General features: G+C 34.4%; 54 protein-coding genes, 2 tRNA genes and 1 other annotated feature (1 of these 57 running past the window's edge). Of the genes, 49 read left to right on the top strand and 7 right to left on the bottom strand.

The annotated features are described in order from the left end of the window. Window positions 1–170: 170 nt before the first annotated feature. From ACWG42_RS09940 to yiaK, 3 genes are all read left to right on the top strand, one after another. Window positions 171–632: a GNAT family N-acetyltransferase gene (locus ACWG42_RS09940; RefSeq protein WP_455791987.1), complete on the top strand. Its 462-nt coding sequence runs from the start codon at window positions 171–173 to the stop codon at window positions 630–632. Between the two features lie 126 nt (window positions 633–758). Continuing rightward, window positions 759–1,775: an aspartate--ammonia ligase gene (gene asnA / locus ACWG42_RS09945; RefSeq protein WP_455791988.1), complete on the top strand. Its 1,017-nt coding sequence runs from the start codon at window positions 759–761 to the stop codon at window positions 1,773–1,775. Between the two features lie 126 nt (window positions 1,776–1,901). Continuing rightward, complete coding sequence (gene yiaK / locus ACWG42_RS09950; RefSeq protein WP_455791990.1) at window positions 1,902–2,903, top strand: 3-dehydro-L-gulonate 2-dehydrogenase; 1,002 nt, start codon at window positions 1,902–1,904, stop codon at window positions 2,901–2,903. 18 nt (window positions 2,904–2,921) lie between these two features. On the opposite strand, the gene ACWG42_RS09955 is transcribed toward yiaK, so the two are convergent. Next, entirely contained in the window at window positions 2,922–4,574 is a 1,653-nt protein-coding gene (locus ACWG42_RS09955) for an Rqc2 family fibronectin-binding protein (protein WP_455791992.1), read from the bottom strand. Window positions 4,575–4,690: 116 nt separating this feature from the next. On the opposite strand from ACWG42_RS09955, the gene gmk reads away from it, so the two are divergent. Next, on the top strand, window positions 4,691–5,269 hold the full coding sequence (gene gmk, locus ACWG42_RS09960) for a guanylate kinase (RefSeq protein WP_455791994.1): 579 nt from the start codon (window positions 4,691–4,693) through the stop codon (window positions 5,267–5,269). A gap of 142 nt (window positions 5,270–5,411) precedes the next feature. Here the strand turns inward: gmk and gdhA are convergent, their stop codons facing one another. After that, window positions 5,412–6,743, bottom strand: a complete 1,332-nt coding sequence (gene gdhA / locus ACWG42_RS09965; RefSeq protein ID WP_455791995.1) for an NADP-specific glutamate dehydrogenase — start codon at window positions 6,741–6,743, stop codon at window positions 5,412–5,414. Window positions 6,744–6,974: 231 nt separating this feature from the next. Between gdhA and ACWG42_RS09970 the strand changes: the two genes are divergently transcribed. The 7 genes from ACWG42_RS09970 to ACWG42_RS10000 all read left to right on the top strand — a co-directional run bounded on the left by ACWG42_RS09970 (window position 6,975) and on the right by ACWG42_RS10000 (window position 13,283). Beyond that, window positions 6,975–7,199: a FeoA family protein gene (locus ACWG42_RS09970; protein WP_455791997.1), complete on the top strand. Its 225-nt coding sequence runs from the start codon at window positions 6,975–6,977 to the stop codon at window positions 7,197–7,199. After that, window positions 7,196–9,292 (top strand): ferrous iron transport protein B, encoded by a 2,097-nt coding sequence (feoB, locus tag ACWG42_RS09975; protein WP_455791999.1) that lies wholly within the window; start codon window positions 7,196–7,198, stop codon window positions 9,290–9,292. Before ACWG42_RS09970 ends, feoB begins: the two co-directional genes overlap by 4 nt. A 42-nt stretch (window positions 9,293–9,334) precedes the next feature. Further along, window positions 9,335–9,808, top strand: coding sequence for an LURP-one-related/scramblase family protein (locus tag ACWG42_RS09980; RefSeq protein WP_455792001.1), 474 nt, complete (start codon window positions 9,335–9,337; stop codon window positions 9,806–9,808). A 1-nt stretch (window position 9,809) separates the two neighbouring features. Then, window positions 9,810–10,427: a DUF3267 domain-containing protein gene (locus tag ACWG42_RS09985; RefSeq protein WP_455792002.1), complete on the top strand. Its 618-nt coding sequence runs from the start codon at window positions 9,810–9,812 to the stop codon at window positions 10,425–10,427. A 90-nt stretch (window positions 10,428–10,517) separates the two neighbouring features. Continuing rightward, entirely contained in the window at window positions 10,518–11,147 is a 630-nt protein-coding gene (locus ACWG42_RS09990) for a cysteine hydrolase family protein (protein ID WP_455792004.1), read from the top strand. Beyond that, window positions 11,147–12,625, top strand: a complete 1,479-nt coding sequence (locus tag ACWG42_RS09995; RefSeq protein WP_455792006.1) for a nicotinate phosphoribosyltransferase — start codon at window positions 11,147–11,149, stop codon at window positions 12,623–12,625. Before ACWG42_RS09990 ends, ACWG42_RS09995 begins: the two co-directional genes overlap by 1 nt. After that, window positions 12,618–13,283, top strand: a complete 666-nt coding sequence (locus tag ACWG42_RS10000; RefSeq protein ID WP_455792008.1) for a hypothetical protein — start codon at window positions 12,618–12,620, stop codon at window positions 13,281–13,283. Before ACWG42_RS09995 ends, ACWG42_RS10000 begins: the two co-directional genes overlap by 8 nt. Before the next feature lie 16 nt (window positions 13,284–13,299). On the opposite strand, the gene ACWG42_RS10005 is transcribed toward ACWG42_RS10000, so the two are convergent. Continuing rightward, the gene (locus ACWG42_RS10005; RefSeq protein WP_455792010.1) at window positions 13,300–14,127 is read right to left on the bottom strand and encodes an alpha/beta hydrolase; all 828 of its coding nucleotides are present in this window, start codon (window positions 14,125–14,127) and stop codon (window positions 13,300–13,302) included. Window positions 14,128–14,223: 96 nt separating this feature from the next. On the opposite strand from ACWG42_RS10005, the gene ACWG42_RS10010 reads away from it, so the two are divergent. From ACWG42_RS10010 to ACWG42_RS10040, 7 genes are all read left to right on the top strand, one after another. After that, the gene (locus tag ACWG42_RS10010; protein ID WP_455792012.1) at window positions 14,224–14,967 is read left to right on the top strand and encodes an amidohydrolase family protein; all 744 of its coding nucleotides are present in this window, start codon (window positions 14,224–14,226) and stop codon (window positions 14,965–14,967) included. A 61-nt stretch (window positions 14,968–15,028) separates the two neighbouring features. After that, a complete protein-coding gene (locus ACWG42_RS10015; RefSeq protein WP_455792014.1) occupies window positions 15,029–15,493 on the top strand; it encodes a DUF4352 domain-containing protein in 465 nt (154 codons plus the stop codon). 63 nt (window positions 15,494–15,556) lie between these two features. Continuing rightward, window positions 15,557–15,805: a binding site (T-box leader), on the top strand. A 35-nt stretch (window positions 15,806–15,840) separates the two neighbouring features. After that, window positions 15,841–16,872 (top strand): methionine ABC transporter ATP-binding protein, encoded by a 1,032-nt coding sequence (locus tag ACWG42_RS10020; RefSeq protein ID WP_455792016.1) that lies wholly within the window; start codon window positions 15,841–15,843, stop codon window positions 16,870–16,872. Further along, window positions 16,869–17,549, top strand: a complete 681-nt coding sequence (locus ACWG42_RS10025; protein ID WP_455792018.1) for a methionine ABC transporter permease — start codon at window positions 16,869–16,871, stop codon at window positions 17,547–17,549. Before ACWG42_RS10020 ends, ACWG42_RS10025 begins: the two co-directional genes overlap by 4 nt. Before the next feature lie 104 nt (window positions 17,550–17,653). Beyond that, window positions 17,654–18,463 (top strand): MetQ/NlpA family ABC transporter substrate-binding protein, encoded by an 810-nt coding sequence (locus ACWG42_RS10030; RefSeq protein WP_455792019.1) that lies wholly within the window; start codon window positions 17,654–17,656, stop codon window positions 18,461–18,463. Between the two features lie 114 nt (window positions 18,464–18,577). After that, on the top strand, window positions 18,578–19,348 hold the full coding sequence (locus ACWG42_RS10035) for a hypothetical protein (RefSeq protein ID WP_455792021.1): 771 nt from the start codon (window positions 18,578–18,580) through the stop codon (window positions 19,346–19,348). A 109-nt stretch (window positions 19,349–19,457) separates the two neighbouring features. Beyond that, window positions 19,458–20,180, top strand: a complete 723-nt coding sequence (locus ACWG42_RS10040; RefSeq protein WP_455792022.1) for an NAD-dependent protein deacylase — start codon at window positions 19,458–19,460, stop codon at window positions 20,178–20,180. A 22-nt stretch (window positions 20,181–20,202) separates the two neighbouring features. On the opposite strand, the gene ACWG42_RS10045 is transcribed toward ACWG42_RS10040, so the two are convergent. Next, window positions 20,203–21,798 (bottom strand): ABC1 kinase family protein, encoded by a 1,596-nt coding sequence (locus ACWG42_RS10045; protein WP_455792024.1) that lies wholly within the window; start codon window positions 21,796–21,798, stop codon window positions 20,203–20,205. Continuing rightward, a complete protein-coding gene (locus ACWG42_RS10050) occupies window positions 21,791–22,078 on the bottom strand; it encodes a phasin family protein (RefSeq protein WP_455792026.1) in 288 nt (95 codons plus the stop codon). Before ACWG42_RS10050 ends, ACWG42_RS10045 begins: the two co-directional genes overlap by 8 nt. A gap of 154 nt (window positions 22,079–22,232) precedes the next feature. Here ACWG42_RS10050 and ACWG42_RS10055 point away from each other — a divergent pair, with 154 nt between their 5' ends. From ACWG42_RS10055 to ACWG42_RS10080, 6 genes are all read left to right on the top strand, one after another. Next, window positions 22,233–22,838: a hypothetical protein gene (locus ACWG42_RS10055; protein WP_455792028.1), complete on the top strand. Its 606-nt coding sequence runs from the start codon at window positions 22,233–22,235 to the stop codon at window positions 22,836–22,838. Between the two features lie 140 nt (window positions 22,839–22,978). Continuing rightward, a tRNA-His gene (locus ACWG42_RS10060) sits at window positions 22,979–23,054 on the top strand. Between the two features lie 259 nt (window positions 23,055–23,313). After that, window positions 23,314–24,162: a BglG family transcription antiterminator LicT gene (gene licT, locus ACWG42_RS10065; RefSeq protein ID WP_455792030.1), complete on the top strand. Its 849-nt coding sequence runs from the start codon at window positions 23,314–23,316 to the stop codon at window positions 24,160–24,162. A gap of 136 nt (window positions 24,163–24,298) precedes the next feature. Then, window positions 24,299–26,149, top strand: coding sequence for a beta-glucoside-specific PTS transporter subunit IIABC (locus tag ACWG42_RS10070; RefSeq protein ID WP_455792031.1), 1,851 nt, complete (start codon window positions 24,299–24,301; stop codon window positions 26,147–26,149). Window positions 26,150–26,159: 10 nt separating this feature from the next. Further along, complete coding sequence (locus ACWG42_RS10075; RefSeq protein WP_455792032.1) at window positions 26,160–27,554, top strand: glycoside hydrolase family 1 protein; 1,395 nt, start codon at window positions 26,160–26,162, stop codon at window positions 27,552–27,554. A 119-nt stretch (window positions 27,555–27,673) separates the two neighbouring features. Beyond that, window positions 27,674–28,513, top strand: a complete 840-nt coding sequence (locus tag ACWG42_RS10080) for a DegV family protein (RefSeq protein ID WP_455792034.1) — start codon at window positions 27,674–27,676, stop codon at window positions 28,511–28,513. 15 nt (window positions 28,514–28,528) lie between these two features. Here ACWG42_RS10080 and ACWG42_RS10085 read toward each other — a convergent pair whose 3' ends face one another. Both ACWG42_RS10085 and ACWG42_RS10090 read right to left on the bottom strand, forming a co-directional pair. Continuing rightward, entirely contained in the window at window positions 28,529–29,902 is a 1,374-nt protein-coding gene (locus tag ACWG42_RS10085; protein ID WP_455792036.1) for a diguanylate cyclase domain-containing protein, read from the bottom strand. Between the two features lie 271 nt (window positions 29,903–30,173). After that, window positions 30,174–30,261 (bottom strand) — tRNA-Ser (locus ACWG42_RS10090). 256 nt (window positions 30,262–30,517) lie between these two features. Between ACWG42_RS10090 and ACWG42_RS10095 the strand changes: the two genes are divergently transcribed. The 25 genes from ACWG42_RS10095 to ACWG42_RS10215 form a co-directional block, all read left to right on the top strand. Next, window positions 30,518–30,922 (top strand): SPOR domain-containing protein, encoded by a 405-nt coding sequence (locus ACWG42_RS10095; RefSeq protein WP_455792038.1) that lies wholly within the window; start codon window positions 30,518–30,520, stop codon window positions 30,920–30,922. After that, entirely contained in the window at window positions 30,919–31,596 is a 678-nt protein-coding gene (gene radC, locus ACWG42_RS10100) for a RadC family protein (protein WP_455792039.1), read from the top strand. Before ACWG42_RS10095 ends, radC begins: the two co-directional genes overlap by 4 nt. A gap of 58 nt (window positions 31,597–31,654) precedes the next feature. After that, a complete protein-coding gene (gene mreC, locus ACWG42_RS10105; protein WP_455792041.1) occupies window positions 31,655–32,494 on the top strand; it encodes a rod shape-determining protein MreC in 840 nt (279 codons plus the stop codon). Beyond that, window positions 32,491–33,045, top strand: coding sequence for a rod shape-determining protein MreD (locus ACWG42_RS10110; RefSeq protein WP_455792042.1), 555 nt, complete (start codon window positions 32,491–32,493; stop codon window positions 33,043–33,045). Before mreC ends, ACWG42_RS10110 begins: the two co-directional genes overlap by 4 nt. Continuing rightward, window positions 33,018–33,581 (top strand): septum site-determining protein MinC, encoded by a 564-nt coding sequence (locus tag ACWG42_RS10115; protein WP_455792043.1) that lies wholly within the window; start codon window positions 33,018–33,020, stop codon window positions 33,579–33,581. The genes ACWG42_RS10110 and ACWG42_RS10115 overlap by 28 nt, the downstream gene beginning before the upstream one ends. Then, window positions 33,566–34,342 carry a septum site-determining protein MinD gene (gene minD, locus ACWG42_RS10120; protein WP_455792045.1) on the top strand — a complete coding sequence of 259 codons (777 nt, stop codon included), beginning with the start codon at window positions 33,566–33,568 and terminating at the stop codon, window positions 34,340–34,342. The genes ACWG42_RS10115 and minD overlap by 16 nt, the downstream gene beginning before the upstream one ends. A gap of 223 nt (window positions 34,343–34,565) precedes the next feature. Continuing rightward, window positions 34,566–35,117, top strand: coding sequence for a hypothetical protein (locus ACWG42_RS10125; RefSeq protein ID WP_455792047.1), 552 nt, complete (start codon window positions 34,566–34,568; stop codon window positions 35,115–35,117). 210 nt (window positions 35,118–35,327) lie between these two features. Beyond that, on the top strand, window positions 35,328–36,419 hold the full coding sequence (locus ACWG42_RS10130; protein WP_455792049.1) for an AI-2E family transporter: 1,092 nt from the start codon (window positions 35,328–35,330) through the stop codon (window positions 36,417–36,419). A 64-nt stretch (window positions 36,420–36,483) separates the two neighbouring features. Next, entirely contained in the window at window positions 36,484–37,062 is a 579-nt protein-coding gene (locus ACWG42_RS10135; RefSeq protein ID WP_455792050.1) for a M23 family peptidase, read from the top strand. Next, window positions 37,037–37,801 (top strand): site-2 protease family protein, encoded by a 765-nt coding sequence (locus tag ACWG42_RS10140; protein WP_455792052.1) that lies wholly within the window; start codon window positions 37,037–37,039, stop codon window positions 37,799–37,801. Before ACWG42_RS10135 ends, ACWG42_RS10140 begins: the two co-directional genes overlap by 26 nt. 49 nt (window positions 37,802–37,850) lie before the next feature. Continuing rightward, window positions 37,851–38,810, top strand: coding sequence for a metal ABC transporter substrate-binding protein (locus ACWG42_RS10145; RefSeq protein ID WP_455792054.1), 960 nt, complete (start codon window positions 37,851–37,853; stop codon window positions 38,808–38,810). 111 nt (window positions 38,811–38,921) lie between these two features. After that, complete coding sequence (gene polA, locus ACWG42_RS10150) at window positions 38,922–41,507, top strand: DNA polymerase I (RefSeq protein WP_455792056.1); 2,586 nt, start codon at window positions 38,922–38,924, stop codon at window positions 41,505–41,507. Between the two features lie 8 nt (window positions 41,508–41,515). Further along, window positions 41,516–42,346, top strand: a complete 831-nt coding sequence (gene mutM, locus ACWG42_RS10155) for a DNA-formamidopyrimidine glycosylase (RefSeq protein ID WP_455792057.1) — start codon at window positions 41,516–41,518, stop codon at window positions 42,344–42,346. After that, complete coding sequence (gene coaE / locus ACWG42_RS10160) at window positions 42,343–42,963, top strand: dephospho-CoA kinase (protein WP_455792059.1); 621 nt, start codon at window positions 42,343–42,345, stop codon at window positions 42,961–42,963. Before mutM ends, coaE begins: the two co-directional genes overlap by 4 nt. After that, window positions 42,938–44,131 (top strand): DnaD domain protein, encoded by a 1,194-nt coding sequence (locus tag ACWG42_RS10165; RefSeq protein ID WP_455792061.1) that lies wholly within the window; start codon window positions 42,938–42,940, stop codon window positions 44,129–44,131. Before coaE ends, ACWG42_RS10165 begins: the two co-directional genes overlap by 26 nt. Continuing rightward, window positions 44,132–45,043, top strand: coding sequence for an ATP-binding protein (locus ACWG42_RS10170; protein WP_455792063.1), 912 nt, complete (start codon window positions 44,132–44,134; stop codon window positions 45,041–45,043). Window positions 45,044–45,100: 57 nt separating this feature from the next. Then, window positions 45,101–46,063 carry a 6-phosphofructokinase gene (pfkA, locus tag ACWG42_RS10175; RefSeq protein ID WP_455792065.1) on the top strand — a complete coding sequence of 321 codons (963 nt, stop codon included), beginning with the start codon at window positions 45,101–45,103 and terminating at the stop codon, window positions 46,061–46,063. Between the two features lie 48 nt (window positions 46,064–46,111). After that, entirely contained in the window at window positions 46,112–47,533 is a 1,422-nt protein-coding gene (pyk, locus tag ACWG42_RS10180) for a pyruvate kinase (protein ID WP_455792067.1), read from the top strand. A gap of 153 nt (window positions 47,534–47,686) precedes the next feature. Beyond that, on the top strand, window positions 47,687–48,721 hold the full coding sequence (locus tag ACWG42_RS10185) for a hypothetical protein (protein WP_455792069.1): 1,035 nt from the start codon (window positions 47,687–47,689) through the stop codon (window positions 48,719–48,721). A 59-nt stretch (window positions 48,722–48,780) separates the two neighbouring features. After that, a complete protein-coding gene (locus ACWG42_RS10190; RefSeq protein WP_455792071.1) occupies window positions 48,781–49,737 on the top strand; it encodes a hypothetical protein in 957 nt (318 codons plus the stop codon). A 184-nt stretch (window positions 49,738–49,921) separates the two neighbouring features. Further along, window positions 49,922–53,608, top strand: a complete 3,687-nt coding sequence (locus tag ACWG42_RS10195) for an MSCRAMM family protein (protein WP_455792073.1) — start codon at window positions 49,922–49,924, stop codon at window positions 53,606–53,608. A 118-nt stretch (window positions 53,609–53,726) separates the two neighbouring features. Next, the gene (locus ACWG42_RS10200; RefSeq protein WP_455792074.1) at window positions 53,727–54,629 is read left to right on the top strand and encodes an ROK family protein; all 903 of its coding nucleotides are present in this window, start codon (window positions 53,727–53,729) and stop codon (window positions 54,627–54,629) included. Window positions 54,630–54,662: 33 nt separating this feature from the next. After that, window positions 54,663–55,904 carry an aminopeptidase gene (locus ACWG42_RS10205; protein WP_455792076.1) on the top strand — a complete coding sequence of 414 codons (1,242 nt, stop codon included), beginning with the start codon at window positions 54,663–54,665 and terminating at the stop codon, window positions 55,902–55,904. Between the two features lie 104 nt (window positions 55,905–56,008). After that, entirely contained in the window at window positions 56,009–56,581 is a 573-nt protein-coding gene (locus ACWG42_RS10210; protein WP_455792078.1) for a LemA family protein, read from the top strand. 47 nt (window positions 56,582–56,628) lie between these two features. Further along, window positions 56,629–57,671, top strand: the 5' portion of a protein-coding gene (locus ACWG42_RS10215; RefSeq protein ID WP_455792079.1) for a DUF2207 domain-containing protein. 856 nt of this gene lie beyond the right edge of the window; the window shows 1,043 of its 1,899 coding nt (coding positions 1–1,043); the start codon lies at window positions 56,629–56,631; its stop codon lies beyond the right edge, outside the window.

Genomic DNA, 57,671 nt, shown 5'->3' on the forward strand with positions numbered 1-57,671 from the left:
TTAAGCTTAATGAGCTTATTTTAACCTATATGACTCATATATATGAAAAAAAGAGGTCGTAACCTCCTAGGCATCATCTGAATTTCCAAATGTGTCTATTTCGTTACAGCCTCTTTTCTTTTGTATAACCGATGAAGGGATACATCATACTATGTAAAGTAGGTGATGATATGCAAATTAAAGTTAGAACTTGGCAAGAGGAAGATGCACTCGCATTGTATCAAATGTCGATGCATCCATATTATTTAAGAAAGAGAATTTGGCGTTATTTATATCCAGATACCTTTTTGCACGCAATGTCGACAATTCAGTTTTATCAATGTGCAGATCCTACACGTTTTCTATTTCGTGCGTTGGAGTGTGATGGTGTGGTATGTGGATTTTTGGAGTGTGAAAAAAAGAGTAGTGAATGTGGAGAATTATCGTACTGGTTGGATGTGAATTATTGGAATCAAGGCATTATGCAAGAAGGGGTAAGGCAACTTTGTATAGAGGCTTTTAAATGCCTGTCTATTCTATGTATATTTGCACGTGTTGATAAGAAGAATGAACCTTCTTCTCAGGTACTTATACACAATGGATTTCAAAGAGAAAGTTTAGAAGATCATTATATTTTTCGTAAATATAAATAATATTTGAGGGTGTTACATCATAAAATGATAGTATTTGAAAGAAAATTGAAAAATTTTGAAAAAAGGGATATATTTTATATGGTAAATCATGTATAATATAACCATTATGACAAAGGAGGGGTTCCTATGGCTGTAAAAGACTTGATGATTCCAAAGTATTATGAGAATAAACTGGATATTATATCAACAGAAGTTGCCATTAAATATGTGAAAGATTTATTTGAAAGAAGATTGGCGCATCATTTGAATCTAATGCGTATATCTGCACCTCTGTATGTAAGTAAGGAAAGTGGACTCAATGATGATTTAAATGGTATTGAACGTCCAGTTTCATTCGATATTAAAGAAATCGGTAATGGTGATTATCAAATCGTCCATTCACTCGCAAAATGGAAACGAATGGCTTTAAAACGTTACAACTTAAATGTTGGAAAAGGTATATATACAGATATGAATGCGATTCGTCGCGATGAAGATTTAGACAATTTACATTCTTGTTATGTTGACCAGTGGGACTGGGAAAAGATTATTGATGAGAAGAATCGAACTGTTGATTTCTTAAAAATGACGGTTCGTAATATTATGAAAGCTTTAAAAGAAACAGAAAAAGAACTCGATATTATTTATGAGAACTTAGAACCATTTATTCATGAAGATGTATTCTTTATCACGGCACAAGAATTGGAAGATAAATATCCAGATCTTACACCAAAACAAAGAGAATACGAAATTGTAAAAGAACATAAAACAGTGTTCTTAATGCAGATCGGGGATACCTTAAAAAGTGGTATCAAGCACGATGGTCGTGCACCTGATTATGATGATTGGTCTTTAAATGGAGATATTTTATTGTATTATCCTGTATTGGATACAGTCGTTGAAATCAGTTCTATGGGGATTCGTGTAGATGCGAAAGCCTTAGAGGAACAATTGAAAAAAGCAGGGTGTGAAGAACGTAGACATTATGCGTTCCATAAGATGTTGTTAAATAACGAATTGCCTCTTACTATGGGAGGTGGAATTGGGCAATCTCGTATTTGTTTGATTCTATTGAACAAAGCACATATTGGAGAAGTACAAGTTTCCCAATGGGGAGACGATATGGTTGAAGAATGTGAGAAACATCATATCATCTTATTATAGAAGCGTCTATGCGCTTCTTTTTTTATGTCCTTTGGAACAAGCGAGAAGAAGAACTTTTGTGTTGGAAGCCATTGTGTTAAAAAAGGGGAGGACTATAATGAAAGTATAGAAAAGAGGAGGATGTATATGAGAATACAACGAGAGGAGTTAAAGGAGATTTTCAAGAAGAATTTAATGAAACGAGGATTTAATGAGTTCTATGCAGGAGAGGCTGCGGAAGTATTTACACAAAATAGTCTAGATGGAATTTATAGCCATGGGTGTAATCGTTTCCCAAAGGTCATGGGACTTCTTGATTCTAAAGAGATTGATCCAACGGCACTTGCGACGTGTGAAATGCAATTAGGGGCATGGGAGCGTTGGGATGGACATCGAGGACTTGGTTTATTAAATGCTCGTCTAGCAATGAGTAGAGCATGTGAACTTGCAAAGGAACATGGTATAGGGTTAGTTGCTTTAGGAAATAATAATCACTGGATGCGTGGAGGAACGTATGGTTGGCAAGCAGCGGATGCTGGATGTATTGGTATTTGTTGGTCTAATACCAAACCAAATATGCCTATTTGGGGAGGAAAAGATGCTTGCATAGGAAATAATCCCTTTGTCTTTGCGGCTCCTAGAAGCAATGGAGCACATGTGGTTGTAGATTGTGCGGTTTCCCAATTTTCCTATGGAAAATTAGAAGAATATCGAATGAAAAATACGCCATTACCAGTACCTGGTGGATATGATAAACAAGGAAATATAACACAAGATGCAGGTGCGGTATATGAAAGTAAACGTGTACTTCCAATGGGTTATTGGAAGGGGAGTGGAATTTCCGTGTTGTTGGATGTCATTGGGACGATGCTAACTGCCGCCAATAGCGTATCGGATATCGGTGGTTTTGGAAAAGAAGTTGGTCTATCACAAATTATGATTGCGATAGATCCAATGAAAGCAAGTAGTGCACAGGAAATAGATGCAATTGCGGATAAAATACTTGTAGATATCGCAAACAAAGATGTTGCGGAAGGTTTTAATCGCATTTACTATCCAGGGGAATTGGAATTATGTACACGAAGAGATAATGAAGAAAATGGAATACCAATCCTGGATGAAGTTTGGGAGAAGCTACAAAAGCTATAAAAAAAGACTCAAAGAGTCTTACTGTACGAGATGTTCATCAATGAGCTTTTGAATCGTTGATGCATCTGGGTCAATATAAATCGTTTTATAATTTGAAAGAGATACTAAGCTACCTTTGTTGCCAGGTATCTTTTTTAATTGCTTTACAAGGCAATAATTAACAGGCACGCTTGAAGATTGTCTTCCTTGGGAATACCACACGGCTAACATTGCCGCATTACGCAACAATGCTTCATCAGGGTTTTCACAAGTGATAATCACATGACTGCCATGTAAGTCCTTCACATGTAACCAGGTATCATTTTTGCGACCGATTTTCCAAGTAACATAATCATTTTGTAAATTATTTTTACCAACATATACTTTTATATCCTCAAATTGAAATGTCTCATAATGAGGGAGTTCTTGTTTCTTCTTTTTACGTATCTTACTAGTAACTGCTTTAATATAACGTTGCTTTGCAAGTTCTTCACGTATTTCCATAGCATCTTGTACACTGGCTTGTTCTAACTGAAGCTCCATAGATTCAAAGTATTCAATTTCCTGTAAACATAATTCGATTTGTTCCTCTAGGATGCTTTGTGCACGTTTGGATTTATGATACTTTTGATAATAACGATTTGCATTGTATTTGATATCATAACGAACATCAATTGGAATTTTAATATCTTCTCCTGTTTCAAAAGAAGGAAGTACAATACTAGAAGCTTTTTCAATCGTATGCATATAGGCAAATAATAAATCCCCATATTCTCGATATTTATCACAATCCATTGCTTCTTCTAAGGATTGATTTAACTTTGGTAATTTCGACTTATTTTTATGAAGTTCTTTACGAACTGCTTTAAATAAATCACCACTTTGTTGTTTGATTCGTACTTTTTCTTCTTTGTGATAAAACAAGATATCCATTCCTTTCATAAGAGGGTAGGCTCTTGTTTCTTTTTCTAAATGTGTTAATGGAATGCTGTGAAAATACATAGTATCCTCAACATCACTTATGTAAAGTTGTGTTGATTCATCGATTTGTTTCATCACATCATCAAAGGATTCTCCATGTTGTATACGATATTGCATCTCTTTTGATAATAAAGGAGAGAAACCATGGAATTGTTTTGTGAAAGATTCATCTATATCAATGCTTGTATAATGAAAAGGGTCTTGTTTTCCACTATGTGGCTGTGGCAATTGAAATACAGCTCCAGGGTGAATCGTACGTTTGTTGTTTTCAAATGGAGGAATTCGTTTTAGTGCATCTACAATTCTTCCATCTTCATCCACAAGTATCACGTTGGCATATTTTCCCATAAGTTCAATATACAAATGCTTCTCATGAATATCCCCCATTTCATTACGTGCTTCTATAATCATATGCAAAATACGATCATACCCGATTTGTTGCATAGAACGAATAATACCACCATCTATTTGCTTTCTAAGTAACATTACAAAATTCCCCGGAGTTTCCAGAGTGGTATAAGATTCATTTGTTAAGTTGATACGATTATATACACTATGTAAAGAAATCATCAGTTTCTTGTTTCCATTTGCAGTACGTAGTTGAAACAACAATTCAGTATCTGAAATCTGTTGAATCTTTAATAATTTTGCTGGAATAGAAGTGTTAATTTCTTTGTTTAATTGGTATAAGAGTAAACCATCTAATGCCATTTTCTCACCTCAATGTTCCTATTATAACACACTTGTTTTTAGAAACATGAAAAAGTTGTTTGACAACCCATATTTTCACTAGTAAAATAAATATAATAGAAAAGAGAGGTGTTCTTATGAAAAAAGGTTTATTGATCATTATCAGTGGTCCTAGTGGAGTTGGCAAGGGAACTGTAAGAGAGTATTTTATCAAAGATGAATCATTAAAATTGGCATATTCTATTTCCATGACCACAAGATCACCTCGCGCAGGAGAAAGAGATGGGGTAGATTACATCTTTACTACAAAAGAGAAGTTTGAAGATGCAATCACGAAAGGTGAATTATTGGAATGGGCTGAGTTTGTTGGGAACTATTATGGTACGCCAATGTCCCAGGTAGAAAAACTACGCAATGAAGGAAAGAATGTGTTGTTAGAGATTGAAGTACAAGGAGCTACTCAGGTACGTGAAAAATGTCCTGAAGCAGTGAGTATCTTTATCATTCCACCAAGCATGGAAGAACTTGAAAGTAGAATTCGTGGAAGAAGAAGTGAACCTGAAGAAGTTGTTCAACAACGTTTAGCAAAAGCGGACAAAGAAATGAAAATGATGAACAATTATAAATATATCGTTTGTAACGATGATCCACAACTTGCGGCAGATTTGATCAGTTCTATTATCAAGCGTCATATGGAAACGGATGAAGCTGTATAAAAAAAGAATAGGAAGTATATAATCACTTTGAGTACATAACGAATTCGTTGTTTATGAAGAAGTGATTTTTTCTTTTAGTAAGAAAAAAGGATGCTTATCATAAGATAAGTCATCCTCATTTTCATTAAGTTTGATAAAGGGTTTATACAATCCCTTGATCGATCATAGAATCCGCAACTTTAATGAATCCTGCAATATTAGCACCAGCCATATAGTTATCTGGCATACCATATTCCTTCGCAGTTTCATCTACGGTCTTAAAGATATTTTCCATGATATCTTTTAATTTCGCATCTACTTCTTCAAATGTCCAAGCTAAACGTAAAGAGTTTTGAGACATTTCAAGTCCAGAAGTCGCAACACCACCTGCATTGCTAGCTTTACCTGGAGCATATAAGATGTTATTTGCTTGTAACACTTCGATTGCTTCTGGAGTTGTTGGCATGTTTGCGCCTTCACAAACAGCGATTACACCATTCTTCACAAGTGTTTTTGCATCTTCTCCACTCAATTCATTTTGTGTAGCACAAGGAAGGGCAATGTCACAAGGAGTATTCCAAATGCTTTCTGCTGGATGGAATTGGGAACCTGGAACTTGTTCACAGTATTCATTGATACGTCCTCGTTTTACTTCCTTGATTTCTTTCATTACATCAAGGTTAATTCCGTTTTCATCTACGATATATCCACTAGAATCACTCATTGCAATTACTTTACCACCCAATTGCATAGTTTTTTCTGCAGCGTAGATCGCAACGTTTCCACTACCACTAATAACAACTTTCTTTCCTTCGAAAGAAGTTTGTTTGCTCTTCAACATAGCATTTGTGAAATAACATAGACCATAACCAGTAGCTTGTGTTCTAGCTAAAGAACCACCCCAGTTTAATCCTTTACCAGTTAATACACCAGTAAATTCATTACGGATACGTTTGTATTGACCAAACATATATCCAATTTCACGTCCACCTACACCAATATCACCTGCTGGTACATCGGTATTAGGTCCAATATATTTGCATAACTCTGTCATGAAACTTTGACAAAATCTCATTACTTCAGCATCACTCTTACCTTTAGGGTCGAAATCACTACCACCTTTTCCGCCTCCCATGGCAAGACCAGTTAATGAATTTTTAAATATTTGTTCAAAACCTAAGAATTTAATAATACTGATAGTGACACTTGGATGAAAACGAAGACCACCTTTATATGGTCCAATCGCTGAGTTGAATTCCACACGATATCCGCGATTCACCTGCAATTTTCCATTGTCATCTACCCAGGGTACACGGAAGATAATTTGGCGTTCTGGTTCAACAATTCTTTCAAACACACCTTTTTCGATATATTCTGGATGCTTTTCTGCCACTTTCTCTAGGGAAAGCATAACTTCATCAACGGCCTGGATGAACTCTTTGTCATTCGGGTTGCGTTTTACGACAGCTTCTTTAACATAATCTAATTTAGCCATATAATTTTCCTCCTATTAGCCATATATATTATAAACGCAATTATTCAAAATGAAAACAAAAAAATCAATTTTTTTCATATTTTATGAAAATGTTATGAAAACAAATGTAAGAACAATCATTTTCATATTCATATATATGCCTCTTCTAGAGAAAAAGAACGATTTCTTATCGTACTTTTGCGACGATGTTTTTCTTCGCGTATCTATAAAATATGGATAGGTGATCGTATGATGTTAAATGAAATAAAGCCACAACAGAAAGTTCGTGTTTGTTATGTACATTTGGAAGAAGACAAAAGAAAGCGAATGTACTATTTAGGAATATATCCAGGTTGTGTGATAGAAAAGATACAAAGTGCTCCTTTTCATGATCCAGTTCTCTATCGTGTGAACCATATCTACATTGTCTTGCGTAATGAGGACACTCATAAGATACAAGTGGAGGAAATCGTATGAAGTATACAGTTGCATTTGTTGGTAATCCAAATGTAGGGAAGAGCGCTTGGATCAATGCATTATCCAATGCAGATTTTAAAGTAGGGAATTGGCCAGGCGTAACCGTGGAAAAAAAAGAAGCACTAGTTACTTGGGAAGGGAATGAATATCACCTCATAGATTTACCTGGTACGCATAGTCTAGAAGAAAGTGCGAATGAGGAAGATATTACATCATCTTTCTTACGTAATGAAAAAGTAGATTTGATTGTGAATATTTTAGATGCGACAAGTCTTTCTAGCAATCTTTTGCTATCGCTGTTTTTAAGGGAATTGCAAATCCCTATGCTTATGATTTTTAATTTTATGGATGAAGTAGAAAAGTTTCATATTGCATTAGATATTCAAAAACTATCACGTCGTTTACAAATTGAAATACTTCCCTATAGTGCTTTTGATAAAGCTGCGTATACCATTGTGAAAAATGCCATTATTCGCAATGTGCAAAAGGAAGTATTTTATCACCCTTTACTAGCAGAAGAAGATGAAACAATCTATGTACAAGTATACAATTATATAGAACAACACATCCCCTTATATAGCCAAGTAGATAAATCCCAACTCCATCATTTGACGTGGAACTATTTACAAGATAATAAAACTTATACAAGACAACTTAGCAACTGGCATATGAATATGGAACACTTGTCGAAACTTAAATCTGATCTTACATCTGAGCGTATTGCACTACATCGGTATCATACCATTGATTCCCTAATGGCTTATGTGGATATGAATCCTGATGCTCGCTATGAAATGACCCGTAGACTAGACCAGTTATTATTGCATCGTTTCTTTGGTCTTCCTTTTTTCTTTCTTATCTTTTCTGTTGTCTTATACGTTGTGTTTAAAATGAGTGCACCGTTTAATGATATGATTGACTACGTGATAAATGATGTAGGAGTTCGTTATGTAAGTTTTGCTTTGAAGTGGGCTCCTGAAGTGTTTCAGCATCTTATGGTGGATGGGGTATTGGCGGGAGTTGGGGGTGTTCTTGTATTTGTGCCTGTGATGGCTCTTTTATATTTTATGATGTCAGTGTTAGAAGAAAGTGGATATATGGCACGTATTTCTTTTTTGTTAGATCGATTGATGCGAACCTTTCATTTGAGTGGTAAAAGTTTTGTGGCATTATTGTTGGGCTTTGGATGTAATGTACCTGCTATTTATGCGACAAGAACCTTAGATAATCAAAAACAAAAAAGATTAACCGCCATCTTAATCCCTTTTATGTCTTGTGGAGCACGTTTGCCTGTCTATGTATTATTTGCCTCTGCATTCTTCGCAAATCAAGCAGGGCTTATGATATTGAGCGTATATGGGATTGGTATCTTTATGGCATTGTTGTTTGCGTTGTTATTTTCAAAAACGACCTTTATGAAAGATGATGCAATGTATGTACAAGAATTACCTCCGTATCGTATGCCTTCCTTGAAAGTAGTATTTCATAAAGTAAGAGAAGAAGTAAAAGCCTATATACATAAGGCAACAGGCATTGTATTATGGGCAATGATTGTACTATGGGGACTTACGTATTTTCCAACAGGGAATATCAATGAAAGTTATATTGCGCAAGCGAGTAAATTTGTACAACCGATTTTTGAACCACTCGGATTTGGAACTCGATGGGAAAGTGTTGCTTCTTTACCAGGGGGAATTATCGCAAAAGAAACGATTGTAGGCTATTTTGAACAAGTGCTAAATCATACAGATGAAAAATCCACAAAGATTGAGCCTATACAAGATCTACAAGATATCGTTCATCATAGTGTAGATGCACTTAAAGAAAGCACCTTACCTTTCCTTGTGGAAAAAGAGAAAAAAGAAACACAACCAAAGATATATCAATCACTGTGGAGTGATCCCTTAGCAAAGCTTAGAGCCTTTAGTTTTATGGTGTATGTCTTATTAAGTATTCCTTGTGTAATGACGTTGCAAGCGCTTTATCATGAGTATGGATGGAAGCTGATGTGTCTATCGATCATCACAATGATTCTTCTACCATACATTACCTCATTTGTTATCTTCCAACTATTTTCTTTAGTACTAGTATGATATAATGCTAGCATATTAGAAATGGGAGGATACAATCGGGATATGAAATTATTATTTAAACAAAGAGTGTTTAGTTGGCTGGACAGTTATGATATTTATAATGAACATGATGAGGTTATGTTCATAGTAAAAGGAAAATTAGCATGGGGACATAAACTGCTTATTTATACACCAGATGGTGAAGAGGTGGGAGAAGTTAGTGAACATGTGATGACATGGCTTCCGAAGTTTCATTTAATTGAACATGGGGTAGAAGTTGGTATGATTCAAAAAGAACTGACGTTTCTACGTCCTAAGTTTCATCTCACATGCAACGATTGGGAAGTGAATGGGAATATGTGGGAGTGCAATTATGAAGTAAGTAGTCCAACACGTGGACACATTATGTTTGTAACGCAAGAAATCTTTCACTTTGCAGATACGTATGTGTTAGATATCAAAGAGGAGGAAGACATTTTGCGTTGTTTAATGATTGTATTGGCAATTGATGCAGCAAAATGCTCACAAAATACGTAATATGAAAATGGGGAAAAAGGCACTTATTGAGCGCAAAGCAAATTTTGAACGTATGCAACAAAAAATGGAAGAAGAAGGATATCAGAGTAGAAAAGTATGCATCGGAATCATAAAAGCAAATGTCGTAGCAATCTTTATAGGAATCGTAGCTACAATCTTGATGGTTGGGATCTATATGAAAGTGCAGGATGGTATAGAATTTCATTTTGATATCGATGATCCATTTACTCCGTTTTTGTATTTCATTTGTGCAGATTTAATATTGTTGGTTGTACATGAAGCACTTCATGGATTGACATGGGGCTCCTTTTGTAAGAGGAAATGGAAATCTATTCAATTTGGAGTCATGTGGAAATATCTAACACCGTATTGTTCTTGTCTAGAACCACTGCATTGGAAGGTTTATTTGTTAGGTGGACTTATGCCATTTCTAGTTTTGGGTATTGGCTTTTTCGTGGTTGCTATGATGGAAGCAAGTGTAGTGTTGTTGCTCTTTAGTATCTTGAATGTCATTGGTGCTGGAGGGGACTTGATGGTTGTTTGGAAAATCATACGTAACCATGAAGGTATTTTGATGGATTTACCTGAAGAATGTGGGTATATGCAATTTTATAAGTAAAGAGTAACGAGAAAATCGTTACTTTTTGTTTAAAAAGGATGAAAAAAAAGCTATAATAGATAAGTATAAATAAACAAAAGGAGAATTCAAATGGCTAGAGTACATAAGAATTTTATAGAATCTTATCCGGAAATGATGATGGAAGATCTTCATAAACCCATTATTTTTGTTGTGGATATGGTCAATGGGTTTGTAAAAGAGGGAGCACTTCATGATGAAAAAATAGGTGATATATGTGAACCTATCATTGATATCATTCGTGAAAATGAACATCGTGTGATCTTTATCAAAGATTCACATCCTGAAAAGACAAGAGAGTTTATTTCTTATCCAGCACATTGTATCAGTGGTACTTCAGAAAGTGAAGTAATTGAAGAACTACAACCTTATGTTTATGAAGAGATGAGTAAAAATAGTACGAATACCTTTACATGTCCAGATTTTCAAGAATTCCTAGAGACAAGAATTTTTGATTATCGAGATATTGTAATTACAGGGTGTTGTAGTGATATTTGTATTTTACAATTTGCACTATGTTTGAATTCTTGGTTGAATGAGCATAACGAAGAAGAAAAACGTATCATCATTCCTATTGATTGTGTGGATACCTTCCATATCGATGGGGTTCATGATGCGATTATGAATAATGAATTTAGTATTGCGAATATGGCTAGTAATGGAATTAAGGTTGTTTCCCATATAGAAAGAAGGGATGCATAATGAAGAATTATGATGAAAAGTTCGACTTTCGTGATGAGCGTAATTTAAGTTTAGTTATGGATTTCTATGAACTCACTATGAGTCAATGTTATTTCAATTCTGGAAATATTGATAAAATAGTGACGTTTGATCTGTTTTATCGTAAAAATCCAGATGAAGGTGGATTTGCGGTATTTGCTGGTTTAGAAGAAGTGATTGGATATATTCAAAAATTGCATTTTAATGATGAAGATATTGCGTATCTTCGTTCGCTAAATAAGTTTTCTGAGGAATTTTTAGAGTACTTGCGTCATTTTATTTTTACGGGAGATGTATATGCAGTGAAAGAGGGAACACCTGTGTTTCCGTATGAACCATTAATCCGTGTAAAAGCGAAAATTATTGATGCGCAGTTATTAGAAACCGCGATGTTGTTGTGTATCAATCATCAAACATTGATTGCGACAAAAGCACGTAGAATCGTGAAGGCTGCAGATGGTAGAGCCATTATGGAGTTTGGAGCACGTCGTGCACATAATTTTGATGCGGCTAATTATGGTGCTAGAGCAGCCTATATTGGTGGTGTAGCAGGAACCGCAACAACTTATGCAGGCGAAAAATTTGATATGCCAGTACTAGGTACCATGGCACATTCTTTTGTACAATCATTCGATAATGAATATGATGCTTTCTTAGCTTATGCAAAAACATATCCAGATAGCTGTACGGTATTGTTGGATACGTATAATACGTTAAAGAGCGGACTTGTAAATGCAATACGTGTTGCGAAAGAATATCTAGAACCAAATGGACATCGTTTACAAGGCGTTCGTATTGATAGTGGAGATATGGCATACTTGTCAAAGAAAATTCGTAAAGCATTAGATCAAGCAGGAATGCAAGACTGTAATATCGTTGTATCAAATAGTTTAGATGAATATTTAATTCAATCTTTGATTTCACAAGGAGCTCAAATCAATAGTATGGGGGTAGGCGAAAATCTAGTATGTAGTAAATCTACACCAGTGTTTGGTGGAGTTTATAAGATGAGTTCTATCTTCGAAGGTGACACTATGATTCCTAAAATCAAAGTGAGTGAGAATGTTGAAAAAGTAACCAATCCTGGATATAAGGACCTTTATCGTATATATGATGAAGAAAGCGGGAAAGCTATTGGTGATATCATGACCATTCATGGTGAAGAAATGGATGTACAAAAAGATTTAACAATTTATCATCAAACCAATAGTTGGAAAAATAAAACGATACCAGCTGGAAGTTATCGTATTGAAAATCTTTTAGTTCCTATTTTTGTGGATGGAAAACTTGTCTATGATGTACCAAATTTACATCAAATTCGAGAACATAGCAAAGAAGCTTTTTCTCATATTTGGGATGAAGTATTGCGTTTTGAATATCCACAAACGTATTATGTGGATTTAAGTAAGAAACTTTTAGACTTAAAATTGAAAATGCTGGAGGATGTAAAGCATGTCTAATACCGATACAAAACATGAAAAACGATTAAAGAATATCTTTTATGTATGCGTATTTGTATATCTTGTAACGCTTGTGTATGCCTTACTACATAATTTCATCATCAAAGATTATGTAGCTTTGGGTATGGCGTTTGTGGCAATCTTAACGCCACTTATTGTACCCGTTGGGTTTAAACTGTTGAAGTTTAAACCAGTGTATGAGATTTATATTATCTCAACCATCTTTGTATATTTTGCCTCATTGATAGGAAGTAGTTTCCATTGGTATTCGTATACGGGATTTGATAAAGTATTACATTTTTGTAGTGGTATATTCTTATTAACGCTTGTGGTAATCGTGTTTTTCTATATTCGTAAGAGCAATGAATTACCTACGAAATCAGATCGTTGGATATTCTTAATTTTTATCAACGCAGGGAATATGGCAATTGCGCTTATTTGGGAGTTTTATGAATATGCAATGTTAATCTTCTTTAATAACGATTGTATCAATCATAGAACGCAAGGGGTACATGATTCTATTACAGATATGCTATGTGCTACGGTGGCAGGATTGTTGTTAACGCTCTTCATTGTACGCTATATGAAAAGTGGGAAAAGCAATTTCTTTGTAGATGTATACGAAAAGTTCTACCAAAGAAATATCGCGAAAAAATAGCTGAAAGAAAAAGAAATCAGACGATTTCTTTTTTTGTCTCTTCGTGATTTGTATCGCTTTGGTGTAGGCTTTTATACTTTAATAATAGTTCTTCCATAATGTCTGGAGCAAGTGGTATTTCATCTTCACTTAAAATCTTATCTTCCATAAACAGCTTCATGATTTGATAACATTCCCAGTTTACTGTTTCATCCATAAACAAACGATGGTGTCCTCCATGTAAATAAACAAGTTTTTTACGTGTGTGTGGAATTTTATCATAAGCATAAAGTGAACTTTTTGGGGATATGACTTCATCTTGATCTCCATGAAGTAATAATACTGGACACTCCACACTACTTATATATTTTTTGAGATTCTTTATCAAATCAGTAAAGGCACCATAAAATGCACGAGGAATGGGAACCTCATCCTTTTTCTCATTCGTCATAAAAGAAGTTGCGGATTTCACAATTACATCTGTAATCATATCCATATTCATATATTGAAAAGCTGGAGCTAATAAAATAAGCTTTTTAACAGGTGTTACATTTGCCAAATAAGAGGCAATGACGCCACCCATGGAAAAACCAACGAGATAGATATCTCGACCACTTTGTTTATAGCTATCCAGTACTTCCTTTGCTTTAGCGACCCAATGCATCCAATCACAATCTGTTTCATCGAACAAATCGTACATATCAAATTGAATGATCTCAAAGCCATCTTTTTGACCCCAAAGGACAAAGTTATCATATTCATGTTTTCTTCTTCTTCCATATCCGTGGATTGTCACAACGACAGGGGGAAGTATTTCCGGGGTTAAAGTTTCCTTTAATAACCATTTCTTTAATTTCTCAAACATTTGATCACCCTTTCTATGCCTCATTATAACATATTTCACTTTCCTTTCCAGTGGTTTTTGCTTTATAATAGAGGGTAGATACCAAAGGAGATGCCGGTGGAAAAAAAAGCAACGTTACTAATCAAACATATCCATACCATATATACCATGCAGGAAGAAGGAGAGAAAAACATCCAATTTCAACATGGTTTTATTGCGATACATCACGATGAAATTATAGATCTAGGTACGCATGATTTTATACATCTCGTGGATAAAGATACGCGCATCTTAGATGGTACAAATCATATTGCTGTACCTGCATTTATCGAAGTGAATGGTAGTATGTCAAAAAATGAAAAAAAGGGTCTTCTTGAACAAAATGAGTATTTTATGCGCTATATGAAAAATGGTACATTGTGTATCCATATGAAACACGCTATTCGAAAAGATTTATTACATAACTATCATTATGAAGTGCTAAAAGATGTGGAAGTGGACACCTCATATCCGGTTGTACAACCACTTTCTCATATGAATACGACCTCACATTTACAAGTATGTAATTTTTGTATCAGTAGTTCTCATGAACAAGTATCTTTACAAAGTCAAATGATGGCAGCGCAACTGTTAGCTATGAAAGATCATATCGATGCCTATGAATTATTAAAGGCGATTACCATCAATCCAGCAAGATTTTTAAAACGAGAAGACTTAGGTGTACTGGATATAGGGAAATGTGCAAATATAATATTACTATCTGTAAAAGATATTCATTCTTTTTTCTACTCGTTAGATCAAAACTGTATCTCACAAATCATCCATAAAGGCGTGCGTATTTATCCAAATTTGCTTGTTTAAAGACAAAAACCGACAGTTTTCACTCTCTTCATCATATAGTATGTTGAAAGAGGTGAAGATTATGGAAATCATGCAAATGAACAGGGATAAGTTAAATGTATTACTTACGCAAGATTATTGTCCAAATCAGGCAATGACAAATGAGTTTCAAACGATATTCTTTACTTGTAAGTTATTAAAGATAGAACTTGCAGGAAAAGAAATGAAAGGATTTGTAGTAGATGAAAGTGCTCAATTTTTAATTTTGCATGTGAGTATTAAAAATATTACAAATGAAATATTGGCCATGTACAAAGATGATTTTATGATTACGTTTGATGATGAAGGACCTTTTGAAGCGGAAGAATACTTTGGTGCGGAGCATCAATTACCAGATGAATATGCTTTAAAACCGCAAGAAGAAGTAAAAGGGAAATTGATTTTTATTATTTCTTCATCCGCAAAAAAAATCATGCTTAGCTACACGGAATACTTCGATGATGAAAGCGAAGGAAAAACATACAAATTGAAATATAAGATTCAGTAATAAAAAAAATAGAGTAAATGTGTTGACGAATTTTAAAAAATGAAGTAATATACACACATAAACAAAATGACATTGAAAAGAAGAGTACACAGAACAGACTTTCAAAGAGAGTTCTCATTTGGTGAAAGAGAATAAAGATTCTATCTGTGGAAAATGGTCTTGGAGTTGCATAATCGAAGATTTTAGATTATGACGTGTTCGCTCGTTACAGCGATAGAGTATAACTTAGCAATAAGCGTACTTGAAGAGGTTCATCTTGTGAGAGGTGGATAAACTTAGGTGGTAACACGAACGTTAGCTTTCGTCCTATGGATGGAAGCTTTTTTGTATAGTATAGGAGGAATTGTATGATACGATTAGAAAATATCACAAAGACATTTCAAGGTAAAGACAACGAAATTCATGCGGTAAAAGATGTTTCATTAGAAATTCAAGATGGTGAAATTTTTGGAATCATTGGATTTAGTGGAGCGGGTAAGTCTACTTTGGTACGTTGTATAAATTTATTAGAGCGACCTACTTCTGGAAATGTGATTGTGAATGGTTTAGACTTGACAAAGATGAAAGAGAAAGCATTAAGAGAAGAGCGAAAGAAAATAGGAATGATTTTTCAACATTTCAATCTTATGCGCTCTCGTACAGTAGAAGAGAATATTGCATATCCATTCAAAGGAAGTAAACTTAGTAAACAAGAACAAGAAAAGAAGATTGCTTCTTTATTGGAACTTGTAGATTTACAGGATAAAAAAGATGCATATCCTTCTCAATTATCAGGTGGTCAAAAACAGCGTGTCGCGATTGCGCGAGCGTTGGCCAATGATCCTAAAGTGTTGTTGTGTGATGAGGCTACCAGTGCCCTTGATCCACAAACAACAAAAAGCATCTTAAAACTTTTGAAAACAGTCAATGAAAAATTGAACATTACCATTGTATTAATTACTCATGAAATGGCAGTAGTAAAAGAAGTATGTGATCGTGTAGCGGTTATGGAAAATGGATATGTTGTAGAAGAAGGGAATATCCTCAACGTATTTAGTAAACCTCAAAAGGAAGTAACTAAAAACTTCATCGAATCCACTAGTAATATTTCTCGTGTCTATGAAATGATAGAAGATAATTCTGCATTAACTTCTATCCAAGAAGGTCAACGCTTAGTGAAGTTGAATTATGATGCAGTGAATACTTCAAAAGCATTGATTTCAGAAATATCACGTGATTATCATGTAGATACGAATATCATCTTTGGAAATGTGGAAATTATTTCTGGTACACCTTTAGGTGATTTGGTAGTTATCTTAAGTGGTGAAAAGAAAGCGATTGATGATGCAATCGTGTATTTAGAAAAACATGATGTGAAAGTAGAGGTGTTAAAAGCATGAATGAATTTTTGAACAATTTCATACCAAACATTATGGATAAACTTCCAGATTTCTATCAAGCTATTATAGATACCTTTATTATGCTAGGTATTGTAGGTGTTATATCGTTGTTGTTTGGTGTTGTATTTGGTGTGATCCTAGTGGTAACACGCAAAGGAGATATCCTTGAAAATCAAGTGGTTTACTTTGTTTTAGGAAAGATTGTAGACTTGTTTCGCGCAATTCCATTTATTATCTTAGTTGGTTTTATTTCTCCAGTAACACGTATGATTATGGGGACAGGAATTGGTGTAGAAGGATCGCTAGTACCTTTGATTGTTGGTACAATTCCATTCTTCGCTCGACAAGTAGAAAGTGCATTAGCACAAATTGATCGTGGATTGATTGAAGCGAGTCAAGCTATGGGAAGTTCTCCTATTGAAATTATCTTTCGAGTATATTTAAGAGAAAGCATCCCAGGTATTATTCGTGCAACTACCATTACCTTAATTTCCTTACTTGGATTTATTACCATGGTAGGGGCGATTGGTGGAGGAGGAATTGGAGATTTTGCGATTCGTTATGGCTTTAACTCTTACCAATACGATGTAACGATTGTTTGTGTAATCGTGTTGTTGTTAATTACATCGTTGATTCAATTTATCGGTAATATCTTTGTGCGTAAGACAACGCACTAGAGGTGAACAAATGAAACATATATTAAAACAGGCAGTTCGAATCTGTCGAATGTGTAGCCTATAAGAAACAGAGTCGAATGAAAAAGAAAGATGAGGGAAAGAAAATGAAAAAAATATTAGTTAGTTTATTTGCAGTTGCATTATTAGCAGGATGTGGTTCCACTAAAAATGATGATAAAGTGATCCGTATAGGAGCGAGTACAACACCACATGCTGAAATTATCAAACACGTTCAACCTGTATTAGAAAAAGCAGGATATGAAGTGGTCATCAAAGAATTCACAGATTATGTAAAACCAAACCAAGCATTAGTAGAAGGTGATCTTGACGCAAACTTCTTCCAACATAAACCATATATGGAAGATTGGGCAAAAAAAGCCAAAGAAACAGATAACATTGAAAGCATCTTTGCAGTACACTTTGAACCAATTGGCATCTATTCTGTAAAACATACTTCTTTGAATGATATTACAGATGGTACTAAAATCTCTATTCCAAACGACCCTACAAATGGAGGACGTGCATTAAAATTATTAGCAGATAATGGTATCATTACCTTGAAAAAAGGTAAAGGAGTGGATGCGACAAAGGCAGATATTGAAACTTATCACAAAAAAGTGGAAATCATCGAATTGCAAGCTGAAGTATGTGCCTCTAATATCCAAGATGTTGATTATGCAGTTGTAAATGGAAATAATGCATTAAATGCAAAGATTTCTGATAAAGTAATTACTACAGAAGCAAAAGATAGCGATGCCGCAAAAACATACGCAAACATCATTGCTGTACAACCATCTCATAAAGATGACGCAAAAATCAAAGCATTAATTGATGCGTTGAACACGAAAGATGTAAAAGATTTTATGGATGAAAAATACAATGGAATTGTTGTTCCTTTAGTTCCAGCAGAATAAAATATATGAGTGCGTAAATGCACTCTTTTCTTATAAAATAATGTTAAATTGCGTGAAAATGTGGCTTTCTAGTTAATAAAACAGTATAATATATAGAAAATGAGGAGGGACAACATGAAACGCTTTATCATTAAAAACAAATTTTTTGTTAGTTTATTATCCATAGCGATGATTGTGACTCTATCATTGGGAGTATATATCGTTCAAGATAAGAACACATCCAATATACCAGTCGATCCACCTTCTGTTATACAAGGAGAAGATGACGGTGATAAGGAAGCAGTTATCAAGTCACTATCTGCGAACTACAATTCTTCGGCCATTGGTAACTCTATTTCCATTAATTGGAGTATTAGTAAAAACGCTTCTATCATTGAAAAAATTAAGTTGTATTTGAATGATAATGAACCTTTAGATGTAACCTCATTTAGTTCTTATTCTTTCACTCAAAGTGTATATAACTTTCCAACTGGTGATAATAAGATAAAATTAGAAATTATACTAGAGGATGGTAAAAGTATCACCAAAGAAACAACTGTATATGTCGACTATATTATATCGCTTAGACAGGAAGTCGTTTTAAAGGGAGCATCTTTAGATATCACCTTAGAATATGTATATATGGATACAAATCCTGTTCATACACCGACCATTATTACAAATGATGATTTCGTTGTAACTCCATTAGTAAATTTCGTAGATACACAAGTGAAAACAAACGGAAATCGTGTGACCGCACGTACAACATATAACTTTGCATGGGGAAGTGTAGAAAACATACCTGAGAAAATGGCAGTACGTTGGAAGTTCAATGATTTACCCGTTCCATTTAGTCGAGACTATACTGTTTTAAAACCTGAAAAAGAAACAGAAGCTACACAGTGATATGTGTGGCTTTTTCTACGCGATAGAAAAAAAGGGATAAAGGAAATGAATGATGAATAGAGATACTCGTTACGTGGTTTTGTGGTAAAATAAATATGAGGTGAATGCAATGTATGAAGATTTAAAAGTGATTATTGAACAGAGTGATAATATCGTTTTCTTTGGAGGTGCTGGAGTTAGTACAGAAAGTAGCATTCCTGATTTTCGTTCTCAAAGTGGGATTTATAGTAAAAAGACATATCCATATCGTGCAGAGACAATGATTAGTTCGGATTTTTTCTATGATCATCCCGATCAATTCTATGATTTCTATTTCCATGAGATGATTTATGAGAATGCTTTGCCAAATCCTGCTCATAAGGCATTGGCGCGCTTAGAGGAAATGGGGAAGTTAAAGGCAGTTATAACTCAGAATATTGATGGTTTGCATCAAATGGCTGGCTCAAAAGAAGTCCTAGAGTTACATGGAAGTATTCATCGTAATCGTTGTAGAGGGTGTCGAACATTTTATGATTTAGATGCGATGCTAAAACAAAAGGATGGAGTTCCTAAATGTCCACAGTGTGGACGTACAATAAAACCTGAGGTTGTATTATATGGCGAAAGTCTAGACCAAAATGTTTTACAAAAGGCAATACAATATATTTCACAAGCAGACGTTTTGATTGTAGGTGGTACCTCATTGGTTGTATACCCTGCAGCAGGTCTATTACAGTATTTTAAGGGGCGAAAGCTAGTTTTGATTAACAAAGATGCGACAGACATGGATAACACCGCAGATTTGTTAATTCGTGAGCCTATCGGACAAGTCTTATCACAAGTGATCGAATAAAAAGAAGTCAGAAATTTGACTTCTATTTTTTATCTTTTTTTAGCACCGTATATAACAACCAGAATCCTAGTACTACAGCACTCATAAAACCAAAGAAACCAAGGGCAGGAATACCAAAGACTTTTGGTGTCATATTCGTCGTACATATCAATGCACTTGCCATGAGCAAGCCTGTTGCGACAATGCCAACAATCAATTTGTTCACCATGTGATTGATGCGGGTAAGAGGAACACTAGAATCCATAATCTCTAGATTTACTTTCATCCTCCCTTTCATCATTAAACGCATTAGTTCAGAAAATTGAATAGGGAGCTCTATGGTACGTTTTGCACTCTCATATACTTTCTTTGAAGTATTTAATGCGCTATCTTTTATATCAAGTTTTTTAAGCATATGATTGGATACATGTGCTGCGGCAATTTCTATGATATTGGTATCAGGGTCTAATAAGGTCATGGTGCTTTCAATTGTTACTAGACCTCTAGCAAGCATACTAATTCCTTTTGGCATACTGATGTTATATTTATGAGCAATCCCAAAAACTTCTTGCATGGCTTCTCCAAGATGTATGTCACGTAAGTTTAAAGTAACATACTTTGCCATAAAGGTTTCCATATCGTTATAAAGTTGTGTATAATCCATAGGTTTATCATGTATTCCTAAAGTCAAAACGACATCAACCATTTTCTCTGTATCATTACTGCTAATTGCCATAACCGCATTTTTCATAAGATCTTTATCGCTTTGATTTAAAAATCCCATCATTCCAAAGTCAATCCATACAATCTTACCACCACGAATACGTAAATTACCAGGGTGTGGATCTGCATGAAAGAAACCATCATCTACGATCTGTTTAATGTAGTTTTCTGCTAATTTGCTCGCAATTTCTTTATGATCATATCCATCATTTTTTAAAGTTGTGAAATCATCTATGATGTTGCCATCAATATATTCCATAACAAGAACTTTGCTTGTCGTATGGTCGCTATTTATGGTTGGGCATCCGATATATTTAATATCTTTGTTAAGTTTTGCGAATTTCTGAGCGAAGCTTGCTTCGTTTAAGAAATCCATTTCTTGTTTAGCGGTAAACCAGAATTCATCAAGTACGATATTGATATCAATCACACTTCCAAGTACTTCAGATAAGTGAAGTAATCTACTAGCTCTACGAATGAGGGAAATATCACGTTCCATAGTTTCGTAGATTCCGGGACGTTGTACTTTCACAACGATTTCACTATGATCTTTCAGTGTAGCATGATGTACTTGGGCGATAGAGGCAGAACCCAAAGGTTCTTGATCAAAATGTTCAAATACTTCTTCTAATGGACAACCATACTCATCTTCAATGACTTCACGTACGGTTTGAAAACTCATAGGGGATACATTATCACGTAATTTGATAAGTTCTTTACAATAGCGTTGTGAAAACATATCCTGACGAGAAGCCATGATTTGTCCAATTTTTACAAAGGTGGGACCAAGGTCTTCTAAGATTTCACGAAAGGTGATTGGATTTACACCTTTCGTGATGTGATGCTTTCTTAAGATTGAAAGAATCTGTGCAAGGCGTCGTTTACTCCTTAATGTTTTTGTTTCTGTATTATTCATTGCCTTTTTCTAATTCTTCAATCTTCGCTTTTATAGCATCTAGTTCTTCCTTACTTAGTTTCTCTAAATCTTTGCTAATTTCATCTGCATTTGCAGGTGTTCTAAACTTTTCTTTAATATCATGTTTGAGTTCTTCGTTTAATACTTTTCCTTGTTCGATGGTAAGTTCACCTTTTTTTACTAGTTGATCAATTACATCTTTGCTCTTTTCTGCAGTTGTCGCAACTGCACCAACACCTGCTAACATAATTTTTTTCAAATCTTCACTAAAACTATTCATAAGTAGATACCTCCTATATATCTTTATTTTAACACTTTTGTATAGAAAAACTATCATTTTAGTTTAATTTTGGATGGTTTATGACATTTCGCAATAGATTGTATTTTTAATTTAGGTTTGTTACAATAGGATGGATATAAATATGGAGGGCAATATGAAGAAAATCATATCACTACTAGTATGTACATGTATGTTCATCACATTAGCAGCATGTCAAAATAAAAGAGAAGAAGATACCCCATCAAAAGTAACAGCAGCATTCTTTGAGGCTTGTCGTACAAAAGATTTAGATAAGATAAAAGAATTCTCCAAATGGGAAAATTATGCACTAAAAGCACTTGAAATCCAAGAAAGCGATTATATTGATGGAGTGGATAAAAAGCTTCAAAAAGAAGTCTATGCCAAAATGTTATCTTTTAAAGATGAAGAAGGTAAAGAAAGTATCAACGATGATAGTGCGAGTGTACAAGTTACATTGACGATATATGATTTTACACCTACTGTTACACAAGGGATAAAAGAAGCAACTGCAAAAGCGGAAGAATTAAGTCGTCAAGAAAATATCACCGATGCTAGGGCACAATCAGAAATTAATACGGTTATTTTTAAGAATTTAAACAACGCTAAAATGTCTCTAAAAAAAGAAGTTACAATAAAACTTGTAAAGGAAGATGATGAGTGGTTTGTTACAAAAGATAACAAGGACTTTGAAAAGGTCTTTATCGACAATTTACAAACGTTGAACAATGTTGGAAAGTAGAAGAGCTAGATAAATATCTGGCTTTTTTTCTATGATTTACATAAGAATAAGTTTTATCAAAAATAATTTTAAAAAAATCACAAAAAAGTGTTTACAAACCATACATCTTACGCTATAATTAGACTCGCTTAACAAACATGGCGGTCGTGGTGAAGTGGTTAACACTACTGGTTGTGGTCCAGTCATGCGTGGGTTCGATTCCCATCGTCCGCCCCATTAAAGTTAAGATGAACTCAATCCAAGGATTGAGTTTTTTTAATCTGAATTTTCAATTTGCAAATTAAAAGAAACATGCAATGAAAAAGCATAAGCATTTGAAGAAGAGGGTGGAATGATAAAATTAAAACAATCCTATTGCAAGTATAAAAATAATGTGCTATACTCGATTTATAAGTAGGATGGTAATTGTTCGGCAAGCTAAACCTAATCGCAATTTTTGCGTTAGGTTTTTTTCTATATCGAGAGGAGAATGATTATGAAAATTCATAGAATACTCAACAACAATGTAGTTATCATTTTAGATGAACAGGGGAAAGAAAAAATAGTTTGTGGTAAGGGAATTGCATTTCAAAAGACTTCAGGTAGTGAGATAAATGAACAATCTGTGAATAAGGTGTTTGTCTTGGAAAGTGAAGTGGACACTCATTTTAAAGAGATTGTATCTGATATTCCAATTGAATATTTAGAAGTTACCAATCAAATCATAACTTATGCAGAAAAGACATTGCAAAAGAAACTTCCTGGTAATCTGTTTATTTCACTAAGCGATCATATTTATTCATCAATTAAAAATTTTCTAGAAGGTATTGAACTCTCTAATGTGCTACTATTAGATATTAAACAATTTTATGAAAAAGAATATGAAATAGGAGTACATGCGTTGGGAATGATTGAGGATGAACTAGGCGTAACACTACCTGAAGATGAAGCAGGCTGTATAGCTTTACATATCATAAATGTTATGGTCAATGAGGGAAGTATTGAACATATTCAAAAAATAATGGAGATTACGCAAGAAATATCAAATATTGTTAAGTATTATTTTCTCTTAGATCAAGATTTGAATTCAGTGTATTACCATAGATTTATTACTCATTTGAAGTTTTTTGCACAGAGACTTATGAAGAACAAGCATGCTAAGAGTGATTCTGATTCTGAACTATTTGAAATTATTAAGACGAAGTATAAAATGCCGTATAAATGTGTTGAAAAGATAAGTGATTATTTAAAAAAACAATATAACTATAAATTGGTAGATGACGAAAAAATGTATTTAACGATACATATTGAAAGAATCGTAAACAAGTCTAATAAACAACAATAGAAATTTTGTTGTTTAATATAGAGATAAGTAGGAGGTGAAGAGAGAAGTAAATGGATTGCAGTAAATAAATTGGATGGTAACATTAAGTTGGCTAAACCTTCATATCGCTTTTAAAATAAAAATGGAGGAAATTAAAATGAAAGATTATTCAAATTTATCAAAAGTAATTATCGAACAAGTTGGTGGCAAAGAGAATATTGTAAGTCTTAAACACTGTGTGACAAGACTTCGTTTTCAGTTGAAAGACGAAAATCTTGCGAATACAGAAGTATTAAAAGATACGAAGGGTGTTGTGACAGTTGTTCATGCTGGAGGACAATATCAAGTTGTAGTAGGAAATGCTGTTGCAGACATATATAAAGTAATATGTTCACAAGCAGGTATCAAAGATTCACAATCATCACAAGAAAAAGTAAAGAAATTGTCAGGTTTTAAATGGTTTGTAGACTTTATTTTTTCAATCACTGGACCAACCTTGATGCTGTTATCCGCAAGTGGTATTTTAAAAGGTTTGTTAACAATTTGTACCATGACAGGATGGATGGCGAATGATTCGGGAATATATACATTGTTCTCTGCAATCGGTGATGCTATTTACTTCTTCTTACCAATATTTCTTGGGTATTGTACAGCTCAAAAAGTTGGTGTTGCACCCTTTTTAGGTATGCTGATTGGAGCAATACTCTGTTATCCAACAATTAATAAGAATGATTTGATTGTGTTAGGGAATACAATCAATGTAACATATACATCTACGTTTTTACCAACAATCCTTATCGTATGCTTGGCAAAACCAGTGGAAAAATTTCTAAATTCAATAATGCCTACAGCCATTAAGACACTGTTTGTTCCATTGCTAGTGATGGTAACGGTGGTACCAATTGGATTCTTGTTTATTGGACCAGTTGCGAACATGTTATCATCTCAATTATCAGAACTTATCAATTATTTATATGGATTAAATAGCACGATTGCTGGGGCACTTATAGGAGTTATTTGGCAAGTGTTGGTTGTGGTAGGATTACATGGAACAATTGGTATGATTAGTATCATTAATTTGTTACAAGGAAATCCAGATCCGATTTTAGCAATTTCTTCAATTACGATGTTTGCACAAGTAGCAGCAGTAATGGCAATCTATTTCAAAACTAAAAACAAGAAAGTTAAGATTGAATGTTTTCCAGCAGCAATTTCTGGTGTGCTAGGAACAACAGAACCAGCTATTTATGGAATTACTTTACCTAGAATTAAGGTGTTTATTATTTCATGTATTGGGGCAGGGGTTACTGGTCTATTTTGTGGGATGTTCCAAATTCACAAATATGCACTTGGTGGAGGTATTTTTGCAGTACCTGGTTTACTTAATCCAGATAATCCACAGATACTTCCTATTTTATTAGCGATTAGTTCAGGTTTAATCGTTAGTTTTGTGTTAACAATGATTGTTTTTAAAGATAAAGATGATGTCCCTAATGAAGAAGAAATTGATCAAATAGAGACAACTACAACAATGATTCATAAAGAAGAAATCAATTGTCCTATTGAAGGAAATGTAATTTCTTTAGAAAAAGTTTCAGATTTAGCTTTTGCAAGTGGAGAATTAGGAAGTGGGGTAGCAATCATTCCTTCAGTTGGAAAGGTAGTGGCTCCTTTTGATGGAACGGTCGTTGCTTTGTTTCCTACCAAACATGCAATTGGTATTATGTCAGAGAATGGGTGTCAAGTATTGATCCATATTGGAATTGATACTGTTCAACTAGAAGGCAAGTATTTTGATGCTCATGTTGGGAAAGGGGACCATGTTAAAGCAGGTGACTTGTTAATTACATTTGATATAGAACATATTAAAGAAGAAGGTTATCTTCTAGAAACACCAATTATTGTTACCAATACAGCCGATTATTTAGATATTTTACTAAATGAAGAGGTTATAAATACTGCCGAATCTGTAAGCGTCAATAGCAAACTTTTTACAGTCTTGGCATAGGGGAGAAATTATGGAAAGCATGGAAAATTTAAAGTTTCCAGAAACCTTTTTATGGGGAGCTGGAATTAGTTCGTATCAATCTGAAGGCGCTTATGATGTAGATGGAAAAGGGTTAACCGTTCAAGATACGCGTAGTGTAGCAGCAGAAACTGCAGATTTTAAAGTAGCAAGTGATTTTTATCATCATTATAAAGAAGATATTGCATTAATGGCTGAAATGGGAATCAAGATTTTTAGATTCTCAATTTCATGGGCTAGAATATTACCAATGGGTGTAGGAGAAGTTAATGAAAAAGGGATACAGTTTTATGATGACGTAATTAATACTTGTCTAAGTTTTGGAATAGAGCCATTAGTTACATTGTTTCATTTCGACTTCCCACAAGCATTGGCTGAACAAGGTGGTTGGTTGAATAGAACTACTATCGATGCATTTGAACAATATGCAACAATTCTTTTCAATGCATATGGAGATAGAGTGACCTATTGGTTAACAATCAACGAACAAAACATGATGGCTATGCATAGTGGGATTCTAGGTATTGGTAATTTATCTGCAAAAGAAACCATGCAACAAAATCATCATATGTTTGTTGCTCAGGCAAAAGCAATGAAGCTATGTCATTCAATTTGTCCTAATTCAAAAATAGGACCTGCACCAAATGTAAGTCCAGTTTATCCTTCTTCAGCAAAACCAGAAGATGTCTTGGCGGCACAAACATATGAGGTTATTAGAACATGGTCTTATCTGGATATGGCAATATATGGAGAGTATCATCACAAAATGTGGCAGTATATGAAAGAGAGGGATATATTACCAATTACGGAGATAGAAGATGATGCAATATTAAAAGAAGCAAAACCTGATTTTATCGCTTTTAATTACTATAATACGCAAATGGTTGGTGCTTATTGTGAAGATATACAGGTTTGTGGTACAGGTGATCAACAGACTACTACTGGAGAAAAAGGACTGTATATAGGATTTAAAAATTCAAATCTTGAAACTACGTCTTTTGGATGGATCATCGATCCAGTGGGCATGAGAATTGCGTTAAATGAGGTGTATGGTAGGTATCACTTACCACTTATGATTACTGAAAATGGAATTGGTGATTACGAGACTCTTACGGATGACAAAAGAATTCACGACACATATCGTATAGAGTTTTACAGAAGTCATATTAAACAAATGAGAAATGCTATAGAAGATGGTGTAGAAGTGCTAGCGTATTGTCCTTGGGCTGCCTTAGATTTAATTTCTACTCATCAAGGATTCAAAAAACGTTATGGATTTCTCTATGTAAATCGTACGGAAGAAAACTTGTTGGATTTACAAAGATATAAAAAAGATTCTTTTTATTGGTATCGAAATGTCATTGCCTCTCATGGTACCGATTTGTAATAAAGCAACTCCTTTGTGCTATTCATATTATATCTGGCTTGTAAGAGGTAGGGATTATTTTTTTTCGTGATTGTATTTACAATGGGAAATTGTTATAATTTTCGTTAAGGAGTGATTCCATGAAGAAAATAGCATTGTTATGTGATTCTAGCGCTGATATCACAAAAGAAGAGGCACAACGTTTAGATATTCATGTTGTTCGTATGCCAATTGTTGTAAATGGTGTTGAATATATTGAGGAAGAGACTATCTTTGATGAAGATATTATTGAAGCAATTAACCAAAATAAACAGGTAAAGACTGCACAACCAATTATTGGTGACTTAACGAAGATGTGGGATGAATTATTAAAGACACATGATGAGGTGTTTTATATTCCTCTAACAAAGTCATTAAGTGGTACTTGTCGTATTGCATTATCAATGGCAGAAGCATATGAGGGGAAAGTTTGTGTTGTTGATTCTGAGTTTGTTTGTTATCCTATTATTCATATTCTCAAACATGCTCGAGCAATGTTTGAAAAAGGATATACATGCGCACAAGTAAAAGAAAAGATAGAGAAGGAATGTGATCTCTATGCCATATTAATTCCTGAAAATCTAACTTCCTTGAAGAATGGTGGAAGAATTTCTCCAACAGCTGCCGCATTAGCTGGTTTATTGAAAATTCAACCCTTGTTGAAGGTAGAACATGGTTCTATAGATTTGGTCGATAAAGTACGTACTTTAAAGAAAGCTTATAAAGAGGGAATCCGTGTTGTAATGGATGGAATCAATCCTGAAGATTATGATTGGATGATCATTGATGCCTATAATCAAGAAGTAAGTGATGAATTAAAAATATTGTTAGAGGAAGCTGTTGGACAACCCGTAGAACAACATAGATTTAAGGCGGTTATCATGTCACATACAGGTCCTGGTACCATTGGATTTGGAAGAATTAAGAAAATGAAATATTAAAAAAACAATAGACAACTATTGTTTTTTTATATCTTCATGAAACTGAATGCCTGCGCCTCCAGATTTTTTAACCTTATACATAGCTTGGTCTGCGATTCGTATCAATTCTTCTGGATCATTGCCATCTTCTGGATAACAAGCAATCCCGATACTTGTAGAACAATGTACTTCTCCCTTAGTTAGTTTCCAAGGCATTTGAAAACGGTGTAAAATAGAATTACAGAGATTTTTAATATGTTCATGTGTGAAGTTTTCTCCACCAAGTACCGCAACAAATTCATCTCCACCATTTCGATAGATATTATTTTTTAATAAAGGGATTTCAAGGAGGAACTTACCTAGTAAAATAAGAAATTCATCTCCAGCATCATGTCCATAATTATCATTGATGGATTTAAAACCATCGAGATCAAAGAAAAGAACATATCCCTTTTCATCTGGTGTTGCCTGTTTGATTCTGCGTGCACATTCTTCGATCAGCATTCTACGATTAGGTAGGTTGGTGAGTTCATCATAATTTGCCATATGGTGAATAAGTGCTTCATACTTCTTGTTGTCTGTAATATCGGCACTACTTACGACATGTGCCATACGACCATCAATCCAGTGAAATGCAGAACTAAAGACACGAAACCATGATCCATCAAATGCTCTTTGATAATCCCAAGTATATACTTTTGTAGGATTTCCTTCTTCATCAATCAGATTTTTTTGGGGACAAAACTCACATTGTCCATTTTGACCAGGAAACAATACTTCCCAACATTTACGATTCATAAATTCTTTCGCTCCACCATAGGGGGCAGCCATTGATTTATTTACATATAGAATGTCATGATTGTTAAAGTCATTCACATAGATATCAATTCCGGTATTATCAAGAATATCTTCTAATGAAGTGATGGCAAAGGAAATCTTATTTTCATACATTCGATCTTTTACAAATTGAGAAAATAAAGTAATTTCCATTTTTAAAGAAGCAAGAGATGATGCATTTAGTTTGATTTCTTTTTTATCAGTAGAACACGCAATAAAACCCAAAACCTGCTTATTCATATCTAGTATTGGGTAAATTAGTAAAGTTGCACATCCAAAAATCTCTGACATTTTGGAATCAGAATGCCAAAGACATAAAGCGTCTTGCTGATATGCCTCTACATAATATTTTTGTAATTCATGTAATGCATAACTTTCTTTTAATATATGACCATCATCTTTTGTATGTTCTTTTAAATGAAATATATTGTATTGGCTTATTTCGTAAATCATGCCATATTCAAAAGAGTGTGCATCACATAATAGGGTTAATAATTCAACAATCTTAGAGCTATCCCAGTCTTTTTGTAATAGTTCTTCACAGAACTTATTCGCTAGCGATGTTGTATTCATAGATGTTTATGATAGTAAAAACTATCATATCCTCCTTCCCACGAATTTTAAACTACACGAGTATATATACTATAAAGATAAACGGGTTGTCTTTATAGTGTTCTTTATTGGTTAAGCGTAATATTTAGTATGAATTAACAATATTCATACTTATGATAGCATAATTTATAAAGAAAAGGTATAAGAAATTGTTAACATTTCTTGTAAATTAGGCGAATTCTAAATAAAAAAGTCTTTAGATAATCATTATCTAAAAACTTTGTTTGTTCTATGGCGGAGAGCATGAGATTCGAACTCACGGTAGCTTTCACTACGCCACCTTTCCAAGATGGTGCCTTAAACCGCTCGGCCAACTCTCCAAGGTTACCTATATTATTTTACATACAATTTATAAAATGTCAATCAAAAGTGGATACATTCGCTTGTAGCACGCATACATTTACTTTTTTTATAGTTTTAAAAAAACTGGTATTAAAGATTTCTATAAAAAATTATTTTTTTTAGGATTTTATGAATATGATTTCGTATATAGATAGTAGGAGGTGATTTTGTCCTTTCTTGTCGCAACAGTTATAAAGAGTAGAGAACAAACATACGGTAGGGTGAGGTGATTGTATGGAGAATAAAAAACTCATCGTTTTGTTTGCGTCATGCTTCTCTATTTTGTTTTCGCTAGGATATTATTTTTTGTTCACTTTGAATACCGGCACCACACAAACATCAAAGGTTACGTTGTATATGAATCAAGTTGGACTTTATAAGAAGGAAGAAAGTATTACTTCTATGAAAGATAACTTGAAGAACGCTGGACTAGATGCGTTTGTTTTAAAACAAGATGCATTGACGGCAGTAGTAAGTGGAGTGACAACGGATCAAAAAGCATCTCAAAGTGTACAAGAAAAACTGAAAGAATTAAAATATACCTACATAGCGAAAAGTGTTACCGTGGATGATCCAGAGATTGTAAAGCTCATCCAGGATAAACAGTATGAACAAGCGCTTGATCGGATAGGGAAATGAAGGTAAAAGAATTAAATGAAAAAGAACGACCAAGAGAAAAAGCATTACAGTTTGGGATTCAATCCTTAAGCAATCGTGAGGTGATAGCGTTGCTACTTAGGACGGGTAGCAGAAAGAGTTCTGCATTAGAATTGGCAGATGAGGTTTTGTTTGCGTTTGAAAGTATGGGGAATTTAGGAAAAGCTTCCTTACAGGAGTTGATGAATATACATGGTATTAAAGAGGTAAAGGCGATTGAATTACAGGCAGCTTTTGAAATAGGTCGTAGAATTGCGTATGATAAGGTACAAGAACGTGTAAAGATAGAAAGCCCCGATGATTTGATTAGCTGGTTATCACAAGCAATTGGGTATGAAAAACAAGAACATTTTATTGTTGCTTTTTTGAATCAAAGAAATCAGGTGATTTCATCAAAGACTTTATTTGTGGGTACACTTACCAATGCAAGTGTACATCCTAGAGAGATATTTAAAGAAGCTATGCGTATAGGATGTGCGAAGATTATTTGTGCACATAATCATCCCAGTGGAGATGCGAGTGCAAGTGAAGCAGATATAGCAATCACAAGAAGTATTGATGAATGTGGGAAGATTGTATCCATTCCTTTGTTGGATCATATCATTGTCAGTGGAAATACTTTCTTAAGTTTTCGACAAAAACGACTTATTGATTGAACTATTTTCAATTAGCTTATATAATAAATAAGTAAATTAAAGATAGATAGGTGATTGGATGTCGAAATTAAATCGAATACAAAAAATAATCTTAAGTGTGATTGTTGCTTTTGTGAGTATGGGCATCATCTTAAAAGTGATAAGTGGTTCGACTACTAGTAATATAGGATACGATGGAATTAGTATGTTAAAGTATGCATTGGTTGATAATCCTACGAAGACAATCAAAGATTGGATGAGTGATTTTTCTAATCTTTGGTCTGTGAAGGACGAAAATGATGAATTACGTTATGAACTAAGTAAGAATCCATCTTATAAGGCATCCTATGCGAATGAAAAGCAGAAGAATGAAGAACTTAGTAAAGCTTTGAAAGTGGATAGTGAAGATGATCGCTTTACGCATTATTGGGCAAATGTTATTTCGCGTGACCAAACAACTTGGAACAATACGATTACCATTGATAAAGGAAGTAAGGATGGTGTAGTTGAAGGATTGGCTGTGACAAGTGTGGATGGTTTGATTGGGAAAGTTGTGAGTTCTTCTAGTAATACAAGTGTTGTGAAGTTATTAACTTCAGAAGATAAACTAAACTCTGTATCTATTAAGGTACTCCTTGATGATGAAAAATCAAGTTCAGGGATATTGGAACGGTATGACGTAAAAAAAGGAAGATATGTATTAACCTTATTTGATGATAGTACGGAAATAAAAAAAGGAATGCAAGTAGTCACATCGGGAAATGGTGGAGTCTATCCAAGTGGACTTTTAATTGGTACGGTAGAAAGTGTACAGGCATTGATCAATCAAACAGGACAAACAATTTATGTGAAACCGATTGACAATTTCCAATCCTTTGAATATGTATCTGTGATAGTACCAAAGGGTGATAGTGAATGACACATGTAATCTTTGTCCTATTATGTTTCCTTGTGGATGAAATTTTAATGATTTTATTTCCGAATAGCTTTTTGATTAACGATCTTTTATTTATCTCCAATATCGGATTCTGTGCAATTATGTTGACCATACGTAAATTTGATTGGATCAATACTTGTTTGTTTGCGTTTGGGTTTGGAATGTTCTATGATGTGGTATTTGCGAATACCTTTCTAGTATATGCGTTTATCTTTACCATTGTGGCATGTTGTTTGCGGTTTTGGTCGAAACATATGACAGATACTGTCATAGAATCATTGATTCTCTGTATTGTGACAATATTCGCCAAAGATTTTCTGGTATATTTGTTTATGAACCTTCAAAGAACAACAGATATATCATTCATGGTCTGGGCGGAAAAGTATGAACTGTTATCCCTCCTTACGAATGCAATCCTCTCAATGATTATTGTATTCTTGATTCGTATTAAGAATGACTATCTGAAAATGAAGGCAATCCAAGTACGTAAAGGGGAGAAAATCGAATGGTTCAGATTAAAGTCAAAGGGGTAAAAGAGAATTATCATATCATCGCATCTTATGATGATGAAGATGCATTTTTTAATCAGTTAAAAGAAAGACTCAATTCTTGTCTAACATTGCATTCAGGACGATTTGAGGCTTTTTTTCATGTTCCGGCAACCATCGATATAGTGCGTTTGTTTTTCATATGTAAGGAGTGTTCTACATTAATCTTAGGTGTGAATCCTACTGTGAGTGTACAAAAACAAACAAGAATCATAGAACATGACTTACGTGGAGGTGAAACGTATCAATTTTATGAACCTCTAATACTGTTGGGGAATGTTCATAAGCTTGCCTATGTTGTAAGTAGTGAGTCTATATTTGTGTTAGGTAGAGTTATGGGAAATGTGGATTTATTGCATGCAGATTGTACATTATGTGCCTCTTATATAAATGCGAGTGTAAGAATTGGGGATAGTATCTATCAAAATATGACATGTTTTTCACCCTCTAAAGTATATTATCAGGAAAGGAAACTAGAGATGAAAAAATATAAGGAGGAATTACAGTGGGAGAAGCTATAGCAATCACTTCTGGAAAAGGTGGAGTAGGAAAAAGTAGCGTTTGTGTGAATATGGGTGTTGTTTTATCACAACTAGGATATCGCGTGTGCTTGATTGATGTGGATTTAGGATTAAAGAATTTGGATGTTATGATGGGATTAGAGAATCGAGTGATTTATGATTTGATGGATGTGATGGAAGGAAGATGTATGTTATCACAGGCTATGATCAAAGATAAGGTACAAGAGCATTTATATTTGTTGCCAGCTTGTAAAACGGTACATATCGAACAATTTCATCACGAAGATTTAAAGGTTGTTGTGGAACAACTAGTAGAACAGTTTGATTATGTTTTACTAGATACACCAGCAGGAATCGAACGTGGTTTTGTATCTAGTATTGCTTGCGTGAATCGAGTTGTTGTGGTAACCACACTGGATGTAACTGCACTTCAAGATGCTGATCGTGTGATTGGTATTTTGATGAATGAGGGAATGGAACACATTTCTTTTGTGGTGAATCGAATGAATGTGAAGATGATGGAGAAGGGAATTTCTGTTCCTTTACAAGAAGCAAAGCAATGGCTTGCGATTGATTTTTTAGGATATGTATTTGACGATGAGACAATGATACGAGCAAATAATTATGGTAAGCCTGTGACACTTCAAAGAGATGCTTCCTTATATTCTTGTTTTCATGCGATAGTGAAGCGTATGATTGGAGAGCGAGCAGTTCTTCCTAAAATAAAGGAACGTTCGTTTTTGTCTAAACTATTTGGATGAGATATACATGTTTGACAAGGTGTAGGGTGCATGCTAGTATGTAAATATATAAGGAGGGGAAAGGGGAAACAGTCATGGAGTGTGTATGCTTATGGTTATTATAGATAAGAAGTTGAATCTAATTAAAGTCTTCCTTTTCTGTTTTATTTTGGTATTGACTTCATGTAGCCCAAAAGTAGAGGATTGTAATTTTCTTTCGAAGACTTTTTTGCAATCATGTATTATGATAAATGATATTGTATACTTTAAAACAGAAAATATAATTGAGGTAAACGGAAAAGTTATAGGTCAAATGAAAGGTGTTGCAGAAAATGGTTATATACCAAGTGAAGATTTGTATGGATCTAAAGATTTAGAGAATGAAATAGGTCAAAATATTTATAAGGTAAATGATAATATGTATTATCTCGTTGTAAACGGTGAGAAGATAACGTATCAATATTTGTCTCAAATGGAACTAGGTGACAGTATTCCTTTGAAAGAACATAAGAGTGAGGAAGAAATTCCTGTCCCTGATGCAGTTCCACCACATTTTGTTTACAAAGGAATGATGTATATTAATTGTGATAGCACAGGATTAAAAAAATTGCCTTCGTGTTTTCAAGGTGTTGGTGAGATAAAGGAACAATTTCATCTTGCTAATAAAAACTTTACAGGAAATTTAGAAATAGGTAGTGAATTGTATGCGATGGATTCACAAAACTATTACATGTTAGTGAAAAATGATGGATACTACTACGTATATGCGAATCATGGTTATACGTTACATCAGTGATTGTGTAAAAAAGTGATATACATTACGTAATGTTATCACTTTTTTTCAAAACTTAGGATTCATTATATCCTTTAGAATATTTATTCTGATATTTTAGTTGAAGTGTTGTATAATGTTTCTATATGTTTATAAGGGAGGCGGACTATCTCTTACATCCGTACTAGTTTTTTTCACTGTGACATGATAAAATAGTGGAAGTGAGGTGAGCGTATGCTAAAACGTTTCTTAAGTAAAGTGGATGCGAAAGTGTCTAAAAATATGCTGTTGAAAGTCATTGGTGTACTGCTGATTTTGTTTTTGTTATTAAAGACAGAGGCATATTGGGGGAATTGGATATCCATTGTACAAGCAATTCTTCAACCATTTATCATTGGGTTTGTGATTGCGTATGTCATGCATCCATTTGTGAAATTTCTTGAGCGTAAAGGAGTACCTAAGAATTTTTCTATCATTGTGATGTGGATTACGCTAATTGTATGCTTGGTGGCACTTATCATTATCTTAATGCCAATTTTATATGAAAAAATAAATGAATTTATGAGCAATATGATTGATGGTGTTGTTTGGATTAGTAATCAAATTAAACATATTGGTGAGTTTGAGGACTTCTCTTTAATCGATAGTATCACGAATAATATCATTATGATGTTAAAGAAATATGATGATTGGATTCCACAAATTGTTTCTACACTTCCAGATATTATGAGCATTGTGTTAGATTCTGTAACAAATATTTTATTCTCAGTTATTATTGCGATTTATATGTTGTTTGATTTTGATCGTATTCGACATAATGTAAAGAAGGGGATTCTTATATTTGCCCCTAAGGGAGATCGTTATATTCGTGAGATGGATGAAAATGTCTCCGTATATATGAAGTCTTTGATTATTATAATGCTTATAAAGTTTGTAGAGTATAGTGCGTTTTATTTCTTGATTGGACATCCAGACTGGTTAATTATCGGGATTTTAACTTCCCTAGGTGCAGTTATTCCTTATTTAGGAGGGACGATTGCAAATAGCATTGGTGTAATTACGGCATTGACATTATCGCCAGGTAGAATCATTGCGTTATTGATTGGTATCTTGGTCCTTTCCAATGTGGATGCTTATGTAATATCTCCATTGGTTCATGAAAAACGAAGTGCATTGGGGCCTTTGGTTACCTTATTTGCAGTGTTTGCGGGCGGTGTTTTAATGGGGCCAATTGGAATTATGATATCCGTACCAATTACAATTGTAGTTAAAACATACATATCCATTCGATTTGAAGCAAACAAACAGACGACAGATGGTCAATAGAGCGTCTGTTTTTTTTTGTTCTAAGGGATTGGAAGCATTCATATAGTAGAGTAGGAGGGAAGCTATGGAAGATATCAAGAATGTACGGAAAAGAATTAAACATCGTCGGTTTGGAGGGATGGAAGAGGTAGAAAAGAAACATTCTTCTATTGTATTTAAAGTCATGTATCGATTGATGATGCTTGTTATGGGAGTATGTGTAATGGTATTGGTTCTTTTGTTGAATCAAAGACTCAACCTTGTACAAATGCCTGCAGTATTACAAAACTTCAAAGTAGAAGATATTTCGAAATGGCTTCCATTTGAAAACTGGTTTAGTTTAAAGGATGAAGCCGTAAGCGCAACACCTTCGTATGCTCTTTTAAAAGAGAATCATTATGCGAATGGCAGTAATGTTGCGTATAATGCATATGATGGTGTGATTTTACATGTACAAAGCAAAAACTCGAAAACATCACTTACTATCAAACAAGATAATGGAGTCATTACTACGTATGGGAATTTAAGTGAAGTATCTTTGAAACAAGATGAACGTATTCTAAAGGGAAGACCACTGGGCACTTATGCTCAATATGTAACCATTGATTTCTTGAAAGATAATAAAACCATTGATCTCAATGCAGCGCTTCAAAACAACAATTAAAATATCCTGGTTATGGCTTCCAGCAATCTTTTTATTACCATATTTGCATATGGGAAAACTTACTTGCTTTATCTTTTTTATATTAAGTGTGCATGAGCTTTCACACGTTCTTGTGGCGAAGTTGTTTCGTTTCAAGATTGAAAAGATTATCCTATATCCTTTTGGCTTGAGTGCATATATACCGCAACTTGGTTATGGATCCGTGTTTCAAGAAATTTGTATAATATCAGCAGGACCTCTTTCACAGGTGATGTTTCCTACGGTGTTTTTGTTGATGGAACGATGGGGTATCATATCGCAACCATTTTATGAATATTTGTTGATGATCAATGCGAATATTATGATATTTAATCTGTTGCCCATATATCCTTTGGATGGAGGAAGATTATTACAAACATTTTTTCATTGTTTTGCTCGTTATAAAGTAGCTCAACGCTTTACATGTATTGTTTCTGTTGTGATGTTGTTCATTGTCATGGGCGTACAACTAATGCGTGGGTATAGTGCACTCCTTGTGCAGTTGTTTTTAGGGATACAAATCATTATCGCTTATCGAGATATTCATTATGATTGTATGAAGTTTTATCATTATCGATATCTTCATCCTGTTCGCTATTCTCCCATTTTAAATACAAAGAAAGATTTGTATCGCGCTCGTTATAATGTTATGAAGATGAAGGGTGGGTGGTGCGAAGAAGCATCTTGGTTAGCTTCCTTCTTTCGACGTCAAAAAAGATAGTTTCCTCTATTGTTTTATGATATAATTTAGAACAGGAGGCAGGATATCTATGAAGAAAATGAAAGTCTTTCTAGCATCGCTCATGAGCCTTTTTATCTTAACTGGGTGTGAAGAAAAAAAGCCAAGCATATGTACTACGGTATATCCTGTACAATATCTTGCGCAGCGAATTGGAGATAAATATGTGGATGTAAGTAACATTTCAAAAAATGATATAATACAACGTGCACAAATAAAAAAGGATTATCAAGCGACTTTAAAGGATGCAGATGCGTTATTTTACATCAATGGGTTAGAGCCTTATATGGAACTTTATATGGATAAGGTACGGGCAATGGATGTGGAAATGGTTAATTTAGCTACGAAAAGTGCGATCTATAAATTTGAACGATATACAACAGTTACAGTAGATGGGAAAACTACAGGTATTGCGAGTGCTTATTATGCTGGAGAAGAATTTTCAAGTGTAGATAAATACAATGCAGACCCATTGTTGTGGATGGATCCAGTGGCTATGACAAGTATGGCTAGTGATATACGCGATTATTTAATTGCTAAGTACCCGCAGTACGAAAAAATATTCAATACCAATTTTGATGAGTTGGAACTTGATTTGGCTCGATTGGACGCGGATTTTCAAACAATACCAAATGAAAAAATGGATATTAGTTTTGTGTCGATGACACCAAGTTTTGGTATTTGGCAAAGATCTTATGGTGTAAAGGTGTATCCAATTTCTTTATCGAAATATGGAGCATTACCAACAAGTGATCAACTAACTTCTATTAAAAAGCGTATCATTCGTGATAAAGTACGTTATATCGCGGTGGAACAAAATCTTCCACAAGATATGAAAGACTTACAAAACACACTCATTGAAGAGTTGGGGTTGATTCCTGTAACACTACATAATCTTTCTAGTTATTCCAAAGAAGACTTGGATGCGGGCAAGGATTATTTGACAATTATGTATGAAAATTTAAAGGCATTACAAAGCATTGCGAGCTAAAGGTCTACAAGACCTTTTTCTTTTGATAGAGGAGTGTTTGTAAATGTTGTGCAAATGTTATTTTAAGAAATGAAATGTGTGGTAAAATAATAAGAGTATGGAGGATAAGATATGAAAAAATTATTGTTAATAGATGGAAATTCGATGTTGTTTCGTGCATATTATGCGACATTATATGGAAGAATGATGAAAACTAGTAATGGGATACCAACCAATGCGGTATATGGGTTTATCACGATGATCACAAAAGCTTTGGATATCATTCAGCCAGATCAAGTATTGGTGGCGTGGGATGCAGGAAAAGCTACGTTTCGCCATGATGCATATGAGGAATATAAAGGGACAAGAAAACAATTGGATCAAGAATTGATTGTACAGTTTCCAATTGTACGTGAATATTTGGATGCGTATGGATTAAAACGATACGAATGCGAAGGAATTGAAGCAGATGATATCATTGGGTCAATGGCTTCTCAACATCCGGAGTTAGATATACATATTTTATCCAGTGACCGTGACTTGTTACAATTGATTGATCCTACAACGGATGTGTATTTAATGAAAAAAGGGATCAGTGAAATGGAAGTTGTCAATGAACAATCCTTAATGGAATCCATGGGGATTACGCCTTCTCAAGTGATTGATTTAAAAGCTTTAATGGGAGATAGTGCGGATAATATTCCTGGTGTAAAGGGTGTTGGAGAGAAAACAGCATTAAAGCTATTGAGTGATTATCAAACAGTAGATAATGTATATGAACATTTAGATGAAATCAAAGGGAAACTAAAGGAAAAATTGGAAGATGGAAAAGAATCTGCCTTTATGTCTAAGTTTTTGGCTACCATTAAAACAGATGCGAAGATACCTTTAGCCGTAGAAGAATTAACGTTACAAGAACCAAGTGAGACATTGCATGATTTCTTTGTGAAATATGAAATGAATACCTTTGCGAAGAATAGTGTGAAAAGTGAAGAAATAAAACGCGTTGGCACAAAGAAGGTTGTGACAAGTATTTCGGATATATTATTAGTAGATGATACCGTAGTGTATATCAATGTGGATAATGAAAGCACAAGTGATGCGACATTATATGGGTTTGCGCTTGCACATGAAGAAGTATGCGAATATATAGCATTGGAAGATGCACGTAAAGATGAGAAGTTATTAGACTACCTACAAACTGAAAAACGAAAAATCGTTTATGATGCGAAGAGTTATTATCATGTGTTAAATCATTATGATATTGCTTTCCATGATGTTGCGCGTGATTTGATGTTAGAAGCTTTCTTGTTGGATGGTACACTTTCAGATTATGATAAAGTTGGCGAGAAATATAATTTTGATAGAAGTCTATCCAAAGGAGAAGTGTTTGGTAAAAAAGGAAAACCAAAACTGGTTGATTTTGAGGAATGTGCGCAATTTGCGATGATACAGGCAGAAAATCTTGCGTTGATTCAAAAGACATTATTTCAAGAACTTCAAGAAAAAGAAATGAAGGATCTTTATGAAACTATAGAGCTTCCGGTTACGAAGGTATTATATGCTATGGAAAAAGAAGGTGTTATCACAAACGTGGAGACCCTGGATGCCATTGCGAAAAGTACGGCGGAAAAGATTGATGCATTAAGTGCACAGATTTATGAGATGGCAGGAATGGAATTTAATATCAATTCACCAAAACAATTGGCTACCATTTTGTACGATGAATTGGGTTTAAAAGCCGGAAAGAAGAGAAGTACGGCAGCCGATGTATTGGAGAAATTGGTACATGTACATCCAATCATTCCACTACTATTAGAACAACGTAAATATCAAAAAATTTATAGTACATATGCAATTGGATTAAGTAAACATATTCAAAGCGATGGAAAGATTCATACCATCTTTAATCAAATTCAAACACAAACAGGAAGATTGTCTTCTTCAGAACCCAATCTACAAAACATATCTGTTCGAGATGAAGAGGGGAAAGAAATACGTAAAGCGTTTGTCGCAAGTCCTGGACATACCTTAATGTCTGCGGATTATTCTCAAATTGAATTACGTATGTTAGCACATATGGCAAATGAAGAATCTATGATTGATGCGTTTAATCACAACATCGATATTCATACGAAGACAGCGATGGAAATATTCGATGTTGCGCAAGAAGACGTTGATTCTTCTATGCGACGGAGTGCAAAAACAGTTAACTTTGGAATCGTATATGGACAAAGTGATTTTGGGTTGAGTGAACAATTAGGAATTACTAGAAAAGAAGCACATCATTTCATAGAGAAATATTTTGAATCTTATCCTAGTATTAAAACATTCATGGATGAAACGATTCATTTCTGTGAAGAACATGGCTATGTAAAAACATTGTTTAATAGAAGACGCTATATTAAAGAAATAAGTGATAGTAATTATATGATGAGAGAGTTTGGGAAAAGAGCTGCGATGAATGCGCCGATTCAAGGAAGTGCTGCAGATTTAATCAAACTTGCTATGATTCAAATTTATGAAACTATGAAGAAACAACAAGTGAAGTCTAGAATGATTTTACAAATTCATGATGAATTAATTTTCGATGTTTGTGAAGATGAAATTGAAATCATGAAAGAAATCGTAGAAAGTGGTATGCAAAATGCCATGGAATTGCGTGTTCCATTGATTGCGGAAGCAAATTTTGGAAAGACGTGGTTTGATGCGAAGTAGGTGAAAGAATGCCAGAATTACCAGAGGTAGAAACGGTTGTTCGTACACTCGAACATCAACTGCAACATCCTACAATCAAAGATTGTGAAGTGTTGTGGGATAATATCATTGCATATCCGGATGTAGATGCTTTTAAAGCCTCTATAAAAGGGAAATCGATTATCGATTATCGAAGACATGGAAAGTATTTGTTGTTTGATTTAGGCGATATGGAGTGGGTTTGTCATTTGCGCATGGAAGGGAAATTCTATGTACAGCATAAACAAGACCCTTATGATTCACATACACATGTCATTTTCACATTAGATGATGGGCGTGAGTTACGATATCACGATACTAGAAAATTTGGAAAAATGTATTTGTATGAAAAATTAGATAATTATATGATGTATCCATGTTTTCAACATATTGGTATGGATGCTTTTGATGAACGAATTACGGCAGATTACTTATATCGGTTGTTGCATAAGAAACAAACTGTTTTAAAGGCAGTGTTATTGAATCAAGGTGTAATAGCTGGGATTGGGAATATATATGCAGATGAAATTTGTTTTGCGATGAAACTACATCCAGAAACAAAGGTATCAAAACTTAGAAAAAAAGATTTTGAACAATTGATTTATGAAACAAGAAGAATTTTAGGTGGTGCCATTAGAGCAGGAGGAACAACCATTCGTTCATATACATCTTCACTTGGGGTGGATGGACGTTTCCAATTGGAACTAAAGGTACATGCGTTGAAGGGAGAGGCATGTCCGCTTTGCCAGACACTGATTCAAAAAATAACAGTGGCTACTAGAGGAACCTATTTTTGTAAGACGTGCCAAAAGAAACGATGAAGAAAATTGCGATAACAGGAGTGATGGGGGCAGGGAAATCAAGCGTTATTGAAATATTAAAAGGGTATCAATATACAGTTTTGGATTGTGATCGTATGAACGATGAATTGCTTTTAAAAGATCATAAAGGATATGTTGCACTCGTTGAGGTGTTTAAAGATTCCATACTAGATGAACATCAATGTATCGACCGTCAGAAAATGAGCAATCAAATATTTACAAATCAAGAACATAAAAAAATTGCAGAAGGTATTTTACATCCATTCATCAAAGAAGAAATTCAAAGACAATGTAAGGAACATGAACAAGAGGACATTGTGTTTGTAGAAGTTCCTTTGCTGTATGAAATTGGTTGGGAAAGCAATTTTGATGCTACTTGGGTAGTGGCTAGTGAAGAGGAATACTTGCTAGAACGCCTAATGAAATATAGAGGAGTCACAAGAGAAGAGGCTGTTAGAAGACTACATCATCAAATGTCTCAAAAAGAAAAAGTAGAAAAAGCAGATGTTGTTATATGGAATAATTCAAATAAAGAAGATTTAAAACAACAGATTTATGATATACTTGTAAGTATTGTAGGAGTGAATAAGTATGGTAAGAAAAGAGGAATCTTGTAAAATCGAGGTACAAGGAGAATGGACAATGGAGCGCTATGCTTCTTTTCAAATGTTGTATTTTCCTTTGATTAAAGAAGATGCAGCAAATCTTTATCATACCTTACTTGCGATAGGTTCTCGTCCTTCCAAAATTAAAAATCATATCCTAATTCAAAAGATTTGTGGAACCAGTATGGAAGTGATGGAAAAAAGTAGACACATTTTAGAACAGTATCTACTTATTAAAACCTTTTATGATGGAAAGAAAAATACATATCTATATCAAGTGTTTATGCCAAAATGTGGAAATGATTTTCTTCGTCACGAAGTCTTTGGAAGACTATATATGAAAGAAATGGGGAAACAAGTGTATGAGTTTAATAAATTAAGCTTTGCACACGCCATCGAAGATAAAAGTGAATATCAAGATATTACCATTCCTTTTGTGAATGCCTTGAAAGATACGTGGAAAGATAATGAAGAAGAACAGTTTCATTCTATGAAACCAAAACAAGATATCTTACATCATAACGATATTCCATTAAGTTTCAATTTTGATAAGTTTTTAAGTGGATTCTCACAAACAATATTTCCAGCAACTGCACGAAATGAACGAAATCTTAGAACCATTGGTGAACTTGCGACCATACATGGTATCGATGAAATGGAAATGCGTAAGTTGGTAAGTAAAAGTATGAACTTAAAAACAAACAAGTTGAATATCGATGTCTTAAAGAAGAAAGCAAGAGATGCAAAAACCAGCTATAAAGATCAGGAGAATGGGAATCCTTATAGTGTTCCCCCTGTACGATTTCTACAATCCAAACAACATGGTGTGGAAGTTAGCAAATCTGATAAATACTTAATTGAGACATTGATAAGTGATTTCAAGATGAAACCAGAAGTTGTTAATGTGTTGGTAGAGTATGTGCTCAACGTAAAACATATGCAGTTTCCAAAAGCGTATGTAGAAAAGATAGCAAGTACTTGGGTTCGCCTAGAAATAGATACCTATGAAAAAGCACTTGCACATATTGAATCTGAGAAAAAAGAACCAGTATATGCAAACTCATCAAAACCAAAAGAATTGCCAAGTTGGTACCAAGATCAAAGTAGCATTGATACAGGTATGGAAGACTTTGATGAGAAAGAATTGGAAGAAAAAATCAAACGATTACGAGGTGAGTAAATGGAAAAGGTAACATTTGCCTATGAACTTGATGAAGTAGCAAAAAACAACAAAGAAAAAAAAGTTCAACAACTGATGGAAAACCCTTATGTACAAGCATGGATAAAAAAATATCACAAAGATAGAGATTTTGTCTATCAACATAGCGGGAAGTTTTCAGACTATTGTGATGTGATGGAAAAATGCGAAAATTGCAAAGGGCTTGATTTTTGTCGTCAACCATTAAAAGGACAAAGATTATTACTTCATTTAGATGGCTTTTTAATGAATACGCTTTGTACATGTAAGTATGCGATGAAGGAAGAAACAAGAACTTTACATCGTCAGTATTTTTGTGAAAAAGATATAGCAGATATGTATTTTGATATTGATATCGCCCATATGGATTTGTCAAATGAATCGAAAGAATATCGTGGGATGTACAATAAAGTAATCGATTTGTTTGAAAAAGATCATACAAAAGGGATATACTTTTCAGGAAAACCAGGAGCTGGAAAAACATATTTGGCAGCTGGTGTTGCGAATAAATTTGCGAAAGATAAAAAACGTGTTGCCTTTGTGAATGTTCCTAAATTGATTGCGGACTTAAAGATGATGTTTCATGATCATGAGGGGATGGAGGCAAAGCTAAATCGTATTAAAAAAGCCGATATTTTAATCTTGGATGATATCGGTGGAGAAAGTGTGACTGCATGGAGTAGAGATGACATTTTATTGCCATTGTTAGATGCTCGTATGGAACAAAAGAAAATGACGATATTTACAAGTAATTATTCTATGGAAGAGCTAAAACAAAGACTTGCGATGACCAATAACAAAGTAAGTGAACCAGTGGCTGCAGAACGCTTGTATGAGCGCATGAAAACGCTATCTGATGAAATTTTTGTAAAAGGTGAAAGTAGAAGAAAATAAAACTAGTAAAAATTGTAAGAAAATGTTATCATAATAACCGTGAATGGAGGAATTTCTATGGTAAAACGTATTGGTGTTCTTACATCTGGTGGAGATGCACCTGGAATGAATGCTGCAATTCGTGCCGTCACAAGAGTCGCACTGAATAGTGGGATTGAAGTTTTTGGGATTTATGATGGTTACAAAGGCATGGTAGAAGGGTATATTGAACCTTTAACAAAGGCCAGTGTTGGAGAAATCATCGATCGTGGAGGAACGATTTTAGGATCTGCTCGTCTACCTGAATTTAAAGATGAAGAAGTGCGTAAGAAAGCAGTTCAACAATTAAATAAGCGTGGAATAGAAGCGATTGTAGTAATCGGAGGAGATGGTTCTTATCGAGGTGCTCTTGCGTTAACGCAAATGGGTATCAACTGTATCGGAATTCCTGGTACAATCGATAACGATATCACTTGTACAGATTTTACAATTGGTTTTGATACTGCACTTACAACCATTGTAGAAGCAGTCGATAAACTGAGAGATACATCAAGCTCACATCATCGTTGTTCCATCGTAGAGGTTATGGGAAATCGTTGTGGTGACTTGGCTATTTGGTCAGGGATTGCTTGTGGTGCTGAAATTGTGATCACCTCTTCTACAGGTTTTGAAGAAGGCGAAGTATTGGAAAGACTTCGTGATTTTGATTTAATCAAAAAGAAACGTCATGCCATCGTAGTCATCTCTGAGAAGATTACGGATGTTCATCAATTTGCGAAAAAAGTAAGTTTAAATACAGGGTTCTCTGGTAGAGCGACCGTATTAGGGCATGTTCAAAGAGGTGGTTCACCAACTCCGACGGACCGTGTACTTGCGTCAAGAATGGGTGAAAAGGCAGTTGACTTGCTGATGCAGGGTATTGGAGGACAATGTGTCAGTATAAAAGATAACCAGATTGTATCTGTGCCTATCGAAGAAGCACTAAATACACCGAGAGAATCTCGTAAGAAATTCCAGAATTTATTTGATCGTCTGGTATAAAATTTCTTTAACTGGGTATGTATTAGGTAATTAGGAAAGGAAACTTATATGTTAGAAACAAAAAAGACAAAAATTCTTTGTACAATCGGACCAGCGTCTGAAAGTAAAGAAATGATGACAAAACTAGTAGAGAATGGAATGAACATTATTCGTTTAAATTTCTCACATGGTGATTTTGAGGAACATGGAAATCGTATCAAAAACATCCGTGAGGTTGTTAAAGAAACTGGAAAAAGCATTGCTATCCTTTTAGATACAAAAGGTCCTGAAGTTCGTTTAGGAGAATTTGCGAATGGTAAAGAATCTTATGAAAAAGGTGACATTGTTTCTTTAGTTCGTGAAAACATGTTAAGCACACATGAAAAAATTCATGTACAGTGTCCTGAAATTTTTGATGATGTACAGGTAGATGGAACAATCCTTATTGATGATGGAAAATGCCGTTTAACAGTAATCGAGAAAAAAGAGGGGGAACTTGTTTGCCGTATTGAGAACCCTCATGTATTAAAGAGTAAAAAAGGATGTAACATTCCAAATGTGAAACTTACAATGCCTTTTATCTCTCCAAAAGATGACGCAGATATCCGTTTTGGATGTAAAATGGGTGTTGATTATATCGCAGCTTCTTTCACAAGAAGAAAAGAAGATGTATTAGCAATTCGTCAGATTTTAAAAGAAGAAGGAAGAGAAGATGTTCAAATCATTCCTAAGATTGAAAACCAAGAAGGTTTCGATAATCTAGAAGAAATTTTAGAAGTTTCTGATGGTGTTATGGTTGCTCGTGGTGACTTAGGGGTTGACGTTTCTTTAGAATTAGTTCCTATCTATCAGAAAAAAATCATTAAGACTGCAAATGCATTAGGAAAACCAGTTGTAACTGCGACTCATATGTTAGAGAGTATGCAAGGAAATCCTAGACCTACACGTGCGGAAGCAAGTGACGTAGCAAATGCTATCCTTGATGGTACAGATGCAATCATGTTAAGTGGTGAATCTGCAGCTGGTGATTATCCAGTGGAAGCAGTTCAAACAATGGTGAAAATTGCAAAAGCAATGGAACCAACACTACCTTACCAAGATCGTTTAAAAGCTTCTATTAAGACTAGCCAGAGAACGAAAAACGATGCGATCGCTATTTCTGTAGCAGATACTGCAATGGCATTAGACATTGCTGCTATTGTTGCATTTACACAGAGTGGTAATACAGCTCGTCGTATCTCTAAATTCCGTCCTGAAGCTCCAATCATCGCTGTAACATTCGATGAAAAGACACAACGTTCTTTAGCAATGAACTGGGGAGTTACTACTGTATTCTCTAAAGTTGCTAATGATGAAAAGAATGAAGTTGAATTAGCTCGTTCTATCGTTAAGGAATTAGGAGTTAAAGTTGGAGAAACTATCATTATCGTTGCTGGATATCCTGTAGGATGTGGCGCAACAAACGTAATGAAAATTATCGAAGTTAAATAGAATATTGGATGTGAGTAAGTCACATCCTTTTTTTTATCCAATCATGCAAGGAAAATGCAAGAAAATTGCATGTTCACTGCAAGGGATTCTATGGTAGTATTATATTGTGAAAAGAATGTAAATCTGAAGTTTACATATAAGGGGGAATTGCTTATGAAATTTTTTTCTAAATGTATGAGTGTATTTAGTGTTCTATGTCTTCTTGTTGGTTGTTCATCAACTTCTATTAAGCTGCAAAAAGAATCTTTTCTTGTAGAATTGGGTAATCCTATTAGTGTTGATGCTAAAATATATTTGGATAAAGACAGTGATAAATCGCTCCTAAAAGAAACAACCATAACGTTTGAAGTGAATGATTTGTACACGGTGGATAAACAAAAGAAGATTCTCACAAGTACTACAGGTGAGTATTTACCTGTAGGAAAGTACCATGCAAAAGCGCGGCATGATAAGAGTGAGAAAGAACTTGTTGTTGAAGTGAAAGATACTACTGCACCTAAGTTCATTGATTTCAAAGCTGAAATTTCAATCGAAGTTGGATCAGAGGTTACATTAGAAGATTACTTTAAAGCAGAAGACCTATCTCAGGTAACAATCTCAATAAACAAAGATAAATTGAATCTAACAAAAGAAGGTTCTTATGAAATCCAAGTTACAGCAACTGATCAGTATAAAAACAAAGTAACTGAGAAGTCAACAGTTAAGGTCATCGCAAAAGTTGAAGAACCAGTTGTAGAAGAAAAACAATCTATAGATTCATCACAATCATCCACACCCGTTCAACAGCCTTCACAAAACCAAGAAAATACGAACCCAGTAGGAAATGCTGTAGCAGCTGCCGCAAAAAGTTATGTTGGTAATAGTAGTTTTTTCTTAGGGGAATGGTCTTGTGTAAATACAGTTGAAAAAGCAATAAATGCAGCAGGCGCAAATGGAGATGCATTTGTTAATGTTTATGATAATTTTGGAAACGGTGGGTATCAAGTCTCTGATTTGCAAATCGGAGATATAGTTATGTATTATTCTACCTCCAACATTTATCATTGCGCAGTTTATATTGGTAATGGTCAAGCTGTGCATGGAGGCTTCCACTCAGATGGTGATACCAACAGTAACACTGTTTCTGTAGCCATATCTAGCTACAATGCAGGCGCTGGATCTGATGTTAAATTTTATAGATTTTGGTAGTGTATACATTATATATTTGAAAATGATTAAAAATAAAACAGAATGGGTGGGAAAAGGTTATGAAAAAAAGAAAATTATTTATTGTTGCATTGGTAACGATGCTCACATTATCACTCGCAGGTTGTTCTAGTGACAGTATTAAGCTAGAACAAGAAAATTATGTAGTAGAACTTGGTGATTCAATTAGCACTAAAGCAGAGACATATCTTGCTAAGGATACAAAGAAAAACATTTCAAAAGATGCTTCTGTTTCCTTTGATGAAAACAAATTATATACTGCAGATAAAAAAATGGGTGTTTTGAAACCTTCATCAGGAGAATATCTTCCAGTTGGAAAGTACAATGGATCTGTAAAGTACCAGGACAACAAAAAGGATTTCATTGTAGAGATAAAAGATACTACTGCACCTAAGTTCATTGATTTCAAAGAAGAAATTTCAATTGAAGTTGGATCAGAGGTTAAATTAGAAGATTACTTTAAAGCAGAAGATCTATCTCAGGTAACAATCTCAATAAACAAAGATAAATTGGATCTAACAAAAGAAGGTTCTTATGAAATCCAAGTTATTGCAGCTGATCAGTATAAAAATAAAAAAACAAAGAAAGCAACTGCAAAAGTTACGGCGAAAGAAGTTGTGGAAGAATCTGCAGAAGAAAATGCTAACAACAACACAACAAATAACGCAGGAGGAACTACACCAGGAAACAATGCTCAAGCACCATCAAATGGATCTAATTCAAACACAGGAGGCAACAACAATACGCAAGCACCTTCACAACCACAGCAACCATCGACACCTAATGTATGTACACCTAATGGAACTTATCAAGGATTAGGCAACTCTGGGATGTGGTTTAATTCAAAAAACGAAGCAGATTCATGGGCACAAAGCCAATGGTTTGATGAAAATAGTCCTTATTATTTAATGGGGTACCACGCATGGACAGTAGAAGATAGCTGTGGTAATTCAAGAGATGACATTTGGTCAGTTCATTGGTATGAAACTCACCAATAAAATTTTAAAGTTATTTGCAAGCACTTCTATAAAGAGGTGCTTTTTAAGTGAAAGGAAGCGATGATATGAATCATTATAATCGAGGTAGATTACCACCTATAACTATTTCATAGATATAAAGCTAGTTTTTATAAGTGTTAAATATAGATCAGTCATGGACTGGTCTTTTTTATTGGAGGAAAAAATGAAAGAAACAATCAAAAACAGATTTCAAAAGCTTTTGTTGGTGTTTATCGCGATGTTGTCAGTTTGCACAAGCTTTAACTTACCTACAAAAATAGCTGCAGCATCACCCAACATCACTGCAGGAGCCTATACAGGCTACTCCGTCAATGTAATGAATTCTGATGGAGTTCATTCTGAATGGAATGCGAATTATCAGGCTATCTTAATCGATGGAGAATATGGTTTCTGTGTTCAACCAGGTTATGTGTTAGCACCTGGTAATGATTTTACACCTTCTGCTTATGATAAAGAGAGTTTATCCATTATCGCATATGAAGGTTGGGTAAGGTCTAATCATACAATGGAAGATTATTTAGCTACGCAATTTATGATTTGGGAATCATTAGGAGGTAAAATTACTTCTACTAGTTTCTCAGCGTATGCTTCTTATAAATCCACTATACAGAATAAAATAAATAAGCATTCTCTACTACCAAAATTTAATACTAATGATTTAGAGCTAAATGTAGGAGAAAGTATCACTATCACTGATATAAATGGAGTGTTTGAACAATTTAATTTAGTTAATGATGGCGGATTGCAATTAAGCAAAAATGGTAATTCATTAACGATTACAGCAAAACTTAGCACTCCAGAAAATGCGACTATTTTGTATAATAAGATCCCTGATAATTGTGTTGGTACAAGCATTGTTTATAAAAAACCTGGATCTCAAGATGCAGCTAGACTATATGTAAGTGATCCTATACCAACTAATATCAAGGTTAAAGTAAACAAATTCGGATCATTGAGCATTACCAAACTAGATGATTTAGGTAACAATGTACCTAATACATCGTTCAAGCTTTCTAAGAATGCTGATATGAGTGATCCAGTAGGAACTTATACAACAGGCGCAAATGGTATCGTTGTTGTGGATCAGTTACTACCAGCTACTTATTATGTACAAGAAGTTAGTGTTCCTGGACACCTTATTTTAGATAGTACTATTAGAAGTATTGAGGTGAAACCAAATGAGACGTCTTACTTTACTGCTAACAACAATTGGAAACGTGGCTATATTCAGGTTGTAAAGAAAGATAAAGATTCAGGGAAAACAGTTGTAAAGGCAAATACCACTTTCTCTATTTATAAAAGTAATGGAACATACGTTCAAGATATCACTACGAATAACGATGGTTCAGCAAAGACAGGGCTTTTATTATACGGTGATTATTACTTGCTAGAGAAAACAGCTCCTGATGGATATATTATCACTTATGACAAACTAGTCTATACAATTAGTGAAGATGGTAAGACATATTCTCAAGAAATAACAAATAAAAGAGTTACTGGTACAATCAACATAAAAAAAGAAGATGGTGTAACAGGTTCTGTTCCACAAGGAGAAGCAACCCTTCAAGGTGCTGTCTATGAACTTAAGGCAAGAAAATCTATCTTAGATCCTGCAGATGGAAGTGTGAAATACGCAAAGGATTCTGTAGTGGATACACTTATAACGGATAAAAATGCGCAAGCTTCTGTATTTAATTTATATCTTGGAGAGTATTATTTGAAAGAAAAGACTCCAAGTGAAGGGTATACATTAGACCCTACCGAATATGATGTGACATTATCATATGAAAATCAAAATGTGAGTGTCATTACGAAGAATCAAACTGTAAAAGAAAAAGTGATATCACAAGCATTTGAACTTATTAAAGTTTCTGATAATGGATCTGGAGAAGCAGATTTGCTTGCTGGAGTAGAGTTTACAGTGAAATCAAAGAAAGATATCGATGATTATGGAAGCTGGGAAAAAGCACCGATTGCTAAAAATGCGCTAGGGAAAACTACTGCAGTACTTGTGACTGATAAAAAAGGATATGCAGTAAGTGAAGAGTTACCATATGGGGATTATGTTGTTCGTGAAACTAAAGTGCAAGCTGATCATTCTAAAGTACCAGATTTTCATATTAAGATTGATAAAGATTCAAGAACTCCCCAAGTGTGGCGTGTATTTAATGATGTGAAATTTAGAGCAGTTGTATCCATTGTGAAAAAAGATGCGGATAGTGATAAAATCATCACTCTTTCAGGTGCTAAATTTAAGATTAAAAATCTTGATAAAGATGAGTATGTAGGACATTGGGTGTGGAATCCACTTCCACATTATGTAGATAGTTGGACAACTGATAAAAATGGTTCTGTTATGACAGATGATGTATTGGATCCTGGAAATTATCAACTGGAAGAAGTAGAGTCTCCAAATGGATTTCTATTAGCAAAACCAATCAAGTTTAAAATCTCATCGAGTGGTGTGTTTGAAACACTGCCTGATGGAACAACACCTGTTATTACAGTTGTGGTGAGAGATAACAAACCAACAGGGAAAGTAAAGCTTAGTAAAGTAGATAAAGAAACTAGGGAAGTTTTGTCTGGGGTTCAATATCAATTAACTGCCGCAGCAGATGTTCTTGACCCAGCGGATGGTTCCATTATTTATAAGGAGGGATCTACTATTTCCATGGACATCAGTGAAAATGGATATTATTTAACGAATGAACTTGGTGAAATTGAAATAGAGGGTTTGCCATTAGGAACGTATGCCTGTAAGGAAACAAAGGCTCTTGATGGATATGTAAAAGATGAAACTACGTATATCTTTGAATTAACGCAAGAAAACAATACACAAGAAGTTTATGTACACGAGCTAACATTAGAAAATCAGAAAACAAAGACTGAAATTTTAAAATATGATATAAACAACCATGCGCTTGAGAATGCTCATTTACGATTGGTTGATGAAGATGGTGAAATTGTAAAAGAATGGGTTAGTAAGAAAGGCCCTATGAAATTAGAAGGATTACTTGTTGGTAAAGAGTATACGCTTTATGAAGACGAAGCACCTGAGTGGTATGTGATTTCTAGACCGGTTACGTTTACTGTTGATAATACGACAAAGGTTCAAGAAATAAAAATGTTTGATAAACAAGTAGGGGTGAGTAAACTGGATGAAGAAAAAAAACACTTGGAAGGGGCGAAGTTACAAGTAGTCTCTGCTAAGACAAAAGACATTGTTGATGAATGGGAGAGTGATGGGAAGGAACATATGATAAGAGGTTTGATAGAAGGGAATCGTTACATTTTAAAAGAGATAGAAGCACCTCTTGGGTATGAAAAAGCAAAAGATATAGAGTTTACAGTGAACGAAGATAAAGAAATTCAGAAATTAGTAATGGTTGATGTACCTATTAGGGAAAAGATATATATCAAGAAAATAGATGGAGATACAAAAGAAAGCATTAAGATGAAAGAATTTGAGTTTACCTTGTATAAAGATGAAGGATGTACACAAAGATTGCGTAGTGTTGAGGCAGATCAAGAACATGGGGTAGTAGAGTTAGAGCTACGTTATGGTGAATATTGGGTGAAAGAAAGCAAAGCACCTAAGGGATATCAATTATCGAGTGATGTGTTACATATCAAGATCGACGAAAATGGTGTTTTTTTGAATGGGAAGAAGTTAGTAAAAGAAGGGGATTTATATGAAATTTTATTTGAAAACTTTAAAGTGATTCAACCAGTTGTTAAGACGGGTGATGTACATGATGATTTACAGAGGGGAGTGTTTGTGATGGCATTGGGTGTTTCCTTTTATGGAATATTGTTTTCATTAAAAAGGTTAAGGAAAGATATTCGTTAGGATTCATAAAAATGAAAGAAAAAATACATTCTATAAATATAAGAAAATTTCAATTTTAAGGAAGAAAAATGAGAGAGGATATGATAAAATAAAAGCATAATCTTAAAGGAGGACAATAATGAAAACATTTATTGGAGTAGATTTAGGCGGTACAAATGTACGTGTCGCAAAAGTAGATGAATCTGGAAACATTTTACAGATTGTAAAGGAAGCTACAGAAATTGGTAAGGGTGTTGAACATGTGGTTCAAAAAATGATCACTATGATTGAATCGATCGATGGTTACCAAGAATGTAGTGGTATTGGAATGGGTGTTCCAGGTCCAGTGGATACAGTTGCTGGGAAGATGGTGTTGGCTACAAATCTTCCAGGCTTTGAAGGATATCCAATTGCGAAGAGAATTGAAGAACACTTCCATATTCCTGCTTATGTTGATAATGATGTAAACGTTGCAGGTATGGGTGAGGCTTGTCTTGGCGCAGGAAAAGGTGAGCATGTAGTATATTATGCGACAATCTCTACTGGTATTGGTGGAGCATTGATTGTGGATCAAAAGGTAGTTGCAGGTAAAAATGGACATGCAGGTGAAATTGCGAATATCATCATCGATCGTAACCGTGAGAAAGTAAATTATTTAAATCAAGGTGCTGTTGAAAATGAAGCAAGTGGAACTGCGATTACTCGTAAAGGGAAAGCCATGTTTGGAGAAGAAGCAATTGCACATGCCGGAGACGTATTTGATTTGGCTAGAAAAGGGAATGCCGAAGCTATAAAATTGTGTGATGATATTGCCTATGATTTAGCTGTTATGTTCTCTGTTATTGCACATGTAGCAGATCCAGCAGTCTTTGTACTTGGTGGTGGTGTTATGAAAGGCAAAGATGTTTTCTTTGATAAGATGGAAAACTATTATCGTACGATGATTCATAAAGGAATGCAGACAGTTGTATTTAAAGAAGCACAATTAGAAGAACCAGGAATTGTTGGTGCAGCAATGTTACCAAGTGCTTATATTGATTAAGTTATAAGCACCATTAGAAGGAGATAGAAGTTTATGAATAAAGAGATTATTCAGAAATATGCAAAATTAGCAGTCTGTAAGGGAGTCAATGTACAAAAGGGACAAATTTTGATGATTAACACAAGTGTTGAAGCTATTGATATGACACGTGCATGTGTGGAGGAAGCTTATAAAGCAGGTGCAAAACAAGTTGTTGTTAACTATATCGATGAGTGTGTAAGACGTTCACAATATCTATATGAAGATGAGGAAACACTTACGAATATTAGACCTTTTGTGATTGATAGTAAACTTACGTATTTTAAAGAAGGGGCTTGTATTCTCCATATCATTTCAGAAAAACCTGGGATTTTTAAAGGATTGGATGCAGAGAAAATTTCAAAATATCAATTCGCAATGTCAAAGGCAGGAAAAGAAGTTCAAGAATATACAATGTTAAATAAAGCACAGTGGTGTATTGTTGCAGTTCCAAATGTAGAATGGGCAAAACAAGTGTTTCCTAATTGTGAAGATGATAATGCAGCTGTTGAATTGCTTTGGGAACAAATTCTACATGCAGTACATGTAGAGGAAGATAATGATCCTGTAAAAGAATGGGATTTATTAGGAGATCGTTTTAAATCTCGTAGTAAGATTTTGAACGATTACGATTTTAAAGCAATGCGTTTTGAAAATAGTCTTGGTACGAATTTGGAAGTAGGATTGCCTGAACATCATATTTGGTCAGGTGGTAGCGATACGAAAGTTGGTACGGATGTAGAATTCAATCCTAATATGCCAACAGAAGAAATTTTTACAATGCCTTTAAAAACAGGAGTTAATGGCGTTGTTTATGCGAGTAAGCCATTGTTGTATAGTGGTGAGTTAATTGAAGATTTCTATATTGAATTTAAAGATGGAAAAGCAGTTAATTTTGATGCGCAAGAAGGAAAAGAAGCATTGGCACAATTGATTTCTTTTGATGAAGGAAGTTGTTATCTAGGAGAAGTAGCGCTTGTTCCTTATGATTCTCCGATCTCTAAGAGTAATATCTTATTCTTGAATACCTTGTTTGATGAAAATGCTTCTTGCCATTTGGCATTAGGGGCAGCGTATCCAACATGTTTGAAAGGTGGAGAAGATATGAGTGAAGAAGAACTTGCGAAAGCTGGTGCAAATATCTCTTTGACACATGTAGATTTTATGTTTGGTACAGGTGATATGAAAATTACGGGTATCACAAAGGATGGTAAAGAAATTCCAGTGTTTGAGAATGGAAATTTCGTTTTCGATTAATACTAAGGATGTACACATGAGTTGTGCATCCTTTCTTGTATAAAGGTTGTAGGCACTAATGGAACATGATATAATCAATTTGTAACTTAAAAGGAGGGATTGCTATGTTTTTTACAACACCTGTGATCATTGGTATTGTTGTAGTCGTTATTTTATTAGGACTTGTAGGTTGGGTAGTTTCCAAATACAATAAATTTGTTAGCACGAATAATAAAGTAGAAGAAGCTTTTTCTACAATGGATGTGTATTTGAAAAAGCGTTATGATTTGATACCAAACTTGGTAGAAACTATCAAAGGGTATACAAAGCATGAAAGCGAAACACTTGAAAAAGTAATTAGTGCACGTAATATGGCAGTAAAAGCTCAATCCATGGATGAAAAGATTTCATCCGAAAAGAATTTCCAATCTATGTTAGGGCCTTTGTATGCGATTAGTGAACAATATCCTAATCTTAAAGCGGATCAACACTTTGTGAAACTTCAAGATGAATTAAAAAACATTGAGGATGAGATTGCAAATTCACGTAAATACTATAATGCAGTTTGTGTGAAGTTTAATAATCTTGTGGAAATGTTCCCAAGCAATATCTTAGCTGGAATATTTCATTTTGGTAAAAAACCATTATATGAGATTGAAGATGCTGTGCAAAGAGAGAATGTTAAAGTACAGTTTTAGTGATTAGGAATAGCTGTGCTATTCCTTTTTTTCAAAGGGAGAAAATTATGAAGAAAATTATACGTTGTTTACTTGTCTCGTTGGGATTATGTTTGTTTTCCATACTACCTGTATCTGCTCAAGAGGCATTCATTATTGATCAAGCAAACATTGTCATGGATGTTCATGAAGATGGATCTATTGATATCGTAGAAACCTATCAGATGGATTTTACGGATTATCGACATGGGTTTTATCGCAACATTCCCAATACTTATCGCATGCAGTTTTCTGAAGGTGGAGAAGTTAAGACAATGAATTACTTCTTTCCTGTTTCTAATATCGAGTGTTCTACTACTTGCGAAATAGAAGGGAATAAGGACTCTGTAATTGTAAAACTTGGAGATGGAGATGTTACCATCATAGGGAAACAGGATTATACGATTTCCTATACCATTCAAACTAGAGATTTAAGATTAGATAATAAAGCACAAACATTGTATTGGAATTTGATTGGTAATTTTGATACACAAGTAAAAGATTTCAGCTATGAAATTCGTATGCCCAAAGAATTTGATAAAAATGAAGTTTTCACTTCTACTGGAGCTTATGGAGAAAATGGAGATACGCTAAGCTATGTGGTTGATGGCACAACGATACGCGGATCCCTTACAAACCCACTTTATAATAATGAGTTTGCGACTATTCGAGTAAACTTAGGAACAGATTATTTTGCATTTCCTGTAATGAAAGATTACACAGTAATCTGTGCAATTGTTGCTGGGGCTATTTTATTGCTTGCGTTCTTGTTGTTTATGAAGTTTGGTAAAGATGATGAAATTATTGTGACTGTTGAATTTAAAGCACCAGATGGTTTGAATAGTGCGGAGGTTGGCTATATCATAGATGATACTGCACAAAACAAGGACATGATTTCTTTGGTTATTGATTGGGCAAATCGTGGGTTCTTAAAGATACATGATGTTGAAGGAAGCTTTAAATTAGAGAAATTAAAAGAAATGGACAAAGAAAACAGCAAAGCTTATGAACGTAAATTCTTTGAAGCTATTTTTAAGAAAAATACAATCGTTAGTGAAAGTGAAATGACTGG

This window comes from Amedibacillus sp. YH-ame10 (genome assembly GCF_053848885.1).

Excerpts from the sequence above, each read along its gene's own strand:
- ACWG42_RS09970 (WP_455791997.1), top strand. The coding sequence starts at position 6,975 with ATGTTAAATGAAATAAAGCCACAACAGAAAGTTCGTGTTTGTTATGTA.
- ACWG42_RS10005 (WP_455792010.1), bottom strand. The coding sequence starts at position 14,127 with ATGTTTGAGAAATTAAAGAAATGGTTATTAAAGGAAACTTTAACCCCG.
- pyk (WP_455792067.1), top strand. The coding sequence starts at position 46,112 with ATGTTAGAAACAAAAAAGACAAAAATTCTTTGTACAATCGGACCAGCG.
- ACWG42_RS09985 (WP_455792002.1), top strand. The coding sequence starts at position 9,810 with ATGAAAATGGGGAAAAAGGCACTTATTGAGCGCAAAGCAAATTTTGAA.
- ACWG42_RS10030 (WP_455792019.1), top strand. The coding sequence starts at position 17,654 with ATGAAAAAAATATTAGTTAGTTTATTTGCAGTTGCATTATTAGCAGGA.
- ACWG42_RS09955 (WP_455791992.1), bottom strand. The coding sequence starts at position 4,574 with ATGGCATTAGATGGTTTACTCTTATACCAATTAAACAAAGAAATTAAC.
- yiaK (WP_455791990.1), top strand. The coding sequence starts at position 1,902 with ATGAGAATACAACGAGAGGAGTTAAAGGAGATTTTCAAGAAGAATTTA.
- coaE (WP_455792059.1), top strand. The coding sequence starts at position 42,343 with ATGAAGAAAATTGCGATAACAGGAGTGATGGGGGCAGGGAAATCAAGC.
- ACWG42_RS10095 (WP_455792038.1), top strand. The coding sequence starts at position 30,518 with ATGGAGAATAAAAAACTCATCGTTTTGTTTGCGTCATGCTTCTCTATT.
- mutM (WP_455792057.1), top strand. The coding sequence starts at position 41,516 with ATGCCAGAATTACCAGAGGTAGAAACGGTTGTTCGTACACTCGAACAT.
- ACWG42_RS10015 (WP_455792014.1), top strand. The coding sequence starts at position 15,029 with ATGGAAATCATGCAAATGAACAGGGATAAGTTAAATGTATTACTTACG.
- ACWG42_RS10080 (WP_455792034.1), top strand. The coding sequence starts at position 27,674 with ATGAAGAAAATAGCATTGTTATGTGATTCTAGCGCTGATATCACAAAA.
- radC (WP_455792039.1), top strand. The coding sequence starts at position 30,919 with ATGAAGGTAAAAGAATTAAATGAAAAAGAACGACCAAGAGAAAAAGCA.
- ACWG42_RS10110 (WP_455792042.1), top strand. The coding sequence starts at position 32,491 with ATGACACATGTAATCTTTGTCCTATTATGTTTCCTTGTGGATGAAATT.
- gdhA (WP_455791995.1), bottom strand. The coding sequence starts at position 6,743 with ATGGCTAAATTAGATTATGTTAAAGAAGCTGTCGTAAAACGCAACCCG.
- ACWG42_RS10070 (WP_455792031.1), top strand. The coding sequence starts at position 24,299 with ATGAAAGATTATTCAAATTTATCAAAAGTAATTATCGAACAAGTTGGT.
- ACWG42_RS10035 (WP_455792021.1), top strand. The coding sequence starts at position 18,578 with ATGAAACGCTTTATCATTAAAAACAAATTTTTTGTTAGTTTATTATCC.
- ACWG42_RS10170 (WP_455792063.1), top strand. The coding sequence starts at position 44,132 with ATGGAAAAGGTAACATTTGCCTATGAACTTGATGAAGTAGCAAAAAAC.
- pfkA (WP_455792065.1), top strand. The coding sequence starts at position 45,101 with ATGGTAAAACGTATTGGTGTTCTTACATCTGGTGGAGATGCACCTGGA.
- ACWG42_RS10135 (WP_455792050.1), top strand. The coding sequence starts at position 36,484 with ATGGAAGATATCAAGAATGTACGGAAAAGAATTAAACATCGTCGGTTT.
- ACWG42_RS10130 (WP_455792049.1), top strand. The coding sequence starts at position 35,328 with ATGCTAAAACGTTTCTTAAGTAAAGTGGATGCGAAAGTGTCTAAAAAT.
- ACWG42_RS10000 (WP_455792008.1), top strand. The coding sequence starts at position 12,618 with ATGTCTAATACCGATACAAAACATGAAAAACGATTAAAGAATATCTTT.
- ACWG42_RS10050 (WP_455792026.1), bottom strand. The coding sequence starts at position 22,078 with ATGAATAGTTTTAGTGAAGATTTGAAAAAAATTATGTTAGCAGGTGTT.
- ACWG42_RS10145 (WP_455792054.1), top strand. The coding sequence starts at position 37,851 with ATGAAGAAAATGAAAGTCTTTCTAGCATCGCTCATGAGCCTTTTTATC.
- ACWG42_RS10165 (WP_455792061.1), top strand. The coding sequence starts at position 42,938 with ATGGTAAGAAAAGAGGAATCTTGTAAAATCGAGGTACAAGGAGAATGG.
- ACWG42_RS10085 (WP_455792036.1), bottom strand. The coding sequence starts at position 29,902 with ATGAATACAACATCGCTAGCGAATAAGTTCTGTGAAGAACTATTACAA.
- ACWG42_RS10140 (WP_455792052.1), top strand. The coding sequence starts at position 37,037 with ATGCAGCGCTTCAAAACAACAATTAAAATATCCTGGTTATGGCTTCCA.
- ACWG42_RS10045 (WP_455792024.1), bottom strand. The coding sequence starts at position 21,798 with ATGAATAATACAGAAACAAAAACATTAAGGAGTAAACGACGCCTTGCA.
- ACWG42_RS10025 (WP_455792018.1), top strand. The coding sequence starts at position 16,869 with ATGAATGAATTTTTGAACAATTTCATACCAAACATTATGGATAAACTT.
- ACWG42_RS10020 (WP_455792016.1), top strand. The coding sequence starts at position 15,841 with ATGATACGATTAGAAAATATCACAAAGACATTTCAAGGTAAAGACAAC.
- feoB (WP_455791999.1), top strand. The coding sequence starts at position 7,196 with ATGAAGTATACAGTTGCATTTGTTGGTAATCCAAATGTAGGGAAGAGC.
- polA (WP_455792056.1), top strand. The coding sequence starts at position 38,922 with ATGAAAAAATTATTGTTAATAGATGGAAATTCGATGTTGTTTCGTGCA.
- ACWG42_RS10185 (WP_455792069.1), top strand. The coding sequence starts at position 47,687 with ATGAAATTTTTTTCTAAATGTATGAGTGTATTTAGTGTTCTATGTCTT.
- asnA (WP_455791988.1), top strand. The coding sequence starts at position 759 with ATGGCTGTAAAAGACTTGATGATTCCAAAGTATTATGAGAATAAACTG.
- ACWG42_RS10125 (WP_455792047.1), top strand. The coding sequence starts at position 34,566 with ATGATAAATGATATTGTATACTTTAAAACAGAAAATATAATTGAGGTA.
- ACWG42_RS09980 (WP_455792001.1), top strand. The coding sequence starts at position 9,335 with ATGAAATTATTATTTAAACAAAGAGTGTTTAGTTGGCTGGACAGTTAT.
- licT (WP_455792030.1), top strand. The coding sequence starts at position 23,314 with ATGAAAATTCATAGAATACTCAACAACAATGTAGTTATCATTTTAGAT.
- ACWG42_RS10040 (WP_455792022.1), top strand. The coding sequence starts at position 19,458 with ATGTATGAAGATTTAAAAGTGATTATTGAACAGAGTGATAATATCGTT.
- ACWG42_RS09995 (WP_455792006.1), top strand. The coding sequence starts at position 11,147 with ATGAAGAATTATGATGAAAAGTTCGACTTTCGTGATGAGCGTAATTTA.
- ACWG42_RS10195 (WP_455792073.1), top strand. The coding sequence starts at position 49,922 with ATGAAAGAAACAATCAAAAACAGATTTCAAAAGCTTTTGTTGGTGTTT.
- ACWG42_RS09940 (WP_455791987.1), top strand. The coding sequence starts at position 171 with ATGCAAATTAAAGTTAGAACTTGGCAAGAGGAAGATGCACTCGCATTG.
- ACWG42_RS10115 (WP_455792043.1), top strand. The coding sequence starts at position 33,018 with ATGGTTCAGATTAAAGTCAAAGGGGTAAAAGAGAATTATCATATCATC.
- mreC (WP_455792041.1), top strand. The coding sequence starts at position 31,655 with ATGTCGAAATTAAATCGAATACAAAAAATAATCTTAAGTGTGATTGTT.
- ACWG42_RS10210 (WP_455792078.1), top strand. The coding sequence starts at position 56,009 with ATGTTTTTTACAACACCTGTGATCATTGGTATTGTTGTAGTCGTTATT.
- ACWG42_RS10055 (WP_455792028.1), top strand. The coding sequence starts at position 22,233 with ATGAAGAAAATCATATCACTACTAGTATGTACATGTATGTTCATCACA.
- ACWG42_RS10200 (WP_455792074.1), top strand. The coding sequence starts at position 53,727 with ATGAAAACATTTATTGGAGTAGATTTAGGCGGTACAAATGTACGTGTC.
- ACWG42_RS10205 (WP_455792076.1), top strand. The coding sequence starts at position 54,663 with ATGAATAAAGAGATTATTCAGAAATATGCAAAATTAGCAGTCTGTAAG.
- ACWG42_RS10075 (WP_455792032.1), top strand. The coding sequence starts at position 26,160 with ATGGAAAGCATGGAAAATTTAAAGTTTCCAGAAACCTTTTTATGGGGA.
- gmk (WP_455791994.1), top strand. The coding sequence starts at position 4,691 with ATGAAAAAAGGTTTATTGATCATTATCAGTGGTCCTAGTGGAGTTGGC.
- ACWG42_RS10190 (WP_455792071.1), top strand. The coding sequence starts at position 48,781 with ATGAAAAAAAGAAAATTATTTATTGTTGCATTGGTAACGATGCTCACA.
- ACWG42_RS09990 (WP_455792004.1), top strand. The coding sequence starts at position 10,518 with ATGGCTAGAGTACATAAGAATTTTATAGAATCTTATCCGGAAATGATG.